The 57,671-nt window shown below is 37.7% G+C and carries 56 protein-coding genes (2 of these 56 cut by a window edge); 34 read left to right on the forward strand and 22 right to left on the reverse strand.

The genetic code is table 11. The features are described 5' to 3' along the window. The 3 genes from EHQ70_RS15115 to EHQ70_RS15125 all read right to left on the reverse strand — a co-directional run. Positions 1-1,027, reverse strand: the 5' portion of a protein-coding gene (locus tag EHQ70_RS15115) for a ParA family protein (protein ID WP_135587759.1). It extends 452 nt beyond the left edge of the window; 1,027 of the gene's 1,479 nt are visible here — the first part of the coding sequence; the start codon lies at positions 1,025-1,027; the stop codon falls past the left edge of the window. A 29-nt stretch (positions 1,028-1,056) separates the two neighbouring features. Then, positions 1,057-1,356 carry a hypothetical protein gene (locus tag EHQ70_RS15120; RefSeq protein WP_244288360.1) on the reverse strand — a complete coding sequence of 100 codons (300 nt, stop codon included), beginning with the start codon at positions 1,354-1,356 and terminating at the stop codon, positions 1,057-1,059. 94 nt (positions 1,357-1,450) lie between these two features. Beyond that, a complete protein-coding gene (locus EHQ70_RS15125; RefSeq protein WP_135587763.1) occupies positions 1,451-2,122 on the reverse strand; it encodes a DUF1554 domain-containing protein in 672 nt (223 codons plus the stop codon). A 569-nt stretch (positions 2,123-2,691) separates the two neighbouring features. Here EHQ70_RS15125 and EHQ70_RS15130 point away from each other — a divergent pair. Beyond that, entirely contained in the window at positions 2,692-3,009 is a 318-nt protein-coding gene (locus tag EHQ70_RS15130) for a hypothetical protein (protein WP_244288361.1), read from the forward strand. 140 nt (positions 3,010-3,149) lie between these two features. On the opposite strand, the gene EHQ70_RS15135 is transcribed toward EHQ70_RS15130, so the two are convergent. After that, entirely contained in the window at positions 3,150-3,629 is a 480-nt protein-coding gene (locus tag EHQ70_RS15135; RefSeq protein WP_135587765.1) for a GyrI-like domain-containing protein, read from the reverse strand. A 194-nt stretch (positions 3,630-3,823) separates the two neighbouring features. On the opposite strand from EHQ70_RS15135, the gene yiaA reads away from it, so the two are divergent. Continuing rightward, on the forward strand, positions 3,824-4,261 hold the full coding sequence (gene yiaA, locus EHQ70_RS15140; protein ID WP_051012799.1) for an inner membrane protein YiaA: 438 nt from the start codon (positions 3,824-3,826) through the stop codon (positions 4,259-4,261). A 34-nt stretch (positions 4,262-4,295) separates the two neighbouring features. Next, the gene (locus EHQ70_RS15145; RefSeq protein WP_135587767.1) at positions 4,296-4,796 is read left to right on the forward strand and encodes a DUF1579 domain-containing protein; all 501 of its coding nucleotides are present in this window, start codon (positions 4,296-4,298) and stop codon (positions 4,794-4,796) included. Between the two features lie 82 nt (positions 4,797-4,878). Here the strand turns inward: EHQ70_RS15145 and EHQ70_RS15150 are convergent, their stop codons facing one another. From EHQ70_RS15150 to EHQ70_RS15160, 3 genes are all read right to left on the reverse strand, one after another. Further along, positions 4,879-5,259 (reverse strand): ASCH domain-containing protein, encoded by a 381-nt coding sequence (locus tag EHQ70_RS15150; protein ID WP_135587769.1) that lies wholly within the window; start codon positions 5,257-5,259, stop codon positions 4,879-4,881. Further along, entirely contained in the window at positions 5,237-6,721 is a 1,485-nt protein-coding gene (locus EHQ70_RS15155) for a PIN domain-containing protein (protein ID WP_135587771.1), read from the reverse strand. Before EHQ70_RS15155 ends, EHQ70_RS15150 begins: the two co-directional genes overlap by 23 nt. A 355-nt stretch (positions 6,722-7,076) precedes the next feature. Next, positions 7,077-7,655 (reverse strand): LURP-one-related family protein, encoded by a 579-nt coding sequence (locus tag EHQ70_RS15160; protein WP_135587773.1) that lies wholly within the window; start codon positions 7,653-7,655, stop codon positions 7,077-7,079. Between the two features lie 125 nt (positions 7,656-7,780). Between EHQ70_RS15160 and EHQ70_RS15165 the strand changes: the two genes are divergently transcribed. Continuing rightward, entirely contained in the window at positions 7,781-8,377 is a 597-nt protein-coding gene (locus EHQ70_RS15165) for a TetR/AcrR family transcriptional regulator (RefSeq protein WP_135587775.1), read from the forward strand. 30 nt (positions 8,378-8,407) lie between these two features. Next, the gene (locus EHQ70_RS15170) at positions 8,408-9,268 is read left to right on the forward strand and encodes an alpha/beta hydrolase (RefSeq protein WP_135587777.1); all 861 of its coding nucleotides are present in this window, start codon (positions 8,408-8,410) and stop codon (positions 9,266-9,268) included. Positions 9,269-9,310: 42 nt separating this feature from the next. On the opposite strand, the gene EHQ70_RS15175 is transcribed toward EHQ70_RS15170, so the two are convergent. Further along, positions 9,311-10,894, reverse strand: coding sequence for a methyl-accepting chemotaxis protein (locus tag EHQ70_RS15175; RefSeq protein WP_244288362.1), 1,584 nt, complete (start codon positions 10,892-10,894; stop codon positions 9,311-9,313). 386 nt (positions 10,895-11,280) lie between these two features. Between EHQ70_RS15175 and EHQ70_RS15180 the strand changes: the two genes are divergently transcribed. From EHQ70_RS15180 to EHQ70_RS15195, 4 genes are all read left to right on the forward strand, one after another. Beyond that, positions 11,281-11,691, forward strand: coding sequence for a DUF3052 family protein (locus tag EHQ70_RS15180; RefSeq protein WP_135587779.1), 411 nt, complete (start codon positions 11,281-11,283; stop codon positions 11,689-11,691). A 144-nt stretch (positions 11,692-11,835) separates the two neighbouring features. Then, the gene (locus tag EHQ70_RS15185) at positions 11,836-13,827 is read left to right on the forward strand and encodes a methyl-accepting chemotaxis protein (protein WP_135588500.1); all 1,992 of its coding nucleotides are present in this window, start codon (positions 11,836-11,838) and stop codon (positions 13,825-13,827) included. Positions 13,828-14,201: 374 nt separating this feature from the next. Next, a complete protein-coding gene (locus EHQ70_RS15190) occupies positions 14,202-15,905 on the forward strand; it encodes a hypothetical protein (RefSeq protein WP_135587781.1) in 1,704 nt (567 codons plus the stop codon). Positions 15,906-15,915: 10 nt separating this feature from the next. Next, a complete protein-coding gene (locus tag EHQ70_RS15195; protein ID WP_135587783.1) occupies positions 15,916-16,395 on the forward strand; it encodes an LA_3150 family lipoprotein in 480 nt (159 codons plus the stop codon). Positions 16,396-16,465: 70 nt separating this feature from the next. Here EHQ70_RS15195 and EHQ70_RS15200 read toward each other — a convergent pair whose 3' ends face one another. Together EHQ70_RS15200 and EHQ70_RS15205 are read right to left on the reverse strand one after the other, a co-directional pair. Next, a complete protein-coding gene (locus EHQ70_RS15200) occupies positions 16,466-17,698 on the reverse strand; it encodes a DUF2804 domain-containing protein (RefSeq protein WP_135587785.1) in 1,233 nt (410 codons plus the stop codon). A 186-nt stretch (positions 17,699-17,884) separates the two neighbouring features. Next, positions 17,885-19,054 (reverse strand): EAL domain-containing protein, encoded by a 1,170-nt coding sequence (locus EHQ70_RS15205; RefSeq protein WP_341867412.1) that lies wholly within the window; start codon positions 19,052-19,054, stop codon positions 17,885-17,887. A gap of 170 nt (positions 19,055-19,224) precedes the next feature. Between EHQ70_RS15205 and EHQ70_RS15210 the strand changes: the two genes are divergently transcribed. The 3 genes from EHQ70_RS15210 to EHQ70_RS15220 all read left to right on the forward strand — a co-directional run bounded on the left by EHQ70_RS15210 (position 19,225) and on the right by EHQ70_RS15220 (position 21,991). Beyond that, on the forward strand, positions 19,225-20,553 hold the full coding sequence (locus tag EHQ70_RS15210; RefSeq protein WP_135587789.1) for a hypothetical protein: 1,329 nt from the start codon (positions 19,225-19,227) through the stop codon (positions 20,551-20,553). 93 nt (positions 20,554-20,646) lie between these two features. Then, positions 20,647-21,360, forward strand: coding sequence for an RluA family pseudouridine synthase (locus EHQ70_RS15215; RefSeq protein ID WP_135587791.1), 714 nt, complete (start codon positions 20,647-20,649; stop codon positions 21,358-21,360). Then, positions 21,350-21,991 (forward strand): HAD family hydrolase, encoded by a 642-nt coding sequence (locus EHQ70_RS15220; protein WP_135587793.1) that lies wholly within the window; start codon positions 21,350-21,352, stop codon positions 21,989-21,991. Before EHQ70_RS15215 ends, EHQ70_RS15220 begins: the two co-directional genes overlap by 11 nt. A 7-nt stretch (positions 21,992-21,998) precedes the next feature. Here the strand turns inward: EHQ70_RS15220 and EHQ70_RS15225 are convergent, their stop codons facing one another. Beyond that, positions 21,999-22,928 carry a response regulator gene (locus EHQ70_RS15225; protein WP_135587795.1) on the reverse strand — a complete coding sequence of 310 codons (930 nt, stop codon included), beginning with the start codon at positions 22,926-22,928 and terminating at the stop codon, positions 21,999-22,001. Beyond that, positions 22,928-24,541, reverse strand: a complete 1,614-nt coding sequence (locus EHQ70_RS15230; protein ID WP_135587797.1) for a sensor histidine kinase — start codon at positions 24,539-24,541, stop codon at positions 22,928-22,930. Before EHQ70_RS15230 ends, EHQ70_RS15225 begins: the two co-directional genes overlap by 1 nt. Positions 24,542-24,641: 100 nt before the next feature. Here EHQ70_RS15230 and EHQ70_RS15235 point away from each other — a divergent pair, with 100 nt between their 5' ends. Next, on the forward strand, positions 24,642-25,715 hold the full coding sequence (locus EHQ70_RS15235; protein WP_135587799.1) for a quinone-dependent dihydroorotate dehydrogenase: 1,074 nt from the start codon (positions 24,642-24,644) through the stop codon (positions 25,713-25,715). Further along, positions 25,712-26,911 carry a 23S rRNA (uracil(1939)-C(5))-methyltransferase RlmD gene (gene rlmD, locus EHQ70_RS15240; protein WP_244288363.1) on the forward strand — a complete coding sequence of 400 codons (1,200 nt, stop codon included), beginning with the start codon at positions 25,712-25,714 and terminating at the stop codon, positions 26,909-26,911. Before EHQ70_RS15235 ends, rlmD begins: the two co-directional genes overlap by 4 nt. Here the strand turns inward: rlmD and EHQ70_RS15245 are convergent. The 3 genes from EHQ70_RS15245 to EHQ70_RS15255 are packed head-to-tail and all read right to left on the reverse strand — an operon-like array spanning position 26,904 to position 30,118. Then, the gene (locus EHQ70_RS15245) at positions 26,904-28,457 is read right to left on the reverse strand and encodes an FAD-dependent oxidoreductase (RefSeq protein WP_135587801.1); all 1,554 of its coding nucleotides are present in this window, start codon (positions 28,455-28,457) and stop codon (positions 26,904-26,906) included. The two genes, rlmD and EHQ70_RS15245, sit on opposite strands and share 8 nt — an antisense overlap. 1 nt (position 28,458) lies before the next feature. Then, the gene (locus EHQ70_RS15250) at positions 28,459-28,986 is read right to left on the reverse strand and encodes a hypothetical protein (RefSeq protein ID WP_135587803.1); all 528 of its coding nucleotides are present in this window, start codon (positions 28,984-28,986) and stop codon (positions 28,459-28,461) included. After that, complete coding sequence (locus tag EHQ70_RS15255) at positions 28,970-30,118, reverse strand: nitrilase-related carbon-nitrogen hydrolase (RefSeq protein WP_135587805.1); 1,149 nt, start codon at positions 30,116-30,118, stop codon at positions 28,970-28,972. The genes EHQ70_RS15250 and EHQ70_RS15255 overlap by 17 nt, the downstream gene beginning before the upstream one ends. Before the next feature lie 81 nt (positions 30,119-30,199). Here EHQ70_RS15255 and EHQ70_RS15260 point away from each other — a divergent pair, with 81 nt between their 5' ends. Genes EHQ70_RS15260 through EHQ70_RS15285 form a run of 6 tightly spaced genes read left to right on the forward strand, consistent with a single transcriptional unit; the run spans position 30,200 to position 36,198 of the window. Continuing rightward, complete coding sequence (locus tag EHQ70_RS15260; protein WP_135587807.1) at positions 30,200-31,408, forward strand: argininosuccinate synthase; 1,209 nt, start codon at positions 30,200-30,202, stop codon at positions 31,406-31,408. A gap of 1 nt (position 31,409) precedes the next feature. Further along, entirely contained in the window at positions 31,410-31,892 is a 483-nt protein-coding gene (gene coaD, locus EHQ70_RS15265; protein WP_135587809.1) for a pantetheine-phosphate adenylyltransferase, read from the forward strand. 18 nt (positions 31,893-31,910) lie between these two features. Continuing rightward, the gene (locus EHQ70_RS15270) at positions 31,911-34,019 is read left to right on the forward strand and encodes a cation:proton antiporter domain-containing protein (protein WP_135587811.1); all 2,109 of its coding nucleotides are present in this window, start codon (positions 31,911-31,913) and stop codon (positions 34,017-34,019) included. Positions 34,020-34,061: 42 nt separating this feature from the next. Next, positions 34,062-34,475 (forward strand): nucleoside-diphosphate kinase, encoded by a 414-nt coding sequence (locus tag EHQ70_RS15275; RefSeq protein WP_135587813.1) that lies wholly within the window; start codon positions 34,062-34,064, stop codon positions 34,473-34,475. Between the two features lie 51 nt (positions 34,476-34,526). Continuing rightward, positions 34,527-35,450 carry a polyprenyl synthetase family protein gene (locus tag EHQ70_RS15280; protein WP_135587815.1) on the forward strand — a complete coding sequence of 308 codons (924 nt, stop codon included), beginning with the start codon at positions 34,527-34,529 and terminating at the stop codon, positions 35,448-35,450. Continuing rightward, positions 35,431-36,198 (forward strand): TlyA family RNA methyltransferase, encoded by a 768-nt coding sequence (locus tag EHQ70_RS15285; protein ID WP_135587817.1) that lies wholly within the window; start codon positions 35,431-35,433, stop codon positions 36,196-36,198. The genes EHQ70_RS15280 and EHQ70_RS15285 overlap by 20 nt, the downstream gene beginning before the upstream one ends. A 10-nt stretch (positions 36,199-36,208) precedes the next feature. Here the strand turns inward: EHQ70_RS15285 and EHQ70_RS15290 are convergent, their stop codons facing one another. Next, complete coding sequence (locus tag EHQ70_RS15290) at positions 36,209-36,574, reverse strand: response regulator (protein ID WP_135587819.1); 366 nt, start codon at positions 36,572-36,574, stop codon at positions 36,209-36,211. Positions 36,575-36,623: 49 nt separating this feature from the next. On the opposite strand from EHQ70_RS15290, the gene EHQ70_RS15295 reads away from it, so the two are divergent. Next, on the forward strand, positions 36,624-36,857 hold the full coding sequence (locus EHQ70_RS15295) for a ferredoxin (protein ID WP_135587821.1): 234 nt from the start codon (positions 36,624-36,626) through the stop codon (positions 36,855-36,857). On the opposite strand, the gene EHQ70_RS15300 is transcribed toward EHQ70_RS15295, so the two are convergent. Beyond that, positions 36,858-37,667 (reverse strand): alpha/beta fold hydrolase, encoded by an 810-nt coding sequence (locus EHQ70_RS15300; RefSeq protein WP_135587823.1) that lies wholly within the window; start codon positions 37,665-37,667, stop codon positions 36,858-36,860. Between the two features lie 61 nt (positions 37,668-37,728). Between EHQ70_RS15300 and EHQ70_RS15305 the strand changes: the two genes are divergently transcribed. Genes EHQ70_RS15305 through EHQ70_RS15320 form a run of 4 tightly spaced genes read left to right on the forward strand, consistent with a single transcriptional unit; the run spans position 37,729 to position 42,734 of the window. Next, positions 37,729-39,519, forward strand: coding sequence for an ATP-binding protein (locus EHQ70_RS15305; protein WP_135587824.1), 1,791 nt, complete (start codon positions 37,729-37,731; stop codon positions 39,517-39,519). Then, complete coding sequence (locus EHQ70_RS15310; protein ID WP_135587826.1) at positions 39,512-41,023, forward strand: hybrid sensor histidine kinase/response regulator; 1,512 nt, start codon at positions 39,512-39,514, stop codon at positions 41,021-41,023. Before EHQ70_RS15305 ends, EHQ70_RS15310 begins: the two co-directional genes overlap by 8 nt. Beyond that, positions 41,023-42,015, forward strand: coding sequence for an aminoglycoside phosphotransferase family protein (locus tag EHQ70_RS15315; RefSeq protein ID WP_135587828.1), 993 nt, complete (start codon positions 41,023-41,025; stop codon positions 42,013-42,015). Before EHQ70_RS15310 ends, EHQ70_RS15315 begins: the two co-directional genes overlap by 1 nt. Next, positions 42,012-42,734, forward strand: a complete 723-nt coding sequence (locus EHQ70_RS15320; protein ID WP_135587830.1) for an NTP transferase domain-containing protein — start codon at positions 42,012-42,014, stop codon at positions 42,732-42,734. The genes EHQ70_RS15315 and EHQ70_RS15320 overlap by 4 nt, the downstream gene beginning before the upstream one ends. Here EHQ70_RS15320 and EHQ70_RS15325 read toward each other — a convergent pair. Continuing rightward, on the reverse strand, positions 42,720-44,063 hold the full coding sequence (locus EHQ70_RS15325; protein ID WP_135587832.1) for a glucose-6-phosphate isomerase: 1,344 nt from the start codon (positions 44,061-44,063) through the stop codon (positions 42,720-42,722). The genes EHQ70_RS15320 and EHQ70_RS15325 overlap by 15 nt on opposite strands. Positions 44,064-44,107: 44 nt before the next feature. On the opposite strand from EHQ70_RS15325, the gene galK reads away from it, so the two are divergent. Beyond that, the gene (gene galK, locus EHQ70_RS15330; RefSeq protein WP_135588504.1) at positions 44,108-45,271 is read left to right on the forward strand and encodes a galactokinase; all 1,164 of its coding nucleotides are present in this window, start codon (positions 44,108-44,110) and stop codon (positions 45,269-45,271) included. Beyond that, positions 45,268-45,660, forward strand: coding sequence for an STAS domain-containing protein (locus EHQ70_RS15335; RefSeq protein WP_135587834.1), 393 nt, complete (start codon positions 45,268-45,270; stop codon positions 45,658-45,660). Before galK ends, EHQ70_RS15335 begins: the two co-directional genes overlap by 4 nt. On the opposite strand, the gene mtnP is transcribed toward EHQ70_RS15335, so the two are convergent. Next, positions 45,657-46,520 carry an S-methyl-5'-thioadenosine phosphorylase gene (gene mtnP / locus EHQ70_RS15340; RefSeq protein WP_135587835.1) on the reverse strand — a complete coding sequence of 288 codons (864 nt, stop codon included), beginning with the start codon at positions 46,518-46,520 and terminating at the stop codon, positions 45,657-45,659. The genes EHQ70_RS15335 and mtnP overlap by 4 nt on opposite strands. A 92-nt stretch (positions 46,521-46,612) precedes the next feature. Between mtnP and EHQ70_RS15345 the strand changes: the two genes are divergently transcribed. From EHQ70_RS15345 to EHQ70_RS15355, 3 genes are read left to right on the forward strand one after another with little or no spacing between them, the layout of a single operon-like run. Beyond that, entirely contained in the window at positions 46,613-48,046 is a 1,434-nt protein-coding gene (locus tag EHQ70_RS15345; RefSeq protein WP_135587837.1) for a DUF4139 domain-containing protein, read from the forward strand. Beyond that, positions 48,046-49,632, forward strand: coding sequence for a phytoene desaturase family protein (locus EHQ70_RS15350; protein ID WP_135587839.1), 1,587 nt, complete (start codon positions 48,046-48,048; stop codon positions 49,630-49,632). The genes EHQ70_RS15345 and EHQ70_RS15350 overlap by 1 nt, the downstream gene beginning before the upstream one ends. Positions 49,633-49,669: 37 nt before the next feature. Beyond that, complete coding sequence (locus EHQ70_RS15355) at positions 49,670-50,131, forward strand: MarR family winged helix-turn-helix transcriptional regulator (RefSeq protein ID WP_135575933.1); 462 nt, start codon at positions 49,670-49,672, stop codon at positions 50,129-50,131. A 1-nt stretch (position 50,132) separates the two neighbouring features. Here the strand turns inward: EHQ70_RS15355 and EHQ70_RS15360 are convergent, their stop codons facing one another. Beyond that, positions 50,133-51,401 (reverse strand): formylglycine-generating enzyme family protein, encoded by a 1,269-nt coding sequence (locus tag EHQ70_RS15360; protein WP_135587841.1) that lies wholly within the window; start codon positions 51,399-51,401, stop codon positions 50,133-50,135. A 94-nt stretch (positions 51,402-51,495) separates the two neighbouring features. Here EHQ70_RS15360 and EHQ70_RS15365 point away from each other — a divergent pair, with 94 nt between their 5' ends. Continuing rightward, a complete protein-coding gene (locus EHQ70_RS15365; protein WP_135588506.1) occupies positions 51,496-52,107 on the forward strand; it encodes a hypothetical protein in 612 nt (203 codons plus the stop codon). Positions 52,108-52,110: 3 nt separating this feature from the next. Here EHQ70_RS15365 and EHQ70_RS15370 read toward each other — a convergent pair whose 3' ends face one another. Next, a complete protein-coding gene (locus EHQ70_RS15370) occupies positions 52,111-52,758 on the reverse strand; it encodes a hypothetical protein (protein WP_135587843.1) in 648 nt (215 codons plus the stop codon). 144 nt (positions 52,759-52,902) lie between these two features. Between EHQ70_RS15370 and EHQ70_RS15375 the strand changes: the two genes are divergently transcribed. Together EHQ70_RS15375 and EHQ70_RS15380 are read left to right on the forward strand one after the other, a co-directional pair. Beyond that, positions 52,903-54,186 (forward strand): homoserine dehydrogenase, encoded by a 1,284-nt coding sequence (locus EHQ70_RS15375; RefSeq protein ID WP_135587845.1) that lies wholly within the window; start codon positions 52,903-52,905, stop codon positions 54,184-54,186. Between the two features lie 6 nt (positions 54,187-54,192). Further along, positions 54,193-54,567, forward strand: a complete 375-nt coding sequence (locus EHQ70_RS15380; protein WP_135587847.1) for an STAS domain-containing protein — start codon at positions 54,193-54,195, stop codon at positions 54,565-54,567. On the opposite strand, the gene hflX is transcribed toward EHQ70_RS15380, so the two are convergent. After that, positions 54,548-56,107 carry a GTPase HflX gene (gene hflX, locus EHQ70_RS15385; RefSeq protein WP_135587849.1) on the reverse strand — a complete coding sequence of 520 codons (1,560 nt, stop codon included), beginning with the start codon at positions 56,105-56,107 and terminating at the stop codon, positions 54,548-54,550. The two genes, EHQ70_RS15380 and hflX, sit on opposite strands and share 20 nt — an antisense overlap. A 143-nt stretch (positions 56,108-56,250) precedes the next feature. Here hflX and EHQ70_RS15390 point away from each other — a divergent pair, with 143 nt between their 5' ends. Next, positions 56,251-57,671 carry the 5' portion of a HEAT repeat domain-containing protein gene (locus EHQ70_RS15390; RefSeq protein ID WP_208729566.1) on the forward strand. Its footprint extends 457 nt past the window's final position, so only the first 1,421 of its 1,878 coding nucleotides appear in the window; it begins with the start codon at positions 56,251-56,253; its stop codon lies beyond the right edge, outside the window.

The following is a 57,671-nucleotide window of genomic DNA, read 5'->3' on the forward strand; positions in this document are numbered from 1 at the left end:
GTGGAATGATGACATCACTCAAAGAAATGGCAAGCATGGAATAATACCACCAACCCGGCGGACTATCAATGATCACAACATCAAACTTACGAAGCAAGGGAGTCGTAGATCCGGGTTGTGGAATTGTAATTCCTTGTTTCATTAACTTAGAAATCGTTTTTGCAGAGCTATTGATTTTTGTAATACTTCCAGAAAGACTCGAGTATTTATTAAGGTTTCCTTTTTTCATGGCTTCATTGGAACTTTCATTTGCCTTAGCCAAAGCTAGTACAAGATTTCCATCACGCATACTCATTGCTTTCTTTTTGTCTTTTTTATCGACCGTTCCTTCTAACCAATCAATCACATCATAAAACTCTCCAGAATCCAAATGAAAGAGTCTTGAAAAATCAGATTGTAATGGATCGAAATCAAGTGCTAAAACCGATTTCTTTTTTACTTTTGATAAATAGTTTGCGAGTATATAACTGACTGTGGTTTTACCAACACCTCCCTTATTGTTATAGGTGGTAAGAATCACCGGTTCATTTAGTTTTTTTTTGATTGTTTTTACAATTTCATTCGACCAATAAACTACACCCTTTCCACTTTTTAAATTTTTGATATAGATGATGGGAAAAACCATTCCATAATAATTACGAACGACCAAGATTCTTTCTCCATCAGTAAAAATACCGATAGGAATGTAGCTTTTATTCACATTATCATAGAAAGTGCGTAAATACTCTGTTAGCTGTTCAAAATCAGAAACAATTCCAGTTTCAGGATTAAACTCGGGAAAATCTTTAGAGCCATGATGTTTTACTTCAACAATCAAACTAAATTTTTGATTATCACCTAATGCTAATATATCTGTACGTTTCTTCGTCCCTTTTGGTGAATCTTGACGAGTCATTGCATCCTCATCATACCCAAAGAAAGTTTTTAACCAAGGTTTTACGAATTTATCTTCAACAAATGCTTCGTTCTTTTCGGATAAAGAATCTATCACCTGATTCCAATCGATTTTTTCTTCTTTATTCTTCACAAAATGCTCCGTACCATTCCAAAACCGATTTAAGAAATATTTTCTTCAAACGCCAGGCGAGCCACTTCTGCTTCTTTTTCCCAACGAAGATTTCGATATGCTTCACTCCAACTTTGTTTGTAATAGAACTTTCGAAAAATCCATTCTCCAAAATAAAGAATTCCAAAGACAAACGGAGAAAACAAACGTTGTTGGCGCTGATGAACAAACTCGTGTATGGCGATTCCTTGCCAGTATTTTTTATTTTTGTAATCGATACAAGAACAACTTAAAAAACAAAAACAAAGAAAACTAGCTCCTTCCGCATATAAAATGTGGATAGAACCCAATTTCCCCTGGGGAAGATAAACTTTAATCTGGGGAATAAAACAAAGAATCCAAGTTAGACAAAATAAGATTAAAAAAATAAATTCAAAGGTGATTTTATTGCTCCACACATAGAATAACAGAAGTAGTGTCACAAGTTGGAACACCTCCCGATACATACAAATTGTTGCTATTGGGTGCAATGGCACCTTGACTTACATTCGATCCATCGCTCCAACGACTGCAATGATTACCAGACCGAGTGAGCCAACCGCTAGTATTAAGACCTGTAAAAATTGTCGAGACAGAAGGATTCTCTGCATCACTTGTTTGGCTTGAAAAAATTCCTAGACTATTGGTAGTCGCGATGGTCACATTATCAGCTGTTCGCACATACGTAGTATCCGGTTTCAATACCCAATCCACATGTTCGGAAATCCCTCCAGTCAGACAATTTGAAGTTGTACAAGCAATTCGATTCACATCATCTACAAGGAAAGCTTTGTATACCGCACCCACTGGCATAGGTGGTTTTTTGGAATCAGTCATACATTTGGCATCGGCTCCGAGAATGCCGCCCCGATTGCCATTATAGGTTACACTGGTGGAAAAAAATTTACAGGTTGTACAAACGGGAACTGGCGTCCTGCATGAAGAAGTCTGCCCTGTGAGACATAGGATAGTTTGGTTTTCTAAATAAGATTCAGTTCCAAAATCACTTGGATTATTGAATTCTGGCTCTGTGCAATGGATGAAAGCAACAAGTATGAAGAGAAGTCCGAAACGCATCGATACATTCTATCCTGATTGAATTTCCAATCAACTAAGAATTCAAATCATTCGTATGGAATTACTCAACTTATGTTTGGAAAGATATTATGTACTAAAACAATTGATCAATAGAATCAATCGAAGTTTAAATCATTCAAACCAAGATCACTGTTCACAACCAAATACATACTATGCGAATATGAGAATGAATGCATTCACCAAAAATTCAATTCGAATTTTCTATAAGAAGGAAACTATTGCCTTTAAAAACTAATCTTGACAATTGAATGCTCTTTCAACTCCGACGATCTTGGGTCTGAACCTCCTCTCGCACCAAGAACCATCTAACAAAAAAAATCGGTGCTAAACTTTGGATTGTCTTCATGCCAAAAGAACCTGAAATCAGTAGTGTTTGGCCCCCTTTGGTATAGGATGATTCAAATCAGATCTTAAATCCTAAGTCGTTCTGTGGCAGGAAGGTAATAAGCCAAAATAATGAAAAAAGAAATATTATGAGCATTTTCACTTCCTAAAACAAATAAACATTTCACTTTACTAACATAAAGGATATAGAAAAAATCAAAAATATGCCTCTCAGCGAAATGCAAATGAAACTGATCCAAGAATCAAAGGCCATACTAGTTCAAAATCTTCACCTTACCAATGAGGATGCCATTGCGGTAATTTCGAAAGCGATAAAAAGAGAACTAACCATCCGAAAAACGACATTAGAACTTTTGGAAATTTCTACCTTATCCGAGAGAACTTCTTTTGTTCGAGCCGTAGTCAAACATGTTAAGGATCAGGTGATGGAAAATCCAGACTGGAGGTCGAATCAAGTAGAACGATACATTGAAAAATTCTACCAAACACTTCATAAAATTATGAATCCAGATCCAGAATGAACATGATTTTTTCTTTAGTGCGTTCCCAATCTCTTTCTATAAAAACATTTTATTTTTCAATGGGTCAGGCTACTCCGGGGTGCGCTACGCTCCCGTCCCCAGCCATCTAACGATGGCAGGTGACCAAGCCCTTCGTATCCTTAACGCGGTTTTATAGGTATATAAACCAATTCTTCTGAACTAGGATCTTCATTTTTATATTTCTCACCGAGTACTTCAAAATGTGGTCGATTGTCCAATTCATATTCGGATTTAGGAAACCATTCTCTAAAAATCCATTGGAAAAACGGCCCCGCTTCACTCGCAAGACCTTTGTAAAGAAATACACTATAAAGTCCCGCTGCCATTTCCAAAACTTCCATTCCTTCCGGCAAATCTGTTAAGGAAGAAACTTCTACTCCTGCCCATTTGGTAAAATTTCGATTTGGATTAAAATTTTGAAAATAATCGATAGGATACACTGACAAAGAAATCATTTCCTTTGAAACTCGATTTTGAATGGAACCAATGGAAGGAACAAAAGATTTCCATAAAATTGGTGTTAAACTTTCTACCAAAGACATTTCTATTTTTTTACCAACTAAGTATTTTTTCTCTATCGAGATGATTTTAGAATCCATAACCAATCAATCCTTTTATGAGTCCATATTTCAATCAGGATTCTTTACGCGATCTCAATCACAAAATAAAAAGAATCTAAAGATTGAAACTTCCATAAATTTTCAAAAGAACCAAAGAAAGAAACATCCTGAACGTCTCGACAATGTTAACAAAATTCTTGACCAAATCTGAAAAGGAGAATACAACTTCCGAAATGATCACTCAACCTCAAAAACCCTCTGCTGCCTTTATTGGAGCTTCCTGGCTTTCTCTCGTTATTGGTATGTTTACATTCATCGTAGGAATTTGGAACGCCGACATGATGTTAAACGAAAAAGGTTTTTATATTACGATTTTAATGTACGGATTGTTTTCTGCCGTTTCTTTACAAAAAACAGTAAGAGACCAATTGGAAGGTTTATTTGTTACCGGTATCTATATTGGATTGTGTTGGTTTTCCGTCGCTTTGACTCTCTCGCTACTTTTCATCGGACTCTGGAATGCAACTCTCGCTTTAAGTGAAAAAGGTTTTTTTGGAATTTCTTTTGTTCTCAGTTTATTTGCTGCCGTTGCTGTTCAAAAAAATGTCCGTGATTTAAGAATGGCCGAAGGGAATATCAAACCAGAACTCTCTCCAAAAGATAAAGCATAATTGATCGAAGAAAATTAAACTGCAAGGCAATCAAATGACTTCAAACAAATTCGAACAATCGCTAGAGAACGGCCCTCACAACCAATTACAAAGTCTGGTTGGTCGCTGGACTGGGAATACCAAAACTTGGTTTGAAAAAGATGTTTTAGCAGATGAGTCACCCGCTGAAGTCACTATCACTAGCGTGTTAGGTGGCCGATTCATTTCTTTAGATTACCAAAGTAGTTTGGAAGGTAAACCTTTTGTTGGAAAGATGGTCATTGGATTTGATATCCCTTACCAAAGATATACAAGTTCTTGGATCGATAGTTTTCATATGGGAACACAGATAATGTTGTCTAGTGGCGAATCAAAAGCAAATGGCTTTTTTATGAATGGTTCTTATGGTAACCCAGAGTATGGTGAAAAACTCTGGGGCTGGAGAACTGAGATTCAGTTCATCAACGATACGGAATTTTCTCTGACAGCTTTTAATATCTCTCCCGAAGGAGAAGAAGCAAAAGCTACGGAAACGTTTTATAAGAGAGTGGGATAAAACTTACTTAGGATTTTTCCAAATCAAATTCTCTGTTCAGATAAAATTCTGAGTCTTGACTCAAAGAAAAGGAATTTGCTTCTTAAAGATCAGTGGCACAATATTGAAATGATTGAGGAGGATAAAAATTTTCCATCACTTGATACGGATCAAGAGGAACCTTAAATTTAACAACTTTATCAATCTTTAACGAGACACCTTTCTCTTTTAAAGAGTAATATTTAAAAAAATCAACTTTATTAATACATCCGACTTTTCCGTATTTCTTCCATAGATTGATAGGAGTATCGGAATCAATATCCTTAAGAGAAAAATATCCAATAATCTTTTGGTCAGGAGCTGAAGAATAAATGTAAATTTTCTTAATTGATTTTTTAAAAATAGATTTTCGAAATTCTACTTTTTTATTTCCTCGAATGATTTCCCAAGCGTATTCAGGTTTAATTGATAAGATAACGTTCATCAAAATACTCTTTTTGTTTTAAAATTTTATAATCATCTTCGGACAATTTAGTTATATTCACTAAATTACTTTTTGCGGATTCCAACTCTTTCAAAGTAGCATAAGGAATTGGTTTTTTCAAGTAATAAAGCAAACGAAATAGTATAATTGTTAATCTACCTTTTTCTTCAAACATTTGATCTAAATTTTTCTGAGAAAAAACTGTTCTTTTTGAAACTAGTCGTATAATTTCATCTAGATTTAATAAAACATGAAAAGACTCAACTATACCAACAGGTAGAATTTCCATCATCGTTTTAGAAACATAAAAGAATAGAATATCGCCAGATGATACCTTAATTTTCGAATTACAAATATAAGCTTTTAAAATAGTATTGCCTTCAATTTCACTCTTCGATTCTGTAAAATCATTATCAAACAAACCGGGGTGTCTATGGTTTGAATCTTTAAATAGAGTAGTAGCATATATTTCCCTAATAGGAACTACAAACTTGCTGAACTTTTCATGATCGGAATAGAAAGGATGTTCTTCTGCTATGTTTAAACCATTGTATTCTTTTTTAGAGATAAATTTTAACAATATAAATTCTCCGTTCAAACTTTGGTGCTCCTTAAAGCCAAAGATTCTCAATAGTTCTATCAATTTAGAATGCTTAGGGAATACTGTTAAATAGAGAATTCTAATGTTTGATTCAATACACAACGCGAACATCTTACTTAGGAATAGCTCACCTATTTTATATCCAAAAGCATCTTCTGCTACTTTTAAAGTGCAAATCTTGAGTGCATTTTCAAAAATTCCAGAAAGCTTATGAGCAACGGGTGTCTCTTTGTTATAGATTAAAATTGCAGAAAGATTCTCCTCCACCATCAGAAAATAAGCTTTCCGATCTTCTTGCGCGCATTTTTTAAACCAATCATTAAAATTAGGTGGATAATCTTCTCTTAGAGAATCGAAAAAAGCATTGTCAATTAAATGAATTATTTCTCTAACACTTCCTTCTTTTAAAATTGGATGCGATGGAATAACTACATTATAAAGTTCACTTAGTAACCTTAAGCCGCTTTGAATATTTAGAATTTTGTTAGTTAAGCCTAATTTTGCTCCTTTTTTAAGAATTTCTTTATCTTCCGTAATAAAAAGTTCAACATACCCGGCTGATATTTGGAATAATTGTTTATTATCAATTGCATCGTTTGCATTTTTTTCCCCAACAAATTCTAAAAAATCTAAATCAGGAATCGCAGGGCTCGGAAGTGGTTGGTATTTTGACAACTTTGATAAGAAAATTTCTTTACGATTAGCGTCTTTATCTTTCTTAATATCTTCAATTACTGCGGGATGATAGAATATTTTACAATCGTTAGAAATCGCTAAGCTGTAAAATGCAGAAAAGTCTTTTTTTAATACTTTATTATCTTCAAGATGAATCAGTATGTTTGTATCAAATAAAATTCTCATGTAACTTTAGAATCGAAATGTTAGCATTAACAGTCTATTAACAAAAGTTAATTTCAAAACTTTTCTAGTTTATTAAAAATAAAGCGAATCAAATTCCAATATAAAGATAACTCAACACTTATTTATTTCCAAAAAGTTCACCTTTAGTCCAGTCATCCATCAGAAAAGTTTTTATAATGTATAGTCTCTGCCCAAATTAGTAAAACTGCAAAATGTATTACCCAAGTATTTACTTTAGGGTCAGGCTACTCCGGGGTGCGCTTGCGCTCCCGTCACCTTCCATCTAACGATGGCAGGTGACCAAGCCCTATGTATCCTTAACGCAGGATTGTAAATTGTATCACAATCCTAAAACCTATTGTTGTCTACCCTCAATGATTTGTAATAAAATGACTATCGCAATGCCCATTCTTCGATCTAAAGCATTTGTATTATCAGCAGAAAAATCGATATTGAACTGCGGAACAAAAGGATTGAAAGTTTGTTTCAAAACTCCTACTTGATTTTTGTTTAATGTAATAAAAAAACTTTGAGGAATTAAATTGGTTAAAAAGCGGCGAAGGATTGCTTTAAACATACTATCTTCATCAATCGAACCAACTACTTGGTCCTTTGTGTCTAAGATTTCCCAAGAATCTTTTAGGATAGATTTAAAACCTTTTCTACGGAGTGATCCAATTGCCTCATTGGAGCTAACATCTACTACATCGTAAGTCGCAGAAAAATCAATCACACTACGTGCTTTTATTTTTAAGAGTTCTTTTGTTTTGGTTTCATCTGCATAAACCGTAATATCTTCTTTCAATTTAAAAGCTTTCTGTTTTACGAAAAAGAGAAGTTTGTTTTTGCTCTCATCGAAGATACGAATTTCGCCACCAAAAATTTTCAGAAAACTCTTTTTAGCAAAATATTTGTTAAATGTGTACTGTTGCATAGGCCACGATTGTAACTAAACCTAACCAAACTCAAGTCAAAAAATAATTCAAAATTGCCGACAGAAACACCGAAATCTAGGAAAAAATTCTTTACAAAATAAAACGAACGATCGTACTTTTATTTATGGGCAAAGGTGAGGATACAAAATCAATGATTTTGGATAAGGCAGTCCAAATGGCGAGTGTCCAGGGACTGGAAGGGCTTACTATAGGCTCCCTAGCCGATGAATTGGGGATGTCCAAAAGTGGGTTATTTGCCAAATTTGCCTCCAAGGAAAACCTCCAAATCGAAGTGCTCCGAGTGGGAAGTGAACTTTTCCGTAGGAATGTGGTCTACCCCGCCCTAAAAACCAAACCGGGTCTGAGCAGACTCAAAACAGCCTTTCAGATGTGGTTGTCGTGGGCACATACAGATGACCTACCGGGAGGGTGTTTGTTTCTGTCTTCTAGTTCGGAATTTGACGACAGACCCGGGGTTGTCAGAGAGCATTTGAAAAAAACACAACTCAGCTGGCAAAAGACCTTAAGACAATTTGTACAAGATGCGAAAGATTGTTTAGAGTTAGATGCAAATACAAATGTAGAAAAGATGGTGCAAGAAATTTGGGGACTGATCTTAGCCTTTCATTTTTACAACAGGCTTTTGGAAGATAAAAACTCTGAAAAAAGAACCAAACAAAGTTTCAATGAGTTAATCAAAAGACACCAATATGAAGATTAGCAAGGATATTTAGAATAAGAGGATTTAAGTATGGATACAAATAGTACGATCGTTCGTTCTTTAAATAGAACCTATCCCATCACTATGGAAGAAAAATGGGCCTTTGCAAAAAGAAAACCGAAGTTCTTTGGTTATGTGGCTGCTGGGTATTTTTTATCAACACAGAAACAAAAACCATCACGAAAGGAAATGGATGTGTTGGCGCTTGCCGAACAAAAAGAGTTTCAAGAGAAGGAACATCGCATCCAATACTTCCATTGGAAGGGTGAAGGAAAAACCATCCTTCTGGTTCATGGTTGGAATGGTCATACAGGAAATTTTTCAAGAATCGTTCCTGCGTTAATCGAGGAAGGTTATAATGTCATTGGAATTGATTTACCAGGGCATGGATTTTCTACAGGAAGGTATTCGAATATTGTTCTCTCAGCAAAAATGGTGTGTAGACTTGTGAATGAAATCGGTAATCCAGATTATATCATCACACATTCTTTCGGCGGTGCCGTTGCTACCGTAGCACAAGAATTAGGTGTCTTAGCAGATAAGTTAATTTACATTGCCCCTCCTTTAAAATTAGAAATTTTAAGAAAAAGTTTTAGTGATTATTACCGTTTAAGCGAAGAAGAACAAGAATCCATGCGTTCGATTTTGGAAAGAAAAGTTTCACAACCGCTCAGCAGTTTGGATTTGGGGGCCACCGGTCCGAAGATGAATAACTCTCTTCTTGTGATTCATGATGAGGATGATTTAGAAATTCCATTTTCGATGGGACTTGCAGTATCAAAAGCATGGAAACAATCCAAACTCATCAAAACCAAAGGTCTCGGTCACAAAATGATTTTGCGAACCGAGAGTGTGAAAGACGAGATCTTAAGTTTTTTAAAAGAAGTTTAAACCAAATTTCAAAAACCAGAGTTAAGAGTTAATGATTCAAAATTAACTCTGACTCATTGAAGCCAGTTTATTGGCTTCGTCTTTAATCATTTCAATATGTTCTTCTAGATCTTTGGAGGCACGACTAATTTCGTTCACCTCCATTTCTAGTTGGACAATTCCTTTCGATGCTTCTTTCTGACCAAGTAACTGCTCTTTGGTGGATTCAGAAATTTGTTTTGATAGTTCTCGGATTTGTGCCAATTCTACTAAAATTGCAGATAAAGTATTTCTTTGTTCCAAATACAATCGGTTCATATCTTGGATTTCCACAAGGGTTTGGTTCAAGCGATCAATTTGAGATTTTGCCAATTCCCCAGTTTCTTTAGAAGCATTTCTAGCATTAGCTATGATTTCTTTGGAGCTTTTGACAACTACGGCGATTCTTTTTACGTTGTTTTTGGTAAACTCTGCAAGTTTACTCACTTCATTTGCTACAACAGCAAATCCTTTTCCAACATCTCCCGCTCGCGCAGCTTCAATGGAGGCGTTTAACGCTAGTAAGTTTGTCTTTTCTCCAATTTCTGCAACGATGTTATTGATTTCGTTTACTTGGTCAAAAGACGATTGAATGGATTCCAAATGAGTTGCTGTTTGGTCGGCAACTTCTGTAACAGACATACTTTCTTTTTTGTTGATTTCTGCGATTTCAACAAGGTGTTCACTTTGTACAAGAATTTGGTCCACAGTTTCTTTTAATATTTCTGTATCTGCTACCATTCCTTGGACTTTGTTATTTTGTTCTTCGATAGAAGATCCATTGGATTCAAAAGAACTAGATAACTCAGAAATGACAGCAGTGATTTCTTCTAAGGAAGCAGCTTGTGATTCTAGTTTGATGGATGTTTGGGAGACAAAATTACTAAAATTTGTGATGGAACTTTCTAATTTGACGGCAGCATTGGCAGAAATTTTATTTCTTTCTTTGGTTTGACCAAGTAACATTTCTGCTTCATGGGCTTTGATTTCAGCAAGGGAACTAATCTTTGTTAGTAGTTGGACAAGTAAACTAACAATGTATCCTGCGATCATAATAAAAATTGGTTTCATCACTTCGCCTGCCAAACCAACATAACCCATTTGCCGAGACAATTCTGGATTCACAGAAAGTTTAATACCCGCAATATTAACGGCACAATACAAAGCAACAGCCGAAGTGATCGCACCAATGAATGAGTTTAATAAAACAAATTTACGGTCGCCTAAAAATCCAGAATAGATGGCATTAAAAAAGAAGATAAAATAAACCACAGCGTTTGCCAGTGCCGCCTGAGCTTCTTTTAAACTCAAAGTACAATCCATAATGATGGTTCCGCCAAGAACCAAAGTATCGAGTAAGATGAGTGATTTATGAAACCAAGTCGGAGGGTTTGTTTTTTTTTCTAAAACATAAGCAACCGCACAATAAAATCCCATCGTACAAGTTCCGATCATATGGATCAAAAACATCTTTGGTTGGAATTCGTCCTTGGCCCCGATCATCGCGAGAAGGAATAAAAGAACCAGTCCAAACCTGATTCTATTGATAATAATTTTCCCTTGTTTCCAAAGATCTGCAATCGTTAACACTAAATACCCTCGATTCATTACATCACCAGAATGGCGATTAGGTGCAATATTTTATTGGTCTTATTCATCTACGGATCAAAACCAATAGAAATACTCTGTATTTTTGGTTTTTTTAGATGAAATTTGAATTTTTCAAAGGGAACAAACAGTATGTATTTTTGTTTCTCGGGCTACAGCGAAAATTTAGAAAGAATCAAGGAAACCAATTTGTTATGTCACAAATTGGAACACTCTCCCCTACTTTGCCTCGCCAAATGGCTCACATAACTCTTACAAACTTTAGAGGAAGTTCGGCAAAGTATTCATTCTTTCTGTCATAAGACTAGAGCAAAGAATTTTTAATTGATAAACCAACTTCCTGTTACCGAAGTGATTCAAAAGTAAATCATTGTCTGGAGTGAGTTATGACGGCCGGATATTCAGGAAAACCTCTTGTTGAAAAGTTAGGGATCAAAGAAAATATGACCCTCCACTTTATCAATCTCCCTTCCAAAAACTTTACCGATAGTTGGGGAACATTTCCCAAACCAATTTATATTCTTGAAAAGCCTAAAGTTGGAATGGATTTGATTCATTTTTTTAGTACAACTTCGAAAGAGTATAACTCAAAATTACCAAAACTACTTAAATACCTAAAACCAACAGGTATGATTTGGATTTCTTGGCCAAAGAAGGCATCCAAAATTCCTTCGGATATGAATGAAGATCTCATCCGTAACTTTGCTTTGGAGCTAGGACTTGTTGATGTGAAAGTATGTGCTGTGGATGAAATTTGGTCCGGATTAAAGTTAGTGATCCGAAAAGAAAATCGATAGAAACATTCGTACAAAATGCCCGGAAAATCAAAATGGAGAACACTATCTAAAAATTTTCATTAGAACGATTCAAATATGTAGTTTGACAAATCCTACAGATGAATCATGAAATATGATTCTATTCGTTTTACCGGGATCAGAAAAATGAAATTCAATAGCCTAAAGATCGTTATCATTTCACTCAGTGTGGCCGTCATTATGGTCTTAACCTTAGGGATCACATCATTTGCCTATGTCATTGGCAAAAACTACATTGTCGATGCTTACATTGGCGAAATGAAAAACGTTGCCAGACTCTCCGGAAAACGAATCCAGAATTTTTTTGACCAACAATTTTTGTTAGCCGAATTTACAGCCACAAACCCGGAATTTGCGGAACATTGTATTAAAAAAGATCGTAAATTTCTAGACCCACTCCTTGCCAATCTCAGTAAAAAGTTCGGCGTTTATGAAAATGTTTTTATATCTACAGCTGAAGAAAACCCAATCGTTTTTTCTGATGCCACCGGTAAAGCCATTGGTTTCCGTTGGGGAAACACTGGCTTCGATGAAAATATCAAAGCGGTTCTGGAAGGAAAACCGCTTTTAAGTAAGGTGAATCGATCTCCTGTCACTCAGGAACCCGTTGCAGTTTTGACAGTACCAGTGTTCCAAGGCAAACAAGTTGTGGCGATCTTTGCCTTTGCCATTTCTTTAAATCATCTTACCGATGAAGTTGTGAAGGATGTCAAAATTGGAAATGAAGGTTTTGTTGCCATCACTGATAGAGAAGGCCAAGTGATTGGACATCCAGATAAATCTTTAATCCTAAAACTGGATCTTCAAAAACTAGATTGGGGAAAAAAGTTACTCGAGCTAAAATCTGATGAACATATGGAATATTTTTTTGGTAAAGAAAAAATCGCAACGGTATTTGATTTAGGTCAATATAACATTCGATTGGCAACCATTGCTACGAAAGGAGAAGTTCTCATCGTTGTCCATGATATGTTACTTAAGATTGGAATCTTTTCTATTATCATTTTGAGTATTTCTATATTCACATTGTATCGTTTGATCACTCAAAGATTAAAACCAATTTCTGGACTTAGAGATCTTTTGAAAAAAATGTCTGCTGGTGATTTGAGCCATTCATTAGCAATCACACATAATGATGAAATTGGAGAGTTGAGTGGTGATACAAATTCCTTTTTACTCAGTCTTCGAAAAATCATCTCAGAGATTCAGTTTATTTCTCAGGAACTTGCATCAAGTGCCGGTGAACTTTCTTCTAGTTCCGATAGTTTTTCTGGAGGAGCACAAGCCACAGCCGCTTCCACCGAACAGATGTCAGCCACTGTTGAAGAAATGTCTGCCAGTATGGAAAATATTACTGGTTCCATTGATATCCAACATAGAAACATTTCTCAATTCCAAATTAAAATCCAAGAGTTAGCCAATAGTGTCAAACGAGTGGCTGATGAAATTGATCATACACTCACACGAATGAAATCCATTTCCAACCAGGCGAAAGAAGGTGAACAGTCTCTTACGGGAATGAATGATATGATTAGTAATATCCTGAAATCATCAGATGAGATGAAAGCCATCATTGCCATCATCAATGAAATTTCAGACCAAACACAACTCTTAGCTCTTAACGCTGCGATTGAAGCGGCTCGTGCTGGAGATGCGGGAAGGGGATTTGCGGTTGTTGCTGAGGAGATTTCTAAACTTTCAATTCGAACTGCCTCTTCCATCAAATCGATTTCGGAGATGATCAATAAAAACTCTAAAGAACTGGATGGAGGTGCGAGGAGCATCCAATCTTCCACTTCTCTCATCCAAGAGATCATTAGAAACATCAATGGAGTTTCCGAAGCAATGGATTCTCTTTATACCATTATGGGATCCCAATCGGAAATCAACCAATCGGTTTTGGAAAACTCTGGAATCGTCAAAGGGGAATCGGACCAAATCAAAGTAGCTGCCGATGAACAAAGAGGAGCTGTAAGAGAAATTACAGATGTGATCACCCAAATCAACGAACATACTATCAACACTGCGGCGGGAGCTGAAGAGATGTCTTCCTCCGCCAAAAATCTTTCCAATACAGCGGACAAATTGAAAGGGATTTGCGACCAATTCCAGTTGTAATCATAGCTGGGATTTGATTCCAAAGCGGAAGGGATCGCAGCGGAAATCCTTTCGCCTCGCGAAAGATTGGAGCGTAGAGCCCGGTCCAACACCGGTCGGTGGTGGATCCGCCCAAAATCTTTAAAGATAAGATCATTTTTATAAGAATCAAATCGTGATTTTTTTGTAATAAAACTCGAACCCAATTGTGACAAACCGAGTTTTTGTTAAAAAAATATACAAAAAGCAGGCAATCAGGGCCTCTGTAATTATTTTGTAACATTTACGTCATCTAATCCCAACAATACTTCAATACGTTTGTAACTAGACTGAAACATTCAACCGGCAGGTAACATCCGTTTGTAATCAATCCAAATCAGTCGTGACCAAACTGAATGAAGACTATAATCAAAGCTCTCTTGGGCATCTTAATCGTTGCGAGAGCGGTTTCTGCAGAACCAGAACCAACCCAAACAAAAGAACAGATTCCACAGGTTACTGCTCCGGCAGAAACCAAAGAACATAAAAAGGAATCCAAGGAACCACAAGCGAAAGTATACCGAGAACTCTATGAAGATACCGAGTCCGGACAAATTTTTACCAAACCGGGACCAAACCGAGTGAAGGTGGAATACAATCGTCCCCTTACTAACGGAAATTCAACAACCCTACCGGATGCCTTCGCTCATAGACCCGATGATACAACAAAAGAAAAACTAACGATTTATGGTCGTTTGCAGTTTCGTGGTGTATCCGGATCGGAAGATTCTCTCTTCAATAATGGACACCGCGATTTTAACACAGTCGATTGGAACTTTCGTAGGCTAAGGTTTGGTGCACAATATGAAAACGATTGGTGGGGAACCAATATCCAACTTCGTTTGGAAAACATGCTCAATCGAACCGATGTGGTGCAAACGACAAACACTTTAAATTATTTAGATTCGAATGGTAGGCCAGCAACAACTACCTATGTAACCAACACTAAATTAAAAGATAACCGTGGTTATATTCATGAAGCCTTTGGTTTTGCAAAAATTCCTTATGCAGGATTACGATTTGTATTTGGACAATTGCCAACACAATTCAGTCGAGAGTATTTACAGTCTTCTGCAAACTTTGTAACTTTAGAACGCAGTATGATAGTAAATGCCATTCCTCAGTTTGATCATGGTGTAATGATCCAAGCAAACCCTCTGAAAGAAATTGATCACAAATGGGAAAGATACTTACAGGTTTCGCTTATGATGAGTAACGGAAAAGGTGGTGGTGGCGATTATGGAACGGGAAGAAGACAAGATTTAACTACTGCTAACCGGTATGGTGCTGTCAACACTTCACCAATTTACTATGCACGTGCTCAAGTGAATGTATTTGGAGGACTAAAAAGAGAAGTTGATGGGAAGATGGTGAACTGGCAAGAAGGAGAAGAAATTTTCCAACGTGAGTTGAAATGGTCAGTGGGTGCAGGATATTTACAAACGCAAAACTTAAGCACTCCTTCTCTTTATGTTCCTGAATACACTCCCGGAACCACCAGTGGAATTCAATTGTTAACCGCACAGGGTGCAAATCCAGATCGTGGAGGTTTAGATTCCAATGGAAATCCAAACTTTTTGGTTCAAAATTCAGTTCCTACTTTGGGTCGACCGAAGATGGGACTCGTGGGGCATACTTACGATAGTACCTTTACTTACAAAGGTTTTTATCTATCTGGCGCCTATACAACATTTGGTGGTGCAGCTTCCAATGATTTATTTGGATATCATGGAACCATTGGTTATAACATTCCTTTTTTGGATAAATACTACATTATGCCTGTGTTCAAGTATGAATACATCCAAGGTGATTTTAATCGAAATGGGAAAGTGGATCCTACGGATTCTTTACGAGTGTATTGGGCAGGTCTCAACTTGTTCGGTGACAAACACCATTTCAAAGCACAACTTTACTACCAAGTCCTTGGCAACCAATTTGATGTGAATCCAAACACAGGAAATGCCATGCCGATCGATGACAGAAGAGTTTACTTACAACTACAAGCCAACTTTTGGACCGGAGTTGTTTCTCCAGAAGCTTACAGCTATCGACCCAACTAAGAGGAAACAAATGAAATTTAAAATGAATTTAATGATACGAATTTTTATAATTCTAGTGGTTTCTTACTTTTTGGGGAACTGCCAATCGAAGGAACAAAACCGAGAAAACATTTCTTCACTTGTGGTGAACAATTTACTGAATGGTGTAGCCGACAGAAACAAATCATTAGTCGTGATGGAAGTTGCTGATCTTGGTGGATCGTATACAGGAACTTGTTATGACACTTTCCAACTGAATGGTGGAAATGTTGGATCTACTGCTTATTTTAACACTCCACCAGGTGGTGCTGGCGGACTCTTAAATACCAATATTAAAAAATATGCAGTATCCACTTCCTCTTGTTCGGATTTGGGTTTTGCTAGTGGAAGTAATTTTGGCTCTACTTCACAAAGACCAAACCCGAACGATATGTTCACATTCAAAATGTACACTTGTGATCCGAACAATAACCCATGTGGGAAATCAGCGATCACAACTGCAGGATTTTGATTCAATTCTCATTCATCTATCTGGCTGTAATCAATCAGATAGATGATAAGAATTTGTGATATAAAATGATTTACCACTGCTGGTACATTTGTTCTGCAAAACCAGCAAGGTCTTTTACTTCGAGTTTTGTGCCGTCATCCAAGACCACATATCCGTTGTAATGACCAAAAACTTTATTTAAGTATGCTTCTGTTTTGAGTAAGTCCAAAATTTCCGAAAAACTAAAGTTTTGGTACAATTGTTTTAAAAATCCGAACATTCCTGCTAAGTCGATGTCTGAGGATAAAAGATACACTGGAGTGAATTCTAATTCCAAACGACCTTCGTTACTTATAAATTTCCAAGGTTTTTTATAATCGGTTACATCATACTTCCAAGTGACTTTATCTAGTTTATGAACCTTTCCTTTGTAAACAATTCCATTCTCTGTGGCATTGTTTGGAATTCCAAACCCGTATCCCAAATTCAAACTGAGTAACTCACCTTTGATAAGGCCTGCTCCAGCAGCCCATAACCATTTATTTTTTTCAGGCCATGTCCCTCTTCCCCAATCAAGTACCGCATAACTTTTGTCATCAAACTCATAAGTAGTATTGTTGTATTGGATGGAACCTTTACAGATCAAACTCGGCATTTTGTATTCATAAAAAAAAGAAGATTCGGAAAAAGGAGTGATGACTGCAAGTGCTTCCGGTGCTTTTTCTTCTAATTCAAAATTACCTTTAATGGATTCGGAATTAGTATCTCCATGGACCGAATATTCGATGATTCTTTTTCCCTTTAATTTGGTAATTCGAATGTACTGATCACCTTTTTTGAATTCAATGGGATCGGTTGTATTGGTTGGAAAAAAAATTTCTCCCGGTCTTACCAATTCTGTTTTAGAAAATAAAACCTTTCCTGTAGCAAAGTCCAAAAGTTCCACACTGCCCATTGCTAAATTTCCAATGTCTGTAACAGTAATAGCGCCACCAAACTTTTCATTGTAGAATGTATAATGTTCCCAACGTTTGTATCGTTTGGGATCTGCTTTTATATAAGATTCATCAATTTGAAAATAAGGATATCTCGCCCAACCAGAAACATTCAACTTACCATCGTTTGACAATACTGGGATGGGACTTTTGATTTCTTTCTGGTTGGTTGGATCTTGGCCTGGTTCGGGAATCAATGTGATGATTTTCCCAGTTTGGTCTTGAACTTCGTTTGGTCCTAATTTTGAATTAGAACAAGAATAGATTAGAAGAGATGATATGATGGCCATTCCAAGTAAGAACGGTAACATCAAATTTTTGTTTATCATTGGTTTTCCCCGTGAGTGGCAATGAGATCATCCACAGGCGCATATCGTCAATGCTTCTTACAAATCAAAAAAGAATTCTGTATTAGGTAATTGGAATACAATAGGGAAAATTTTAAGTTTTAGGAAAAATATCGATCACTGCCGAAAGAAGATAAAATCCATGTCATAAATCCAATGACATCAGATTCAATCCAAAACAACGTCGATAAAAAACGAATAACCTAATTCATTTACTTTAGAAAATACGATAACGTTCTTTTTTAATTCTTTATCCCAATAAGGATCACTTACCTGCCAGTTCTCGGCATCACGGAATACTTGTTTCACATGTTTATAAAAGAACGGCATGTAGGACCAGTTTTTCTGTAACATTGATAGATTCTCAACAAATCCAAATTCATTGGTCCGAACATAGTATGGAGAAACTTGTGTGCCTAACCAATCCGTGATGTACACTCGTTGAATCTTTTGGTCTAATTTAAAAAATGAATTTGGATCAATGATCACACGATTTTCTAAAACTAAAGTTTTTAAAGAAAGATGGTTCAATTGAAATTTGATATTCTTTTCAAATTCAATCTCCATCGCGACTTCTTTTCGTTTCTGTTCATGATACAATTGTAAATGTGGAACAACAGTATCACAGATACTTTGTTTATCATGATTTAGATCCGATGGCCTTCCTAAAAAATAACCTTGTAAAAGACTCGCTCCCGAACTAATAGCACGGTATAATTCTTCTTCTGTTTCAATTCCTTCAAAAAGTAACTGCGATCCAATACTTAATGAAATTTGTTTTAAGTATTCTAATATGGATTGGAATTCTCTTTTTTCGATCGATTTTTTTAATAAATTCAAATCAATTTTGATGATATCTGGTTTGATAGCACCTAATCGTTCTAAGTTGGAAGATTCAGATCCAACATCATCTAATGCAATTCCAAAGCCTTGTTCACGTAATAATTCAACCCCTGCTGCCAAAACATCGGTTCCATAACTTCCCGATTTTTCAGTGATCTCAATCACAATACGGTTCAGAGGAATTCCATAACTACTGACTAAATCAGAAATAGGTAATGAGTTCGAACGACTTTCTTCATATTCCAAAATGACTTGGTCAGGAGACATGTTCACAAACAAAAGATCATTTGTGGATTGGATTTTTGTCAGTGCAAGTCCAAGCAATTGCCTGTCGATGACACTCATCCGAAGTGCGGAAACATGAGGATCACTAAACTCAGGAATCGAAACCAAATTACCGGCCTCGTCCTTCCTTCGACCGAGCGATTCGTACGCGACTACCGTCTGCTCCTCTACGGAAAAGATGGGTTGGAATAAAGGGACATAATGATTCACTAGAGTTGCTTCCAAAGTCGTACGGCTTCCTTGGAAACCAATATCTGCTTTAACGGATTTTTATTCAATAAATTAAACTAATTTCTTTTTTTGAGCTAAAATCTTTGTTCTGCCCCTTCAGAAATAGACAAGTCTTGACCCGTTTTCTATCCTTTCTTAGACTCATGTGGATGCGTCAGTACCTTCTCCTTTTTGGAATTCTCATTACCTCCGTTTGGGCAGGTCCCACGCCCGAATTCAAATTTCCCGTGGTCAGTCGCGAAGGTCAAAATACTGTCGATCCAAACTCCTCTTGGCAAATCCAAAGTCGCATTTCACCCCAAATTGATGGGCAAAATATTTTTAGCATTTTATACCATACAGACGGAAAGTCAGCCATCATTGGTACTACTGATTTTTATATCTATCGCATCAGTTTGTTAGATGGTAGTTTGATTTGGAAAATACAGGCAAAAATGTATTACCAAAAAGAATTTGATGGACCAAAAATTTTTGATATTTCTCCCGATGGAAAAACTTTCCTAAGTTTTGGGCAAACAGATCCCAACGAACAGGCATCGGAACGTTATTTAGTCATCCGATCTTCCGAGAACGGAAGTATTACAAAAAAATTTGGGGCTGAGTTTTCTCTTTTTTATTCCATCACTGCTGATATCGATTATCGTTTTCCAGGAGAGGAAACCAAACAAAATCGAAAAGCCGCAGGTCTTTCACCTAACTGGATACTCACGATCGACAATGCCAAATTCATTGAAGGTGGAAAAAAAATCTTAGTTTCCTATAAACATTTTATGGATGGCCCACATTTTTATGATCGAAGGTTAGTGATTTATGAAACAAACTCAGCGAAGAAAATAAACGAATTTCAATTAACATCCGATCCACACTCAGCAGATTGGACCCAACCGGCCGGATTCGAAATCGCTCACCACCAATTTCCTTTCCAACATGTTAATAAACGAAATACAATTATATACGGCAATGCCCATGGTCGAATTCACGAAATCAATGAATCGGTTATGGTTCAAAATAGTAATGAACCCATTGTAGAAGAAAAATCGGCAGGCCCTATCATTTACACCCCACTCAGCAGTTCGGATGATTTGGAAACCAGCGATAGACAAACCATTCGTTCTGTCGCCATCACCCCAGATGGAAAGTATTTATACTGTTCCGCAGGAATAGGAGGTGGTTATTTGCAAGTATATGGATTCAATTTAGAAACTAAAAAAGAAATATTTCGATCTTCCTTTTTTGATGCAGGAGAACTTGTAGCTCCTTCAAATGATATTCTCGTTGTCGGTGGATTTTATTCATCAGGAAAATTCTTCATCGTAGATACAAAAAAAGGGATTTTACTTTTTGCTTCCAATGAAGAAAACAATTATATCAATCCTCATCTTTTTTCTGTTCATCCAAAACAAAGAGAAGTATTGGCACTTTCAACGGGAAATGAAATTTTAATCCTGCGTCCCAGAGGGAATATCGTACCTTGGTAAATAATAATCGCATCTCAAAATAAAACAAAGTTTGCTTTCGAATTGGCAGATCAACATAACAATCCGAAGACCAACAAAATTACTAAAGAAAGAATGAAACAAAAAACAAATACGCGATTTTTACCAAAAGGCCTTAGCATTTTATATGAAGATAGAGACATTCTCGTGGTAGACAAACCGCAAGGTCTCTTAACAATCGCAACCGAATCCGAAAAATCAAAAACCGCTTATGCGGCTCTTATGGATTATGTAAAAAAAGGAAGCGAAAGATCTAAAAATAGAATTTTCATTGTTCACAGGTTAGATAGAGAAACTTCCGGAATTTTGGTATTTGCAAAAACAGAAACTGCAAAACAAACACTCCAAGAATCTTGGGACAAAACTAAAAAAATCTATCTGGCCGTAAGCCATGGGAATTGGAAAGAAAAGTCTGGAATGATCCAATCCTATCTTGTTGAATCAAAAGCACACCGAGTGTATTCCACTGATGAACCCGAATTAGGAAAACTTTCTAAAACAAAATTCAAAGTTCTAAAAGAAACAAATTTATATTCTTTGTTAGAAATTGAACTCTTAACTGGACGAAAGAATCAAATCCGTGTCCATCTTTCTGATAAAAAACATCCGATTGTGGGAGATACAAAGTATGGAAACGATACAAGATCATATCCGCGAATGGCCTTACATTCTTTTTCCATCCAATTGACGCATCCGTTTAGTAAAAAAGAACTTACATTTGAATCCAAAATCCCAAATTATATTTCAGGGCTTGTGGGTGGATATGAAAGGAACTCAAATGAAACTTAAAGGATATATTTTTGATATGGATGGTGTGGTGGTGGATAACCATTCCTTTCATTTTAAGGCTTGGATGGAGTTTTCAAAAAAATATAATTTTCCATTAAACTCAGAAATTTACCGCGATACCTTCAATGGTAAAACCAATGCGGATCTTTTTCGAATGATCTTTGGAAATATTTCAGATAAAGAAATCAAACAGTATGGTGATGAAAAAGAAAGTTGGTACCAAACTTTGTATCAAAAAGAAATGAAACCCCATACAGGACTTGTGGAATACTTAGATTATTTAAAAGCCCAAGATGTAAAAATTGCTCTAGGAACTTCTGCTCCGCCAATGAATGTAGATTTTACTTTAGACAATCTATCTTTAAGGCATTATTTTGATGTGATCATCGATGGATCAAAGGTTGAAAAAGGAAAACCAGACCCACAAGTGTATGAACTTTGTGCAAAAGAATTAGGACTGGCACCAAAAGAATGTGTGGTTTTCGAAGATTCCTTAGCAGGTTTACAATCAGGAAAAGCTGCTGGATGTTCCATCATCGGTGTGGCCACATCCCATACGGAATCAGAATTAAAAAGTCATGTAAATCAAATCATACATAACTTTACCGACCCATTAGTATTTTCTTTATAAACAAATGTTATTCTTGAAAGTCGGTGAGCAAATTCCCTTGTTTACTTGATAAGTCAATCCGAATGACAGCAGTTCTTCCTTCATCGGTATAAGACAGATCGTCAAAGGATAACTTACGAGCCATAAAAATCCCACGACCATGGGTTTTAAAAGCATTCTTTGTCATGGCTTCCACTGACAAATACCTTTGCCAATCAAACCCTTTGCCTTGGTCACTCACTCGGATTTCTATATTGCGGTCTTTTTTTTCAAAAGTAACTTTTACAAATTTATCTTTAAACTCAGGAGTATCCAATCTTCTAAAAATTTCTTCCATCAATTTATCATTGTCATGGAGTTCCGATTTTTCTTGATAAGAAATTCCTAGATTTCCATGTTCAATGGCATTGTTTAAAATTTCCATAATACCAGTTAACACGCGTTCGGGATCTGGACAGGCATTGGCAAGAAGTGGTGCCAATTCATGCGATTCACGAATGGAACGAATGCGAAATTCTCCAGTGATCATATGCCTAAGTGCACCCATTCCTTTATGTAAGTCTTCTTTGGCACGTTGGAGTTTGATAAAATGTTCTACCGCCGTTTGAACAATGCGAACTAACAAAGTTCTGGAATAAGGTTTTGTTAAATAATAAAAAGCACCGGCATCCAATCCTTCCGTCATGTCAGTGACCGAACTCATAGCTGTTTGAAAGATCACAGGAATATCTTTATACTTTTCTGATCGTTTGATTTTTTTGAGAAGTTCGATTCCATCCATCTTTGGCATGAGTCGATCCAAAATAATTGCGTGAAAAATAGTAACGTCGGAGCTAAGGATTTGAAAGGCTTCTTCGCCATCTTTCGCTTTTACAACGTTAAATCCCTTATCAGATAAAGATTCATCAATGATCATCAAGTTGATCATTTCATCGTCTACTGCTAGTAGATTAATCATCAAAGACCCTCGCGAGAACAAGGAATTAACATAGTAAAAATAGCTCCCTTTTCTTCATGGTTCTCGGCATACAACAAACCGTGGTGGTCATTGACAATTTCTCGGGAAATGGACAAACCAAGTCCCGTACCCTTAGTTCCTGCTTTCACTTGTTTGGATTGAATGAATTTTTCAAAAATTTTATCCAAATCTTCAGGGGGAATTCCCGGCCCAAAGTCACGAATCTGTATTCCGATACCATTTACATATGACTGAGTTTTTCTCGGAATAAATTCTCTTCGAATCATACTAATTTCAATATTAGTGTCATTTGGGATGAATTTTAATGCATTTGATAGAATATTTCGTATCACTTGTTGGATCCGTTCATAATCAAACTCTGCTTCCCAACGTTCTTCCTTATCTACTAAAACAACTGTGATCCCTCTTTTTTCCAAAATCACACGCATTTCGTTGATCACAAATTTAGTCGTTTCTTTCAGACAATTCTTTTCGAATAGATATCGCATTTTGCCGGATTCTAATTTGGCAATATCTAACAAATTTTCAAGTAAACCTAACAATCGTTTCCCTGAGGAATCAATGATCTGAAAGTATTCCTTTATTTTTTCGGGAGAAACTGTGGCAGATTTTTCTTCTCCAAGTTCGGCATAACTCAAAATGGCATGGATTGGTGTTTTTAGTTCGTGAGAGATATTGGCGAGAAAAAGTGATTTCATATAAGATGCTTCTTCCGCAATATTTTTGGACATTTTTAAGTCCATGGTCTGGCTTTCGACCAATTCTTCTAAATGATTTCTATATTGGTATAATTCTTGTTCTTGGTTTTTTCGAAGGCTGATGTCACGCAAAATTCCCGTAAACATTTTACCGGCTTTTGTTTTAAATTCACCTACTGACAATTCACATGGAAAAATTTCGCCTGACTTCCGTTGTGCGGAAAGTTCCCTTCCCACTCCAATGATATGTTGTGTCCCTGTTGCTTTGTATCTCCGAAGATATTCATCATGTTTGTCTTTGTATTCACCAGGAATAATCATCGTAACATTTTTACCGATAACTTCTTCATGGCTGTAACCAAATGTATCTTCTGCAGTTTTGTTAAAAAATTGGATAATTCCTTCATCGTTAATGATGATAATAGAATCGGCGGCATTTTGTGCCATGGAAAGGAATCTAGATTCACTTTCGAGAAAGGCACTTTCTAATCTTTTTCTTTCTGTGATGTCCCTATGGTTGGACATGATGTATCCTTCATATAAAACCACAAAACGTACTTCCACATGACGTATGTTTGGTTCTATACCATAAGAATACTCTTTCCAAAACACTTGGCTTTTTTTCTCAGACAAATATGCTAGAGCTTCTGTTGTGATTTCGCGTAGGTAGGGAGGAAGACCTACATCAATATGTTTACCAAGTAGAGTTTCTGGTTTGTCGCCAATGTTCACAAACCTCGAAGTTTTATAATCAACGATGATTCCTTCTCGATTGATTTTGAGCCAAAAATCTGGATTGGACCTGAGTAGGTTTTCCAATTCTCGGAGTACGGCTTCTGCTGGAAAGTCCGAAGGATTTTGCCAAATCCGGGCAAATGAAGAATTAGGTGCCATTCAGTAAAGTCCTGATAATGAGTCTCTGAAAGAACGCTATTTTCGGAAAGAAATTGTAAGAAAAGAGCGTGAAAAAAGAATCAACGTTAGGGTTCTCCTTTTGTTTTACAATCACCTCATCAAACCTATACTTTTTCATTTAGATCCAGAATCCGCGCACCATTTGGCGGCAACAATCCTTTCGCTTTCGCAAAAAATTCCATTTTTCCACAAAACTCTTTCTTCCCTTTTTGCATACAAATCAGAAAGACTCAAACAAACCATCCAAGGGATTCATTTTCCCAATCCATTAGGACTTGCTGCAGGTTTTGACAAAACAGCAGAACTATTTCCCACAATGATTCATATGGGATTTGGATTCATCGAAGTCGGAACTGTTACTGCCAAAGAACAACCTGGTAATGACAAACCAAGACTCTTTCGTTATCCAAAACACAAAGCTCTCATCAATCGAATGGGATTCAACAACCCAGGTGCGGACAAAGTAGAAATACATTTAAAGAAACAACAAAAGTCTGGAATTCGTGGAATCAACGCTGGCAAATCCAAAGTCACTGAATTAGAAAATGCAGTGAGTGATTATGTCTATACGTTAAAAAAACTAGTTCCTTATGGGGATTACGCTGTGATCAATATCAGCTCTCCCAACACTCCGGGTTTACGTTCTCTCCAATCCAAAAAATCTCTCATCGATCTGATAGAAGGAATCCTATCGGCTTTCGACCAAAAGTTTCCCATACCATTGTATTTAAAATTCGCACCTGATTTATCAGAAGAAGAGTTAATTCAAAATCTAAAGATTTGTTTGGATTACAAAATTAATGGTGTCATTCTGACCAATACTACACTGAATAAAGAAATTCTTGGCGAAACAAATCCACCAGAAGGTGGACTCTCAGGTGATCCACTTTTTGAAAGATCCCTTCGATTTGTGTCCCTTGCTTACAAAACTCTCCAAGGTAAAATTCCCATCATTGGTGTAGGTGGAATCGATTCAGGAGAAAAAGCGCAACGTATGATGGAAGCCGGTGCCAACCTCATTCAAATTTACACTGGTTATATTTATGAAGGACCATTCCTCCCTTACCAAATTTGTTCTTATCTCGACAAAGTGGTAAAAGAAAAGAAACTTTCGAATGTATCCGAACTTGTAGGAACCGGAAAACCACTATGACAACAACCAATCCTGGTACAAAAATTTGTACCCACTTCGGAACCTGCGGTGGCTGTAATTATTTAGATATTGATTACAACAAAGAACTTCGCAAAAAAGAACAAAACATCAAAGAACTTTTCAAAACCTATCGCCACTTAGAATTTCGTACGATTGTTCCCAGTCCTTCTCCCGAATACTACCGACACAAAATCCAACTCCCTTTTGGTAGAAGGAATATAGGCAATAAAACTTTACTTACATTAGGGCTCTTTAATAGAGAATCCACATTTGTTCTCGACCAAACCGAATGCCAAATCCAAGACCAAGGTCTTACGGAAATTGCACTGGCTGTCAAACAATGGGCTAGACGAGAAGGCCTTCTTCCGTATAACGAAAAATCCAAACGAGGAATGATGAAATACCTCGTGGCAAGAAAATCAATTTCCACAGGAGAAATCATCCTTGGAATCGTCACTGCCAAAGAAGACCTACCACATGCCAAAGATGCTTCCAAAAGACTGCATACTGCCATCCAAAACCGAATTGGTAAAACAGGAAAATTTGGGAAAATAGTCGGAATCATCCAAAACATCAATACAAAACATACAACAATGGCGCTAGGTCGCGAAGAACACTTGTTATGGGGTAGACCATACATCCATGAACATTTTGGAAAACATAAATTCCGCGTAGGCCTTTCCACTTTTTTACAAGTAAATCCCATCCAAACTCCCAGTTTGTACAATTTAGTTTTGGATGAAATAGAACCAGAGAACCGAGTCATTGATGCTTACTCAGGAATTGGAACCATCTCTTTTTGGATTGCCGGAAACTGTAAAGAAGTCATGGGGATCGAAGAAAACCCCAACTCACATAGAACTGCCCTTGAATCTGTAAAATACAATCACGTACATAATGTACGGTTTCGTAAAGGGAGAGTGGCAGAAGTGTTACCAACGCTTTTTGGAAAAAACTATGACACCTTAGTACTTGATCCACCGCGTACAGGCCTAGGTGTGGAAGTGGCAGAAACTATTTTAGGAATGGGTTTTAAAAAAATAGTCTATGTATCTTGTGATCCATTGAGTTTACGCGAAGACACAAATTTACTCGCAAGACAATATTTCTTAAATTCCGTACAACCGGTAGATATGTTTCCTAGAACCGACCACGTAGAAACCGTAGCCGTTTTTAGAAATAAAAATCTCACATAATATCCGTTACAAATTCTGAGGCTTTTTTGCTAAAAGCCATAATGGTAAAACTTGGATCCACACTGACTCCCGTAGGAAATACGGAAGAGTCAGCCACAAACAAATTTTGATATCCATGAACCTGGTGACGAGAATTCACAACTGAAGTTTCTCTTGATTTCCCCATCCGACATCCACCAGCAGGATGGGGAGCTGCCATTGGAAATTCCGCAGGTTTCCAAGCAAGAGCATCAATTTCTTCTTTTTTAGGCATTTCTGAATATTTACGAAGTTTCATACCAGCAAGGAAAACTTCTTTTGCACCTGCTTCAAAATTTAACTTCATTTGTTTGTAAGTCAGATCGCTAAATATTTGTTTGGTGACTTTTCCAAATGGATAATTGATTTTTCTTTTTCCAAATAAATCCACTTCGATGGAACCTAGTTCTCCATCCACATCATCAATCCATCCAATGGTCCCACCTAAATGTTCCATTTGTTTCATATAAGAATAATGGTCTTTTCCAAAACTAGGAACTAGGGCCGCAAGAGTGGCCAGTTGCAACTGATTTGGCATCAGCATATACCCACCTTCTTTGTACTTTCCATTTTGATACCTTGCCAATCGGAAATCCTCAACTCCATAAGCTGCGGGAATATTTCTCCATTGCACGATGGATTCTTCATATAACGCATGTACCATGGGTGAAGGATTGATTGCCAAAAACTCACCGAGAGCTGGTAACTGTCTTTTAAAACCATTACGAAGTAAAAAAGTTGAACTTCCAAATCCACCTGCGGAAACACAAACTGCTTTGGATTGGAAAGTTACCTTTGTGGCCGTAGGTCGAAGTGTCCTTCTATCAATCACCACAGCTTCGAGTCCGGCAACTTTCTGTCCATGTATCACTAACTTTTCCGCACGAAGATCAGTATAAACATCTGTACCCAATTGAACAGCTCTTGGAATATGAGTCACAAGTTGGGATTGTTTGGCTCCAAACATACAACCTTGCATACAGTGACCAGACTTCTGACAATTTTTCCTAGCTTGTGGAACCGCATGCCCTTCCCAACCTAATCTTTGTGATGCGTTCCTAAAAAGTCGATTCATCGGATTAAAGTATTCTTCGCCGGCCGGAGTCACATGAAGGTCTGTTTCCAATTCTGACCAATAGGAATGTAAATCTTCGGGAAGATGATGATCGATTCCGTATTTGCGATTCCATAATAACAACCGATCGTCAGGTGTACGATAACTGTCAGCCCAGTAATGAACAGAGGCCCCACCCAAATTATTTCCATACACAAGGTTAATCCCACCATCAGCAGTGGTATGGAAATTTCTCTCCGCAGAAACTTTACCTCCCATATTCAGCTCATGATTGTCAAAGGTTCCTGTATGATAATTTCCACCCTGTTCGATGAGAGCCACTTTGATTCCTTTTTTGGAAAGTTCATAGGCCATGGTAGACCCACCACATCCCGAACCAATCACGACTACATCGACAACTATGGTTTCTTTCTTCGCATAACTTTTGTAATCACGATAAATCCCTGATTTCATCTTAGAATTCCTTCCCTTTCACCAAGTTTTGGTAGTGGATTCTTGCCTCGCTCCATTTCTCAGGAGGGTTCGCAAAAGGTCCCGGATAAGCAATTGGTGCCCAAGTTAATTTGTGGCCATAATAAACAAGACAAACCAGAAGTTTCAAATTTCCAACCACAGCCCGAACAATATCCGAATCTGTTTCTGCCCAGAGGAACAATAGTTCTTCCCGTTTTTCCCGTGAAAGATTTGAGAAAAAACTAAAATGCCCATAAAAAATAGGAAGGTATTCCAAAACCATAACTGCCGAATGAAAATCCTCTTGGATTTCTTCCGATACAAAATACAATTCTTCATCTAATCTTCGCATAACATCTGCTTCTTCTAAATTTGGCATTCCAGGCTCTGAGATGGGAAGCACTACTTCTGAAAAAGCAGTCACCGTTTTCGTTTCTGAATCACTAAAATAGAAATAACGGATCTTGGATTTAATACCCGCACAAAAAAGTAATAGGGCCAAAAAGGATTTTCTAGAGAAAGAGTACATAAATTCTTCCTTGGTTTTTTTCTTCTTTCACTGCATTCGAAATTGATTTTCCAGCGATGGTTAAAAAGGCATCTCCATTCGCTACTAGATCCCAAATTTCTCCTCGGAAAAAGACGTTGATTCCTGCCTTTACTTTAGGATCTTTTAGACGACCTGCCATCGCATATTTTTTCCAAGCGGTTCGTTCCGAAATAGAACCAATGTCCTTTGGATCGACATCTTTAGGATTCGCATAACCGTTGTAACCTTGCCATTTCATAGTCCAAGAATCGGTCGGAGAGACAAAAGAAGGTACGGCAAGTAGTTCCGATTCTGATTTTTTGAATTCGGTATACACTTCTGGATACCAAGAATCGGCACAAACCATTGTATATAACTTACCCAGCGGAGTTTGGTAACTCGGATTTTCTTCTAACTTTCCCTCTTTTAAAAATTCTTTCTCATCGATAATGGGAAAAAGTTTTCGAACCATTTTGTCATCCACTCGACCATCTGGATGAAAATAAAAACTTACATTTTCCAAAGGCCCATCTGTCGGGGTGATTTTTCCTTCAATGACTTTGGGATGAGGCAAAACGATGGAACCCGCCACGATGGACACTCGATACTCTCTGGCAAGCCTTGCAAAAACAGATTGGTATCTGTCAGTCATTTGCCATGCCTTCATTCGAAAGAGTGTTTCTTTTAATTTGTCAGATGAGTAAGAATTACTAAAGAGATAATGCCAAAGAAAAGAACCCAAGTTTTGTTTTACCAAAACTTCCATAGCCTCTTGGATTGATTTCGATGCAAAAATGGATTTGTCCTCGGCAGTCACAACAAGCCAAGTTCCAATGTATTCCGGTAGAACAACGATGCTGCGATCCACAAAGAGAAGTTCGTTGTCTTTTGCCATACGGAAATATTCATTCAAAGTCAGATAAAAACTTTCATCACTGGCGTAACTGTATTGGTTGAGATAGGGTTCTATCCCTAGAAAACTTCCGCGTTTTCCTGCTCCGTCCTTTTGGATGTAAACCTTTGGACTGGGAACGTGTTTAGAGATTTCCTCTTGTGGTACAACATGCTTTTGGCAGTGGATTGTAAAAACTGTAATGGTTACAAAAACAGAAAAAGAAACGGGAAAACGCATCCACCAAATCTACTACACAACTTCGTTTCAGACAATATTTAATTGTGTTCTTAGTTTTTTCTTTTATTTTGACCTTATTCTATGAAAGAGAAACCTGCTCCCAAAAAAATCGTTCTCGCTTACTCCGGAGGACTCGATACTTCCGTCATCCTGGCTTGGTTGAAAGATACCTACGGTTGTGAAGTCATTGCTTTTTGCGCTGATGTTGGTCAAAAAGAAGAACTTACCGGTCTAGAAGAAAAAGGAAAAAACACCGGAGCCTCAAAAGTGTACATCCAAGACTTACGTTTAGAATTTGCACGAGACTTTATTTTCCCTGCGATTCGGGGAAATGCAATTTATGAAATGCGTTATTTATTAGGTACTTCTCTCGCAAGGCCACTCATTGCCAAAGCTATGGCGGAAGTGGCAACTAAAGAAGGTGCTGATGCTTTTTCTCATGGAGCCACAGGAAAAGGAAACGACCAAGTTCGTTTTGAATTAACCTTCAAAGCACTTTCGCCTAACTTACAAATCATTGCTCCTTGGAGAACTTGGGACTTTGGTGGCCGAGAAGAACTAATTGAATACGCAAAGAAAAAAGGAATTCCAGTTCCTGTAACAGCCGCTAAACCATATAGTATGGATAGAAATTTAATGCACCTTTCTTTTGAAGGTGGGATTTTAGAAGATCCATACAACGAACCAAAAGAAGATATGTTTATCCTAACCGTATCTCCAGAAAAAGCTCCTGACAAACCAACCTATTTAGAATTAGATTTTGAAAATGGGGACTGTGTTGCCATCGATGGAAAAAAACTAAATCCACTCGAAGTGATGGAAACACTTAACGATTTAGGTGGAAAAAATGGAGTGGGCCGAGTTGACATCGTAGAAAACAGACTTGTGGGAATCAAATCTCGCGGGGTTTATGAAACTCCTGGTGGAACCATCCTTCATATCGCTCACCGTGATTTGGAATCCATCACACTCGATCGTGATACCCAACACAAAAAAGATGAACTCTCTCAAGAGTTTGCTCGTTATATCTACAATGGCCAATGGTATTCCAACCAAATGAATGCTTTGCGTGCTTATATGGATTACACACAAAAATATGTGAACGGAACTGTACGAATTAAATTGTACAAAGGAAGTTGCACCGTTGTGGGACGTAAATCCAAGAAATCTCTTTACAATGCAGGACTCTCTACATTTGAAAAAGAAGAATTGTACAACCAATATGACGCTGAAGGTTTTATCAACCTTTACGGACTGCCAATGAAAGAATGGGCAAGGGTAAACAAATAAGATGAAAAATATCGCCGTATATCCAGGTTCTTTTGATCCGTTCACCAACGGTCATCTCGACATCATACGGCGAGCTCATCCGTTATTCGAAGAGATCATTATTGCAGTGGCCATTAACTCAAAAAAATCTTCCCTATTTTCTTCAGAAGAACGAGTGGAAATGATCGGAAAGGTTTTTAAAGGTTGGGACAAAATCAAAATTGATACCTTCGAAGGTCTTACTGTAGACTATTGTAAGGAAAAAAACTCACGTGTGATTTTACGTGGGCTTCGTGCTGTCACAGATTTTGACTACGAATATGCGATCTCTCTTATGAATAAAAAATTGGCTCCTGAAATCGAAACTTATTTTTTGATGGCGGACAATGAATACTCTTTTGTGTCTTCCACAATCGTCAAAGAAGTAGCAAGACATGGAAGAGCTGTATCCAACCAAGTTCCAGACATTGTGGGCGAAGCCCTTACAAAAAAATTCTCCATTTAACGAGAAAATGAGGATTCTATGAAAACGCGTTCTTCTTTGTTTTATGGATTCACCATACTTCTGTTTGGCTCCCTTGGTTATTTCCTTTTACAAGCAGGGACTCTCCTCGAAGTAACCAAAAATATTGTTTTAGTTTCTGGTGAACATCTGGATGCGGAAAACTTTTTCAACCGGTTCCATCACCCGTTAGCACTTCTTTTCCTTCAAATCATCATTGTCTGTGGTGCCGCTAGATTTGTTGGGTATGTATTTTCTAGAAAACTCAAACAACCGTCCGTTATGGGAGAGATCGTGGCCGGGATTTTACTTGGGCCATCACTTCTCGGGTACTATTTCCCAGAGACCATGGGATTTTTATTTCCGCCATCAAGCCTACCCACTTTAGGAACCCTCAGCCAAATTGGTTTGGTTCTTTTTATGTTCATCATTGGGATGGAACTTGATATCTCCGTTCTTAAAAACAAAGCCCACTCTGCCGTTGTGATTAGCCATGCGAGTATCATCTTTCCTTTCTTTTTGGGGATGATTTTGGCTTATTATTTTTATACGGATTACGCACCGGAGAATGTAGGATTCTTATCATTTTCACTATTTATGGGAATTGCAATGAGCATCACTGCCTTTCCCGTACTTGCAAGAATTCTCCAAGAAAGAAATCTCACTAGGACTCCGCTCGGTGCTATGGTCCTCACTTGTGCGGCGGCGGATGATATCACGGCTTGGATCTTACTTGCGATCATTGTTACCATTTCCAAAGCAGGAAATCTCAATACAGCACTTTTCACTGTCGGACTTTCTTTTGCTTATATCCTAACAATGATTTATCTAGTGGCTCCCTTTCTCAAACGTTTGGGTTCCATTTATATCTCAAGGGAAAACTTAACAAGAACGGCTGTAGCTCTTATTTTAATGATTCTCTTTTTGTCCTCTCTTGCAACAGAAGTCATAGGAATTCACGCTTTATTTGGTGCCTTCCTTGCCGGTGTGATTATGCCAGCAGAAGGAAACCTCAAAAAACTCATCGCAGAAAAAATTGAAGATGTTGCAGTCATTTTATTCCTACCGATTTTCTTTGTGATCACAGGACTCCGAACAGAAATTGGTCTACTCAATGGATCTCATCTTTGGATGGTGTTTGGCCTTGTCATCCTTGTGGCTGTTGTTGGAAAATTTGTGGGAAGTGCTTTTGCTGCAAAAGTTTCCGGATCCAACTGGGAAGATGCACTTTCTATCGGTGCTCTTATGAATACACGAGGTCTGATGGAACTTGTGGTTCTCAATATTGGATATGATCTAGGAATTTTAAGTCCAGAAATCTTTGCGGTCTTTGTTTTGATGGCCCTCGTCACAACTCTTTCCACAGGACCACTTTTGGATGGAATTCAAAAGTTTTTCTCTAAATCAGAAAAACGAATTCCTACGGAAAAACCGGTTGATCACAAGTTACGGGTGTTAGTTGCTTTTGCTCAAGAGAAAATGGGAAAAAGTTTGGTTCGATTTGCTTATTCCCTTTCCGGCAACCAAAAGAAAAATTTAGAAATCACTGCCCTTCATATTTCACCAAATGACTCTTTGTCGAATGAAGAAATTCGTCGTTATCGTGATGCGAGTTTTGAAGCCATTCGCCAAACAGGCTCTAGTATGGGTGTTCAAGTCCAAACAGAATACCGCATCACTGACAACGTCACTTATGAAATTGTCAATTTTGCCAAAGTCAAACATACAGACATTTTACTCATTGGTGCCGCCAAACCACTATTTTCTCGCAGTTATACGGGAGGAAAAATCAAAGGGATTCTCAACTATTGCCCTGCCACCGTGGGTGTCCTTATTGACATCGGTTTAGAATCTGTAGAAAAAGTTGCGATCCTTTACAAAGGGGAAAAAGATCCCATCCTTGGATTTGCCCAAAAACTAACATCCCTCAAAGGGATGAAGTCGAACAAAATTAAGGTGGATGACCTAGTACAACCCGAAACAGATCTAAATCCCTATCCCATTTCCTTAAATAAAATCACTGGGTATTCACTGATTCTCATTGATCTAAATGTTTGGGAAGAAATGGGATTTGAGAAAATGGATCTTCTCCCAACATCATTTCTTTTGGTTCGTTTTTTAGGCACCTAAAGATTCGATTGCTTTTTTCGGTTTCTCCAAGCTTTTGGAGATATGGAAAGAACTTTTATCATGCTTAAACCCGATGCTGTGAAAAACAAACACATCGGTGACATCCTTCAAAGAATTGAAAAAGAAGGATTTAAAATCCTAGGACTGAAATTCCTAAAACTCAGCCTCGAAGACGCAAAACAATTTTACGCGGTTCACGCAGCTCGCCCATTTTACAATGACCTTTGTACTTACATGGCTTCTGGTCCGATCGTTGCTTGCGCTCTTGAAAGAGACAACGCAGTGACACATTGGAGAGATGTAATTGGCGCGACTGACCCTAAAGAAGCAAAAGCGGGAACAATCCGTGCACTCTTTGCAGAAAGCAAAGAAGCAAACGCAGTTCACGGTTCTGACTCTGTAGCAAACGCACTTCAAGAAATTGCGTTTTTCTTCAAAGGGTATGAACTTAACTAAGTTCGAACCAATCGATCGATCGGTTCTTTAAAGAGAACCGGTCTTTTTCCCGTGCCAATTCACTTTTCCAATATTTTAAAAAACTCCAAACAACTCTTTGATTCTTTTTTTGAATCTTATACAGAAGAATTGTTCCAACCGCGCACTCGCATAACAGATGCTTGTTTGTATAGTCTCAAAGCTGGTGGGAAACGAATCCGACCCATCTTTGTACTGAATTCTTTTTTTGACCCAGACCATTTTCCAACAAAACAAAATAGGGACGAACACCTCTCTGTTTATTTAGCGGCACTTGCTGTCGAATGCATTCATACTTATTCTCTTATCCATGACGATTTACCAGCAATGGATGATGATGACACACGTCGGGGAATGCCCACTTGCCACATCCAATTTGATGAAGCCACTGCCATCCTTGCTGGAGACACACTCAATTCCTTAAGTTTTTATCTCTTATCTTTATATGAAAATACAGATTCCACCTCCATCCGCGACTCCATCCAAATCCTGCACAAAGGTGCGGGAATGAATGGGATGATCCTGGGGCAAATGGAAGATATCGAAGAAGAAAAAAGTCCGAATGCCACAGATAAGGAATCCAAACTCGCATCCATCCATACAAAAAAAACGGGAGCTCTGATTGAAGCATCCTTCCTCTTAGGCAATCGTTTAAGACCTGATTGGTTGGAGAGAGAATCCGTGATCTCTAGTTATGCGAAAGAAATTGGACTTTTATTCCAAATCACCGATGATATTTTAGATGTAGAAGGAAACCTGGCGGATCTTGGAAAAACACCGGGAAAAGATGCCAAAGCTGGCAAATTGACTTATCCCAGCCTTTATGGAATGGAAACAACAAAAAGGTTACGAGACGAATCCGTATCCAAAGCAATTTCTCTAGTTACAAACTTTCCTTCCTTAAACAATGAATTCTTTTTAGGATTACCAAATTACATTGCCGAAAGAAAAAATTAGACTGGATGAATACCTCGTTCGCGAAGGTTATGCGATTGATCTTAAACTTGCACAATCGTTAATTCTTTCTGGGTCTGTGCTCGTCAATGATGTGGTGATTTCAAAAGTTGGAACAAACATTTCTGTAAAAGACAACGTTCGCACCAAAGAAAAAATCAAAACCTATGTTTCCCGAGGTGCGTATAAACTTCTGGGTGCTTTTGATTCGTTTCCAAAGACCAATGTCCAAAACAAAACATGTATTGATTTAGGTTCCTCCACAGGTGGTTTCTGCCAGGTTCTTTTGGAGAAAGGTGCCTCACGAGTGATCGCTGTGGATGTAGGTTACGGCCAATTGGCTCAAAAGATTGCAAACGATCCAAAAGTCACAGTGTTTGACCGAACCCATTTAAAGGACCTTACCCTTCCCCAATTAGAACCATTAACAGAAGAAACTTGGATCACCATGGATTTGAGTTTTATTTCGTTAGTTCCTGTTTTTGCTTCTCTAGTTTCTCTTTTTCAATCGAGTCCCAAAACCATTTGGCAAGGGATCTCCTTATTCAAACCTCAATTTGAAGTCCATCCATCCAAATTAGAAAAAGGTGTTTTAAAAGATTCGCATCATATTAGTTATACGATTCGAACAGTTTGGCGCAAAATAAAAAATTTGGATTCTAAACTGAAATTTTTAGGACTCGCAGAATCTCCCATCCAAGGTGCTGATGGAAACAGAGAATTTTTGATAAGATGGGAATGGAAAGGTTAGAAAAAAAATCTTAGGCGGTAAAACCAGAAACCGCTTCTTTCAATTGGTCAGTGGTGAAAGGTTTCATCAAATAGGCGTAAGAAGGATTTTGATTGATTCGGTGTTTTGCGGTCTCATCCAAAAAACCAGTCAGAAACAAAACCGGAACAGAAAACTGCTCTCGTAAAGATTCAGCGGTTTCAATTCCATCCAAAGAACCCTCCAAATTGATATCCATTAAAATCAGGTCCGGAACTTTTTCCGAAACAATTTGGAAGGCCTCATCCCCAGAAGGCACAACAGCAATCACATGAAAACCGAAAGATTCGATTTTCTGTTTGATGTTGAGTCCAAGGAAGGGTTCATCCTCAACGATGAGGATGTTCTTTTTCGTCATATATGCTTTATTTTATAAGGGGGGGTCTGTTAAAAAGTAAAAATACTCTATGGCAGATAAAAGTAGCAAACAACCCGAGAATGTCCCAGGGAAATACTATGTCGACCAGACCTGCGTTCCCTGTAACGACTGCATTAAGGAAGCCCCTAGCCTATTACAGTATAGTGACGATGAAAGTCACATTTTCTTCAAAAACCAACCAACAACGCCCACAGAGGAAAAACAGGCAAAAGCTGCAATGGCTATGTGCCCCGTGGATGCCATCGGCGACGATGGTCAGTAATTAAGTATTATAGAATATTCGGATATTTTCGGCGACTACATCTGGTTTTTCTAGATGGATTGCATGTCGCACTTTTGGAATCCAAACTAGTTTACTCTTTTTAATATAAGACTTCATTTTTTTCATCATAAATGGAGGTGTGATTTCATCTTCAGCACCTGCTAAAATAAGAGTAGGAATTTGGATTTCTTTCATTTTTGAATCAAAAAATATTTCGTTTTCACGTCTTAAGGTATTTTCCTGTAAATATTCATTGGGTTTTTCATTCCAAATAGTAACAAGAGTATGGCGAAATAAATATCCAGGTTCAGGAAATTCTTCTCCATAAAGATAACGAAGGAGTAATACTACTTGTTTCTCTGTTTTAGGAAATAAAATTTTACGCATTCTTTCACGTTCTGGATGAGGAATTCCACCTGGAGCAAGTAAGATCAGTTTTTGGACTCTTCTTTGACTATCTTTTAATACCAGATGTTGAGAGGTGAGTCCTCCCATGGAATGGCCTACAAGACAAATCTCTTTTAATTCCAATTTTTCAAAACATTCGAGCAGTAAATCAGCCCAAACATCAATTTGATATAGGTATTTAACCAGTGGAAGTTTGCTATTTCCATATCCAGGTAAGTCAAAAACATAGAGTGGATAACCACCATCTAACAATTCTTTTACGACCCTTCGAAATCCAAAACTTTCATCAAGCAAACCGTGTAAAAAAACTATCGGTTTTTTAGATCCATTTCCAAATTTCCAATAGAAAATTTTATGTCCTCCCATCGCAACGAAACAGGGTGTTCCCCCCATATTTTTCATTGATTTACGTCTCTGGGACTGATAATTTCGGAATAGGCTTCGGTAAAAAAATTTTATCATAATGTTAAATACAAAAATTGAAAGACTATCGCAGCTACTTTCCCATTCCCAGAATGGATTGGTTTTGGTCGATCTTAAATCCAAACAAGTTCTTTACATTGACCAAAATACAAAAGAAAGATTAGGACTTAAGAATCAAAAATCATTTGAAATCCAAAATCTTTTTTATGACTATGATCTCTTAATTTCAGAAATCCATACGCACCCTCAATCAAAAAGTGATTACAAATGGTTTCTAAAAAATGAAACTTTAGAAAAGGTAGCCGTTTCTGTTCATTTTTCATCATTAACGGAATTCTTTGAATCCGACACTGAAATATATTCCATCACAATAAACTGGAATCATGAATATACAGAAGAAAATTCAGAAATCATTGATCATTTGGAAATCCCTTTTCTCCGAATAGATTTCAGCGGAAACATCATTTATGCAAATGCACGATTCATAAATTTTTTTCATTTATTACCTCAAAAAATTCAATCTTACAATGCCTTTGATGTCCTTCGTTTATCAGATAACTTTAAACAAGAAATCTTAAAACAAAATATAAAAAAGATAATCGAGTTCCAACCGCAAAAAGGAAAGTTGATCACCTTCCAATTACAAAGTTTTATTACTACCAATCAAGATATGCCAGATGGGATTACAATCCTTCTGTTGGATCTTTCTGAATTACAAAATGCTGAAAAAATTCTAAAATATGGTGAAGATAAACTAAGAACATTCTTTGCTACAATGAACAATGGATTCGTCATCATAAACCAAGATGCAAAAATCTTAGAAATAGCTCCTATATTCAAATTTTTATTATTCCAAGTATTTGCTTTTGAAGTTGGGGAAGATATTTTCCATTTTTTCGATGAAAAAATGAAACTAAAATTAATGGAAGATTTAAATTCTGTTATCGAAAATCAAAATGTTCAAACAACAGAATTCGAATACACACTTCTTGGTGAAGATCGGACTTTTGAAATTCGCTTTATTCCAGTTAGACGATATGATCCAAACGATAAAAAAATAATGTTAGTATTTTCAGATATTACTGAAGCCAAACGAATGGATCGCCAACTTATCGAATCTATGAAATTTGCAAGTATTGGTGAAATTGCGGCAGGTCTTGCACACGAAATCAATAATCCACTTCAAAGTGCACTTTTGTATTTAGATGATTTGATTACAGTTGATGAAACCGATTCCAATGAACGACGAAACATTTTAAAAAAAATCGAGTCGGCAAATTTACGCATTCGCGATTTAGTGAAAGCGTTACTTGATTTAGGAAGAATGGAAAGTCCCAATCGTGATTTTGTTTCTCCTTATTACATTTTAGTTCGAACAAGCGAACTAGTAGAAGTAAGTTGTCGAAAAAAAAATATCAATTTTACAAGACATGCGGGACCAAATTTACCAGGAATTTTTGTTCGCTGGCAAGAAATCGAACAAGTACTAATTAATTGTGTGGTAAACTCCATCAATGCACTTTCCGAAATGGAAAATCTAAGACAGTCTCCAAAAATAGAATTGGGTATCGATTTAGTAAAAAATCAAAAAAAAGAATGGGTTGTATTTTCTGTCGAAGACAATGGTCCTGGGATCGACGATGATACTTTGGAAAAAGTTTTTTTGCCTTTGTTTACAACCAGAAGGAATAAACAAGGAACTGGTTTGGGACTTTCCATTTCCAAAAAGATCATCGCGGAGCATGGTGGAGAAATCTATATTAAAACTAAGGAAGGAACAGGGACTAAGGTAGAAATTTACCTCCCTGCCCATACAGAAGATAATGGATAAAATTTTAATCATAGATGATGAAGAAGACATCCGAATTGCTTTAAAAAGAGTTCTATCTAGAGAGGGGTACCAAATAGAACTCTCAGAATCTGCTACGGATGCAATTCAAAGAATATCGGCAGGAGAAACTTTTTCAGTTGTAATTTCTGATATTTTAATGTCGGGAATGTCAGGTATAGATTTTACTAAGTTCATTGCAGAAAAACAAATTAACTTACCCGTAATTTTGATTACCGGAAATCCTAATCTTTCAAGTGCTGAATCTGCCATTCGTTACCATGCGTTTGAATATATATCCAAGCCAGTTGATAAAACTCAAATACTATCGGTCGTTAAGCGAGCCATTGAAGTAAAAAACCAAAAAGATTCCGATTTAGAAAAATTAATGTTATCGGAAAAACTAGAAAAAGCACTTAGAACGCAAAATTTAGATTTAAACCGACAAAACGCGGCAATTCTCAATGCAACTTCCGATGCAGTTATTACAATTGATTCTAAATTAACCGTTGTATCAGCAAATAAAGCAAGTTTTGATATGTTACGATTTAAAACACCATTGGATTTAATTGGTCAATCCGTTAGGCTTTTGTTTACAGAAAATAAAATGCAAAAGTATATGAGCCAGGTTTCAAAGGTACTCAGCGAAGAATCAAACAAATCAACATTACAACTATCGGATGTTACACTATTGCGTTCTGATTTGAGTACTTTTTTAGCTGATATTGCAATTTGTTCTTATAGTTTAGATGGAGATACGTATTATACTGGAGTCATTCGAGATGTTACACAAAAGAAAGTAATGGTGGAACAACTCATCCATTCAGAACGAAGAGCATTTTTATCTGTGGTGGCAGCAAGTATTGGCCATGAAATTAACAACTCTCTAACAGCCATTCAAGGATTTGTAGAAATGGCATCTAGAGAAAATGCCGATATGATGTTAAAAGATAGGGCTTTAAAAGTAACACTCAATCAAACGGAAAAACTGAGAGCACTTACTTCAAATTTATTACAACTTGGAAAATCGCTAAAATCAAATAATGAACAATCAACGATTCTAAATTTAAACCAAGAAATCACGGCCGTACTTCATGTATTTAAAGAAACAGCTAAACTAAAATATTGTCAGATCAAAAGAGAAGAATCAACAGATGAAATTCCTATTCGAATGAACTCTGACCAATTTGCTTTACTTCTTTCTAATATACTTCTCAATGCAGCAGATGCCACCAATAATATTGGAACCATTGAAATTATATCCTACCTAGATCAAAAAACTGCTCATCTCATCATTACCGATGACGGTGAAGGTATGTCCCAAGAAACTTTAGATAAAATCTACGAACCTTATTTCACAACCAAGGAATTAGGTAAAGGAACTGGGCTTGGAATGTTTGTTGTCAAACAGATCGTAGATAATTTTGAAATACAATTAGAAATAGAATCAAATTCTGGGAAAGGTTCCAAATTTCATTTTATTTTTCCCAAGGTTACGGAAACCTAGTGACTTCAGTGTATCCAGGAATTAATGACTCACAATTAGATTTTATCTTTTCTCGTAACGGAAAAAATTGTAAAATAGTTCCATTACAAGAAGAAGCTTCCACAAGGCGTTACTTTCGCCTAACACTTCCAAATAATTCAGAAGAAGTGGTTTGTGTGGATGAAAGTGTAAACGAAGACTTTATCACTATCTCGGAATTTCTAAATACAAACAAAATCCAGGTTCCAAAAGTTTTAGACGTAAATCGGAAATTTGGACTTACGTTTATGAGCTTCGAGGGACTAGAAGACTATAGCACTTACAAACTAAATGATTATAAAACTAAATTTCCAATCTTAATCGATCTAATTCTAAAACTCCAGTCTCTAGACCCACCACCAATTGTTAAAAATAGAAAATTTGATACGGAAAAACTAAGTTTTGAAACCAATCTAACCTTAGAAAAATTTGAAGGGTTTAGAAAAGAATTTCAAATTAGGACAGAAATTTCTAACGAAGCAAAAGCATTTATTGAGGAAACAGTTGGTTATTTGAATCAATATCCAATTAATGTTTTTACTCACAGGGATTTTCATTGTCGCAATCTTCTAGTTTCACCTAATTATGATTATTCTTTGATTGATTTCCAAGATGCAAGGATGGGTGTTCCTCAATACGACCTCGCTTCTATTTTATACGATGCATATTACCCCTTACCTAGAGACTTTCGATCTTTGATGTTAAAATCCTTTCGAGAAAGAAACGTTGACCAATCAAAAAAATTTAGTGATACATTCTATCTCCAAGCTTTACAACGTTCTTTCAAAGCATTAGGAACATATTTTCGAATGGTTACCGATCACAAAAAAGAAAAATTCAAAACATCTATTATTGCCTGTTTAAATCAATTAGAAGAAATCATCCAACTAGGAATGTTTTCAGATTCCTTATTTATTTTTGTTAGAAGTTTACGAGAAGAACTCAGCCGTCATAAGGATTTTAAAAATCTATGAATGCATTTGTTTTGGCCGCTGGGTTTGGAAAACGAATGGGAACTCTTACTGAAAATTGTCCAAAACCTCTGCTAAAAATACAAGGTATCTCACTTTTGGATTATAGCTTATACTTACTCAATGAATGGAAAATTTCTAATGTATGGATCAACACACATTATTTAGGTGAACAAATCAAATCTCATGTAAAAGATTTTAAAAAATTTCCAATTGAGGTTTTAGAAGAAAAAAAAGAAATTTTGGGAACTGCTGGGGGAATTCGAACAGGTTTGCCAAAGGATTCTTTGGATAAACCTCTTTTACTCATCAATCCAGATACTTTGTTTTTTCCTAATTCCGATTTTTCGCCAAAACAAAGTTTAACGACTGGAGTCCAAATTCATTTATACTTGTTGCCAACACCACCAGATCAAAATTACACAAAAATCAATATTGGAGAAAATGGAATCTTGGAATTTGGGAAGGGGTCTTTTTATTATATTGGACTTGCCATTTTAAATCCCAATTGCCTCATCCATTTAGAAAAAAACAAATACTACGATCTTTCTGATATTTTTAAAGAATGTGCAACTCGCGGTGAGATTACCGGAGAAATATTCTCCGGTAATGTTTTAGATTTAGGAACAAAAGAACTTTGGGATTCTTATTCTAACAGGGATGTATTTGGAAGTAAACTCTCCCAAATACAATCATTTGTTAAAAATTCAAATATGACTTAGGATCTCTTCCTTTCGTTTTTCATATCCCTTTTTTCCAAGTAAAGCAAACATATTGTTTTTGTAATCTTCAACCCCTGGTTGGTCAAAAGGATTTACACCTAACATGTAACCAGAAACTCCACAAGCAAATTCAAAAAAATACAAAAGTTCACCAATGGTTTCTTCATTTAAACCAGGTAATGAAATTTCTAAACAGGGAACACCACCATCTTTATGGGCAATAAGTGTTCCAAGCATTGCACTCTGATTTACCTCAGAAAGTTTTTTGCCTGCTAAATAATTAAGTCCATCTCGATCATCCGATTTTTCCGTTAGATACACATCTTGTTTTGGTGATTCCACTTTAATGACTGTTTCCATCAAATGGCGTTCTCCATCTTGGATGTATTGTCCCATAGAATGAAGGTCCGTAGTAAATTGAACGGATGCTGGAAAAATTCCTTTTCCTGTTTTTCCTTCACTTTCACCAAACAGCTGTTTCCACCATTCAGAAACAAATGATAATGCTGGAGTATAACCAACTAAAATTTCAGTTTTTTTACCCTTTGCATAAAGACAGTTTCGAATTGTAGCATAGGTAGTGGCTATATTTCCTTCGGCTGTTGATTTTGATTTTAATTCGGCTTCCATTTGTTTGGCGCCATCGATCAGTTTGTTGATACTATATCCAGCAGCAGCTATGGGTAACAAACCAACAGGAGTAAATACTGAATAACGACCACCAACGTCGTCTGGAATTACAAAACTAGGAAACCCATATTCGTCGGCGAGTTGTTTGAGAGCTCCCTTTTCTCTATCTGTAGTTGCAAACACTCGATTTTTTACATTTTCTCTTCCGTATTTTCTTTCCAATAAAGAGAGTAACAATCGAAAGGCGACTGCTGGTTCTGTTGTAGTACCAGATTTAGAAATTACATTCACCGAAAACTCTTTGTTTTCTAAAAAAGCAAGCAATCGTGAATGATAATCTGCATCCAAATGATGACCTGCATAAATAATTTTGACTGACTTTTTATGAGGTTCTTGGCCTCCAAATTCTGGAGTTAAGGCTTCGATAACAGCGCGGGCTCCCAAATAACTTCCACCAATTCCAACAACAACCAAGTATTGGGAATGTGACTGGATGGTTTCCGCCGCTGCTCTTATCTTTTGTAACTCTTCAGCACTGGTTCGGCTCGGAAGATCAACCCAACCTAAATACTCGTTTCCAAGTCCTGTTTTTTGAATGAGAGTTTGTCGGGCTTTCTCGGCGTTTTCTAATTCTTTCTGAAGCAAAGTTTCAGTAAGAAAAGATTTCGCAAAACGATCCGAAATTTTTAGGTTCGACATAGCACCTGTCCTTGAATAAAGTATGGCATCGAAAGGAAGATGAAGTGGATTCTTTAAGAAGTAAAGAAAATTTGAATCGATTTGAATCAATATTTGGAAAAACAAAACAACCTGCGCGTTTGTTTCAAGCACCAGCTAGAATTAATATAATTGGAGAACATGTAGATTATTTAGGTGGAACTGTGCTTCCCGCTGCCATTGATTTTGCTGTGCAGGTATATTTGCGCCCAAATGAAACCAATACCTACAAATTACATTCAGTGACTCATAATCAAACAGTGGAATTGAAAAAACCACTCATTCCAAATGCTGCTTGGGCTGACTATATTGCCGGTGTGATTGTTGAAATTGAGAAAAAAGGACATTTAGTGTCTGGATTTGATTTTCTTGTGGATGGAGATATCCCTCAAGGATCAGGTCTTTCCTCATCAGCTGCCTTGGAAGTGGTTACTGGATTTGCCATTAAGGAAACTTTCTCATTCCCGATTTCTCGAGAGGAAGTTGCATTAATGGGACAACAGGCCGAAAATCTTTTTGTTGGAACCAAATGTGGGATCATGGACCAATTCATCATTGCTGTAGGCAAAATGAATGACTGTATTTCCTTAAATACGGATACACTAAATTACTCATACCACCATTTTGATTTAGGGAATTACGAGTTCTATTTAATCAACTCCAATGTAAAACATAGTTTAAAAGACAGTGCTTACAATAAACGAAGATCGGAATGTGAGTCTGCTTTGATAAAAATACAAACAAAATATCCAAAATTTACGCAACTTTATGAAGTTAATTTATCAGAAGAAGAATTAAATACCTGTCACCTAACAAATGAAGAACGAAAACGGACTTTACATGTCACTTCAGAACGTGAAAGAACCAAAATAGTCATCAATGGTTTGGAATCTGGTAATTTTTTAGCAGTGGGATCATCACTTTTTCAAACACATTGGTCGCTATCAAAAGAATTTGAGGTGTCTTGTCCAGAAACAGATTTCATAGTTGCGTCTTTACAGAACCTGGGTGTCACTGGTGCGAGAATGATCGGTGGTGGGTTCGGTGGATGCGTACTCGTACTAGACAAGAAGGATCATTTTTCTAAAATCGATGAAGTTTTAAAAAAAAGTTATCAACAAAAATTTAACCTTGGGTTAGACTTCTACAAGTTTCAAATTTCGGACGGGGTAAAGGAAATTTTTTTATGATCGAAAACTGGAGTGATTACACAGTTGAAAGTGGAGACTTTAAAATGGAAGTTCTCCATCAGAAATTTGTTCCCCTCGCAGAAACAGCTGTGTACTTTGAATTGTCTGGAGAAATCAATCTCTACAATTCACAAGTCATGAAAGAAAATTTGGAAATTCTCATCTCCAAAGGAATCTCTCATATGTATTTAAACTTTGAACAGGTAAGTTATATCGATAGTTCCGGGTTGGGAGTTTGTTTGGGGATTCATTCTAGGTTGATGAAACAAAAGGGATACATTCGAATCATTTCTCCCTCTGAAAAAGTGAGATATGTTTTGGAGCTTACCAAACTCCGAAGCCTGCTCCAAATTTTTCCCACATTGGAACAGGCCGTTCAGGCAAATTAGAAATAAGTTGGAAAAAGGAATTTTAATTTTTCAATTTGTTCTGGATTTCTTTTTTCTGGTGAAGTCACCAAAGAAAACTTTGTACTTCCCACAAGGCTTGTATCATCCGATTTTCCTAAAAGATCAATCAGCGCCGAAAGTAACTTCTTAGCTGTTTCCGCATTTTTACTTAGGTTACCCAAAACCATTTCCAAAGTGACATGAGCTTCATCTTCTTTCCAACAATCGTAGTCGGTTGACATACAAACCATTTGGTAAAGAATCTCAGCCTCTCTTGCTAGTTTTGCTTCTGGAAGGACAGTCATATTGATGATGTCGGCTCCCCAAGATCTATACATATGAGATTCAGCTCTTGTAGAAAATAATGGCCCTTCCATACAAATCAGTGTTTTGTTGGAATGAATCGGAAGGCCAATTTGTTTTGCGGCTTCTTCTACTTTTTTTCCAAGTCCTGGTGAAAACGGATCAGCAAAAGGAGCATGAGCCACCATTCCGTTTTCGAAAAATGTAGATGGTCGCGCTTTTGTGCGATCAATGATTTGTGAAGGAATCACAAAATCTCTAGGAGCAATTTCTTGGCGTAAACTTCCTACAGAACTAAAAGCTATAATTTCTTCTACACCTAACTGTTTTAATGCGGCGATGTTCGCTCGTGCCGGAACTTCGCTTGGATTTAATGAATGCCCTTTTCCATGTCTAGGTAAAAATGCAATTTCTTTACCTTTAAAACGACCAATAGTGATCGTGTCCGATGGTTTGCCCCAAGGTGTATCAGGATGGATTTCTTTGATAATTTCCATTCCATCAATTGAATATAGGCCAGTTCCACCAATGACCCCGATTTTCACTACATTTGCCATACGAATCCTCTTAAAGTGCAGTTTCCCCCCAACGTTTTTGGTTGCATTCGTTTTTTACATTCGAAGACTGTAGAATGCTCATGGGAGAATACATGAAATCCAAAATATTACCCTTAACCACTCTAACACTTATGATTTTTACAGCAGCCATTACCTCTGATTCCGCATTTGATATGTCCACCCAGTCTGACCGCAAATCAGTCAGTGTTACCATTTACAATGGAGGGATTGGTCTCGTTCGGGAAACTCGCCTTTTAAATTTATCCAAAGGGATTCGGACTTTGCGTTTTGAAGATGTTCCTTCTCAAATCATCCCACAAACCGTAAGAGTCAAAGGAGAAGATCCTAAAAAACTTACCGTATTTGAACAAAACTACGAATACGATTTAATTTCCCCTGAACGCCTTATGGACAAGTACATTGGAAAAGAAGTTACCCTTTACAATGAAACAAAAGAAAAAACAACTTCCGTCAAAGCGACGTTAATCTCTAACAATGGAAACCCTGTGTATAAAATTGGAGATGAAATTTCTCTTGGTTACAATGGACGAGTGACGGTTCCCACCATTCCTGAAAATCTTTATGCAAAACCTACTCTTGTTTGGAAACTAAAGAACGATGTAGAAAAGGAACAAACCTTAGAAGTTTCTTACCAAACCCATGGCCTTGGTTGGTCCGCTGATTATATCCTTGTTTTGGATAAAGAAGAAGAACTTTGTGGTTTGAATTCTTGGGTTACTTTGAATAACAACTCTGGTGCTGAGTTTAAAAACGCAACATTGCAACTTGTGGCAGGGAAGGTAAATTTAATCTCCAACCAAGCCAACGTGTATGCAAACCAATCCCGCACTGTAAAAAAGACAATGATGAAAGAATATGATGAATCGAGTGCAGCTCCAGAATTCAATCAAGAGAATTTGTCAGAATACTATTTATATACATTGGACCAACCAACCAATATTGGTTACAACCAAACTAAACAGGTCCAACTATTCCAATCAGAAGGAATCGAAATCAAAAAGTTTTTTGTTTTTGAAAACCTTCCTATGTATGAAGGGAATGAAAAGAATTTCAATAACGCAACCATCAAGTACATCTTCAAAAATGCGAAGAAAAATAATTTAGGTCGCCCACTCCCACTAGGAACCATTCGCGTTTTCAAAGCAGATTCCAAAGGACGCCAACAACTTCTGGGAGAAGATACGATTGACCACACTCCTGAAAACGAAGAAGTAAAAATCAAAACGGGACAAGCCTTTGATGTGGTTGCTAACGGCAAACGACTCTCTAACGAAGTGTTCAAACTTTCCCGTGGAGATAAATCAACTTACTCTGCAGAAATTCGAAACCGAAAAAAAGAAACAATCGAAGTTCGATTCTATACTAACCTTTGGGGTGATTGGAATATCACAAAATCCTCTCATAAATTCACAAAAGAATCCGCAACGAAGGCATATACAGATGTTACTGTAAAAGCCAATGAAACCGTAACTGTGGAATACACTGTAGAAACAAAATACCAATAATGGAAAACAAATATGACGTAATCATTATCGGTTCTGGTATTGGTGGCCTCGCGGTCGCCTCTATCCTTTCCCAAATAGCCAAAAAGAAAGTATTGGTTTTGGAACGTCATTTTAAGTTAGGTGGATTCACTCACACCTTCAAACGACTTGGAAAGTTTGAATGGGATGTGGGGATCCATTATATCGGGGACTTAGCGGAAGGTTCGATGTTACGAACTCTTTTTGATTCCATCACCAGAAAAGGTGTGAAGTGGAACAAAATGGAAGAACCTTTTGAAGTCTTCGATTACCCTGAATTTAGTTTTCCCGTTTATGGAGAAAAAGAAAAATTTGTTTCGGACTTAAAACTCAAATTTCCTTTAGAATCCGAAGCCATTGATAGATACTTTCGAGATGTCGAAACTTTCGCCCAATGGTTTGGTAGGCATTTTACATTAAAAGCAATGCCCGCCGTATTTGAAAAAGCAGCCAAGTTTTTAAACTTAAACCACATTCCCACTCCTTATATCACTACCAAAGAATATATGGAAACCAATATTCAGGATGAAAACTTAAGAGCCCTTCTTTGTTCGCAGTGGGGTGACTATGGGCTCCCTCCTTCCGTTTCTTCTTTCGCCATCCATTCCATGATTGTTACCCATTACTTTAATGGTGGGTATTTTCCCATTGGCGGATCTTCTAAAATTGTCGATTCGATTGAACCCATCGTCGAAGAAAACGGTGGGAGTTTAAAAATCCTCCACACGGTGAAAGAAATCCTTCTCGAGGGAGACAAGGCAGTTGGTGTGAAGGTAGAAGTCCAAAAAGGAAAAACTTTTTCTGAAGAGAAATTTTATGCTGATGTGATTGTTTCCGATGCCGGAGCCTACACAACTTACAACAAATTATTACCGAAAGAATATTCCTCTGCTTTCCAAAAACCTTTGGAAACTCTCAGCACACAAGGAACCACTTCCATCACACTTTATATTGGATTTAAGGAATCTCCGACAAAACTCGGATTCCACGGCGAAAACCATTGGATCTTTCCTGACAAAAATCATGACGCTTGTTATGCGAAAAGAAATGATCTGGCAGAAGGAAAACCTCCGATGATGTATTTATCTTTTCCTTCCTTAAAAAACCCAGAAGCAGAAGACCACACTGCCGAAGCCATCAGTTTTGCTGATTATTCTCTGTTTGCCAAATGGAAGGATGAACCTTGGAAAAAACGAGGAGAAGACTATACAAAACTCAAAGAAACCATCACCGAAGGGATGTTAGAATTTTTAGAAAAACGATTTCCCGGATTTCGGGACTTAATCGAATTCACAGAGCTCTCCACCCCCATCACTACGGAATTTTTTACCGGCCACAAAGAAGGTTCTATCTATGGACTTTCCTGTACACCGGAGCGCTTTCAGCAAGAATGGTTAGGTGTGAGGACAACGATCAAAAATCTTTACCTAACCGGAGCGGATGCCTGCTCTCCTGGAGTGGCTGGTGCCTTAATGGGCGGAATTGCCGCTTCTTCTGTGGTTTTAGGGCTTACAGGAACACTTCGGCTGATGAAAGAACTTTTCCAAAAGAGCCAAGAAACCGGTTGACAATTGGTTTAAGATTTGATAGTTTGATATTAAATTAATGGGAACAAAATTCAAAGGATCCAAAAAAGAAGTACAGGCGCTGGATGCGTTCATTAAACTGAAACGCGCGGCCGAGTCTCTGTCTTCCCGACTGATTTCTGAGTTCACTAAATGGAGCATCTCAGAAAGCCAATTTGGGGTACTCGAGACTTTGTACCATTTAGGTCCTCTTTGCCAAAAAGACCTTGGGGATAAAATTCTAAAAAGTACAGGAAACATCACTCTTGTCATCGACAACCTAGAAAAACGAAGTCTTGTAGAACGTGTTCGCGGTGTGGAAGACAGACGATTTATTTCTGTCCACCTAACAACTGAGGGAAAAAAACTCATCGAACAAATTTTCCCTGACCATGTTAAACGAATCACATCCGAATTCGCAGTATTGTCACCTGAGGAACAAGAAGTCCTGGGTAAGATCTGCAAAAAACTCGGTAAAAAAACAGACGCTCTCTGTAAGTAATTTAATCTCGGTAGTCCATCACCAATCGAAATCCCGCTCGCCTATCTTCGGATAGGTTAGGAATCCCTCCGTAAGATCTAGCACTGGCTGTAGAATTTTTTGCAGAGTCTGAATAAGAACCTCCACGAACTACTTTGTAAATTTTTCCAAAAGAAAAGTTTTTGATATGATGCCCAGGATACAATTGGTAATCACTGGAAGTCCATTCGGGAGCATTCCCACACATTCCAATCGCCCCATAAGGACTTGCCCCTTCGGTAGATAATTCAAATACCGATTGTGCTTTGCCGATTTTTGATTCCCTTGTATTACAATACAAAGAGTCGTATTCATCCCCAAAAGGATATTTGGTAGCGATGATTTGGTAACCCAAAGTTTCATCCCTGTTGGTAAATTCGATCACACCGGGGCCACGGGCTGCTTTTTCCCATTCCCATTCGGTAGGAATTCGTTTCCCCACCCAACTCGCATAACGTTCTACTTCACGGTAGGTCAGATGGACCACAGGAAAATCCCCTTCTCCTGCAGGATATTTTCCCCCAATCCAATGAGGAGGACTTTGGGTAGTGGTTTGTTTTAGAAAATAAGCATATTCTGCATTTGTGACTTCATACTTATCAATATAAAAGGAAGGGATCTCTTTTAGGTTGGAAGGTTTTGGTTCTAAATAATAAGGATTAAAACTATCACTAGAAGGATCAGTTCCTTGGCCGTATAAAAAAAGACCTCTGGTAACTAGAACCATTTCCTTTCTATCTTTGGGATGAAAAACCGTTTTTCTAGGAGGAGTAAACCTTCCTTTAAAAAAGGCATCAGGTTCTGTAAAAAAATCTTCTTCGATATAACTGGAAATATAAGCATCAGTGGTGATTTCTTTCATTTTGGAATCTAAATCTGGTTTGTAATCACCTACTAACACCACTTCGATGAATTGATTTTTTTGGTTGATGTTTTTTTCTTCCCAAACCGTATCTCGGACTAAAAGAACCCCTTGTTTGAGGTTCGTGAGTTTTTGATACACAGGAAATTCCTTTGTATCTGCAAATAAGGACTTAATTTCACCAAGTGAGAGTTTTGAAATTCGTTGGTTGCGATAAATGCGAACTTTGATCCAAAGTCTATTTTTATAAACACCGACAACTTCCCCTTTCCAGAGTTGGACTTTCTTTTTAGTCGATGCAAAGGGTGATTCTTCCGAAGTTTCCTCTTGCGAAACAAGGGGTGCCATGGCCATCCCCAAAACGAATAGAATCAATAGTAAATTTTTCATACTGTCTTTTATCATCATCGGCGTATTTTGCAGAAACCTTTTGATTGAAATTTCCTGTGCTTGTATACAATCTGTGGGAAAGGGAAATCCCAGATTGATTGAGTTTCAATACAAACGAGAGAAGGAAAACATCCTCATTTCCCTCAAAACGGATTCTACCCAAATTGGTACCTTCCACAGAATCGCTACGATCATTTATGCTCTCAAAATGGACATCCTTTCGGGTGAACTAAGCACAGTCATAGAACAAGGTCGCGAATTTACAATCGATTCGTTTATTTTACAGGCAGATGGCGGGGACACAACCCAAGCTGCATTCAAACTAGGGATGATGATGGATTCCCTGTTTTCCAAAAATACTAAGTTCGAAGAGATTTTGGAGAAATTACAGATCCAAGAACCTGCAATCGCAACATTCTTTCGCGAAACTCCAGAGTTTATATTCAGTGATCTTCCCGAAAGGAACGAAACTTGTTTGTATTTGGAAAGTAGTGCCGGACGAGGTTTGTTGTATTATGTATCTCGCATTTTAATGCAAAATCAAATTAACATTCGTACTGCGACCATTGAAACGGATTTCGAAACAGGTCGGGCCAAAGATAGTTTTTATTTAACGGATGCATCGGGGAAGATGTTTGCTTCTTCTGATCTTGCGGACAAAATCAGAAGAGAAATTCTAGCCCCGATTCAATCAAACTCTCGTTAGAGATTAGTTTTTACAAAGAACCTTTAAAGAAGTAGCTTTATCAACTTTTGGCGCTTTTCCGTTAGAAAAACGGTAAGCCAAACCAGACTTCTTGTCCACTTCTGATTTAGTCCAATATTTCTCTTCGCTAGATTTGATCTCTTTTGGAGCTGTAGCTGCAAATTTTACGAGATCATCTTTGGAAGGAACCACTCCACCTACCGATTTACAATAAGCAGCTGCTTCTGACCATTTTTTAGAAGCCACTTTGTCTACTAGGAATCCAGCAGTAGATTCTTCCGCAGGTGCAGGAGTTTCTTCTACTTTTTTCTCAGGCTCTGCAGCCACAGGTTTAGTTTGTGCATCAGCAGGAGCAGATGTTACAGCTACTGGAGCTTTTGTTTTGAAGTATTTTACATATCCTAAATACCCGATCGCAAGCACTCCGGCGAGAACCAAAAATAGATACACTCCATTTCCGGATTCTTTTGATTGAGATGATCCCTCGGAATGAGATACCGGGGATTGAAGGGAAACTTGCGCGGACTCGTCGTTTCTGAAAAGTGATGCACTTTCGTTTCTTGTAGATTGTTTCTTAACCGTATTTGTTTTCTTAGCCGCTTTTTTAACAGCCTTCTTCTTAGCGGCAGATGATGATTTTTTCGTTGCCATAATGATAATCCTTATTGCCGAGACAATTCTAATTATAGTTATCACATAAAAACAAAAAAAGCTGAAGAACTTCTTCTCAAATTTGTTTTTTTTTAAATTTTTTTTAAGTGTGTTTCCCTTTCTCCTACGAAATCGTGATCCTAGATGAAAGAAGTTCGTATTGGTCTATTGGGTGCCGGAGTTGTCGGCACTAGCTTACTCCAACTCTTGGATAAAAACCGAGAAAAAATCCAACGTCATTATGGAATCAACTTACAACTAACGACCATTGCCACTCGTAGCCCGGGAAAACTCCAAGGTAAAACGAACGTTCCAGTAACAGACGATGTATTATCTGTAACAAATCGTTCGGATATCGATATGATTGTTGAATTGATAGGCGGAACTGATGTCGCATACAAAGCGGTTCGTTCCGCCTTGGAAAATGGAAAAACCGTCATCACAGCCAACAAGGCATTGTTATCCGAAAAAGGTCGGGAATTGTATCCAATCTCCGCAAAAACAGGAGCTGAACTTGGTTATGAGGCAGCAGTAGCCGGTTCCATCCCCATCATTCGTACATTACGAGATGGACTCTCTTCTTGCGAATTTGAAGTCATTTGCGGAATCCTAAATGGAACCACAAATTTCATCCTAACCAAAATGGAACAAGAAGCCTGGGACTATTCCACGGCTTTAAAAAAAGCACAAGACCTAGGATTTGCAGAAGCAGACCCTACCTTCGATGTGGAAGGGATTGATGCTGGCCACAAGATTGGTTTGCTTGCGAGTCTTGCCTTCCGTGAGTACGTTTCGTTCGCTTCCCTTTCTGTAAAAGGAATTTCTGACCTACAATCTTTGGACATCCAATCTGCTCTTTCTCTTGGATACAGAATCAAACTTTTAGGAATCTCTAAACGAAGTTCTGCGGGAGTTCTCACCAAAGTCCACCCGACTCTCGTTCCTCTCGACCATCCATTGGCAAATGTGATGAATGAATCCAATGCTGTTTTTTATAAAACCAAAGAAGCCGATTCAGGAATGATCACAGGAAAGGGTGCTGGGGGAATGCCAACGGCAAGTGCTGTTCTCTCCGACATCATTTATTATGCAACACGACTGGGCAGTAAAGACATCGCTAAGGAGAATAACCTTTTCCCGGAAGCAAAAGCCTTTCCAGAGCCGGACAATTTGGTTCGTTATTACCTACGTTTTTCCACGGTGGACAAACCGGGGGTTCTTGCCGAAATTTCTCAGGTGCTTGGCCGTCATAATATTTCAATTGCATCCGTCCAACAGAAGGAGTCCACCTCAGAGCCTGTGTCTGTGATCGTCGTCACACACGGAGCGACAGAAGGGGAATTTCAGAAATCTCTGCAGGAAATTGATACTATGTCGACCATCATCAAACAGAAAACTGTGGCCATCCGGCTTTTGGAAAAACTGTAACTCGCTATGGCGGATTTACAGTTTCCTTCCCTGGATCTCAAAACAGAATTCATCGAAATCAAAGGAGAGCGAGTTCTGGTTGTTTCCTTTGTGGGCCAGATCACTAATACCAACGCTTACGAAATCAATCGAAATATTTCCGTGATCTTTCGGGACTCTGTTTACAATATCATTTTAGAACTGACCAAGTTGGATTATATCAATAGCATTGGAGTGGCGACACTGATTAGTATCATCAAAACTGTGGAGAACAATCATGGCAAAATCCTCATTGGTGGACTCAATCATTTTCTAGAAAATGTGATTCGGCTGATGGATTTGCCGCGTAAGGTGCAAATTTTTAATACAAAACAGGAAGCAATTACGAACTGGGTATCGTAACCAGAGGTTTTTCTTCCTTTTTCTTCCAAAGTTCTTCTTCAATCAGATCCAAAAGGTGAGAAAGTCCCTCGCGGGTGACAGCAGAAACGAGTAGGACTTCATTTTTTTCAAATGAGGCACGAGTCTCTTCATCCAATCCATCCGCTTTATTAAAAACAACCATTCTTGGAATTTCATTCAATTGTAATGAATTGAGAATTGTGTCCACAGCTTCCATTTGTTCCGCATAATTAGAGTTTGTGGAATCGACCACATGCAATAACAAATCAGCATCTGCTAGTTCCTCAAGGGTTGCCTTGAAGGCTTGGGAAAGATCCGGGGGAAGGTCATGAATGAATCCCACGGTATCAGAAATGATGATTTCTCTTTCTTCTGGAAAACGAATTCTACGAGTTGTGGGATCCAGAGTCGCAAATAATTTGTCTTCAGCAATGACAGTCGAATTGGTTAGGGAATTGAGGAGTGTTGACTTCCCGGCATTCGTATAACCAACAATCCCCACGATAGGAATTTCGTTTCTGGAACGAGCCTTTCGATTCAGTTCCCTACGGCGTTTGAGGTCTTTTAGTTCATTTTCCAAACGAGTGATTTTTTCTTCCACACGCCTGTTTCCAATTTCTAACTTAGTTTCCCCAGGCCCTCTTCCACCAATACCACCTGTTAGGCGACTCATATTGTCATCCAATTCAGAAAGTCGGTTTTTTAAATATTTGAGTTGGGCAAGTTCTACCTGGAGTTTCCCATCTCTTGATTTTGCATTTTTGGAGAAGATATCCAAAATCAGTTGGGTACGATCGATGATTTTTAAATCACTTGCATCAGAGATTTTTTTGGCCTGTGAAGGTGTGAGTTCTAAATCAAAAATCAAATGTTCTATATCTTTATGGACCGAGGTGAGAATGATTTCTTGTAGTTTCCCTTTTCCGACAACGGTTCTGGGATCGGGATCTCTTTTTTGGACATAGGTATCCACCACATGAATTCCTGCCGTGCGACAAAGTTCTTTGAGTTCCGCCATAGAGTGGTCAGGCGAACGTTTCATTTTTCGAACATCATACACACCCACAAGAAAGGCTCTGTTTTCTTTTTGTGACTCTTTGAGGTTGGAAGTTCTTTTTGTGAATTCGGATTCAAGTGCCTCAACTTGTTCCGAATATCCATACTTCAATTGTCCAGGATATTGTTTGGGAGTAAGGATCCAAGGTTCCTTTGCATCTGGATCTGGATTGATAAAGGCAGAAAAAAAGTATTTGGGAATCCCATCAGAACCAACACAAGCCGCAGTGATAGAATCAAAACGATTTAACACAAGGTCCATAAGGTCTTCTTGGTTTAACGGGTGTTCTTTGAGATGTGTATGGAAAAGTCTTAGGCCCCGAAGTCGGGAATGAGCCACACGATACCGGTCTAAATGGGGAATTTCGATGGAGTTGTCATTGCCGACAATCAAATGAGTGACATAACCTGTCCGCTCAATGAGAAGGCCGACTTGCCTGCGAATTTCTACTGAAATCTCACCTACAAGTCTTGCAAGGTCCATAGATATGATAGAATCCTCTCTGAGACGTCTTTCAGAGAGAGATTTTAACTTTTTTACCTGGTTTGGCTTGAGACCAGCTAGATTGCCGCTAATTTTACTTATAGTAAGTATCCGATATTTAAGGTATGGAAGTAGGCTATCAGATGTTTCAAAAGGGTCAAGACATAATTTGGAAGAGCAGTTTATGGGTGGTCCTTGTTCTGTTGATAGGATGTTCCAGTACAAAGCCATACCAGTTAACAGACGTTTCACCAAAGTATAAAGAATACCAAGGAACCGATTTAGACCCAAATAGGTTTAAAGAAATTACGATTCCTGTTACAAACAATCGTAAGTACGATGCGTTTATTGAAGAGGCTCAAAAAGCTACAACTCTATTAGAATTTGCAGAGAACATTGCCCTACGTGCTGATAGCAAAAAAACTGTAGGAGAACCTGCAAACCAAGAGATGCAAGCGGCTGCTTATTTGGAAGAAGACCTACCTCCTGTGGTAACCAAACTTCCAGAACTTTTGCAAACCAACAAAGACCTAATTAGTAGCACACCAAATGATTTTGATGGTCCAGCCATTGGTCGGGTGACCAACGCGCTTGGTAATATTTTAGATTCACTAAAACAATATAGTCCCAAAGCCATCGGGATACAAAATGCCATTCGTAATATCCGTGCTGATTCCAATAACTACAACCAAAAGAAAGATATTGTCGACGCAGATATAAAACCTGTTGTTGAAGATCCGATCATCATACCAGAGGTTGAGACAAAGAAAAAACCGGAAAAAATAATACCCAAAAAAGAAGACAACGCTTCTAAAATTTCCATCAAACGTCTCAATCGCAAAACAAAAGTTACGGGAAAGGCAAAAGCAACCGAACAAATTAATGAATTGGTCAAAAAGGAAGAGGAAGAAGTTCTCTCCGAGGAAGAAAAAAAGGACCGGGAGTATACGGATCAAATTCGTGGTGGCCTTGTCCAAGTTTTCCAATGGGAATACTATCGTAAGAGTCAAAACTTAGAAAGGATTCTTACTTCTCATCCCATCCCCCGTGTACGTTCTGCTGCAGCACTCGCACTTGGTCGGTTGAAAGCCGGCCGGGTCAGTTTACAGAATGCCATCGACAAAGATGGTTATCAAGTAAGACCTGCCGCATACAAAGCTTTGTCTGATATTGGTGACAAAAGGTCTTTATCTTACTTTATAGCAGGCACAAAAGCAGAAGATCCTGAAGTCATTGCTGTGAGTTACGAAGGTCTTGGAAAAACAAGAGACCCTGCAGGACGCGAAATGATTCTCACAACTGGTCTAAGTTCCGAATATGTTGTGATTGTTTCGGGAGCATTACGCGGTCTCGCCTATCATAAATTAGATGCTGATGTGGAAGTGTTTGATAAATTTCTTAAGTCAAATGACCAGGAAATCAAAGAAGCCGCATTGGAAGCACTCGCCATTCATGGAAGTCGGGAAAGCCTACGCATTTTAGAAAAGTTTGTGAGCGAAGAACCAAATATGGCTCTTATGACCATTGATGAAATCAGCAAAAATCCTTCTCTCTCTGCTACCTT

Source organism: Leptospira congkakensis (assembly GCF_004770265.1).
GTDB lineage: Bacteria > Spirochaetota > Leptospiria > Leptospirales > Leptospiraceae > Leptospira_A > Leptospira_A congkakensis.

Excerpts from the sequence above, each read along its gene's own strand:
- EHQ70_RS15125 (WP_135587763.1), bottom strand. The coding sequence starts at position 2,122 with ATGCGTTTCGGACTTCTCTTCATACTTGTTGCTTTCATCCATTGCACA.
- EHQ70_RS15130 (WP_244288361.1), top strand. The coding sequence starts at position 2,692 with ATGCCTCTCAGCGAAATGCAAATGAAACTGATCCAAGAATCAAAGGCC.
- EHQ70_RS15135 (WP_135587765.1), bottom strand. The coding sequence starts at position 3,629 with ATGGATTCTAAAATCATCTCGATAGAGAAAAAATACTTAGTTGGTAAA.
- yiaA (WP_051012799.1), top strand. The coding sequence starts at position 3,824 with ATGATCACTCAACCTCAAAAACCCTCTGCTGCCTTTATTGGAGCTTCC.
- EHQ70_RS15145 (WP_135587767.1), top strand. The coding sequence starts at position 4,296 with ATGACTTCAAACAAATTCGAACAATCGCTAGAGAACGGCCCTCACAAC.
- EHQ70_RS15150 (WP_135587769.1), bottom strand. The coding sequence starts at position 5,259 with ATGAACGTTATCTTATCAATTAAACCTGAATACGCTTGGGAAATCATT.
- EHQ70_RS15155 (WP_135587771.1), bottom strand. The coding sequence starts at position 6,721 with ATGAGAATTTTATTTGATACAAACATACTGATTCATCTTGAAGATAAT.
- EHQ70_RS15160 (WP_135587773.1), bottom strand. The coding sequence starts at position 7,655 with ATGCAACAGTACACATTTAACAAATATTTTGCTAAAAAGAGTTTTCTG.
- EHQ70_RS15165 (WP_135587775.1), top strand. The coding sequence starts at position 7,781 with ATGGGCAAAGGTGAGGATACAAAATCAATGATTTTGGATAAGGCAGTC.
- EHQ70_RS15170 (WP_135587777.1), top strand. The coding sequence starts at position 8,408 with ATGGATACAAATAGTACGATCGTTCGTTCTTTAAATAGAACCTATCCC.
- EHQ70_RS15175 (WP_244288362.1), bottom strand. The coding sequence starts at position 10,894 with ATGAATCGAGGGTATTTAGTGTTAACGATTGCAGATCTTTGGAAACAA.
- EHQ70_RS15180 (WP_135587779.1), top strand. The coding sequence starts at position 11,281 with ATGACGGCCGGATATTCAGGAAAACCTCTTGTTGAAAAGTTAGGGATC.
- EHQ70_RS15185 (WP_135588500.1), top strand. The coding sequence starts at position 11,836 with ATGAAATTCAATAGCCTAAAGATCGTTATCATTTCACTCAGTGTGGCC.
- EHQ70_RS15190 (WP_135587781.1), top strand. The coding sequence starts at position 14,202 with ATGAAGACTATAATCAAAGCTCTCTTGGGCATCTTAATCGTTGCGAGA.
- EHQ70_RS15195 (WP_135587783.1), top strand. The coding sequence starts at position 15,916 with ATGAAATTTAAAATGAATTTAATGATACGAATTTTTATAATTCTAGTG.
- EHQ70_RS15200 (WP_135587785.1), bottom strand. The coding sequence starts at position 17,698 with ATGATAAACAAAAATTTGATGTTACCGTTCTTACTTGGAATGGCCATC.
- EHQ70_RS15210 (WP_135587789.1), top strand. The coding sequence starts at position 19,225 with ATGCGTCAGTACCTTCTCCTTTTTGGAATTCTCATTACCTCCGTTTGG.
- EHQ70_RS15215 (WP_135587791.1), top strand. The coding sequence starts at position 20,647 with ATGAAACAAAAAACAAATACGCGATTTTTACCAAAAGGCCTTAGCATT.
- EHQ70_RS15220 (WP_135587793.1), top strand. The coding sequence starts at position 21,350 with ATGAAACTTAAAGGATATATTTTTGATATGGATGGTGTGGTGGTGGAT.
- EHQ70_RS15225 (WP_135587795.1), bottom strand. The coding sequence starts at position 22,928 with ATGATTAATCTACTAGCAGTAGACGATGAAATGATCAACTTGATGATC.
- EHQ70_RS15230 (WP_135587797.1), bottom strand. The coding sequence starts at position 24,541 with ATGGCACCTAATTCTTCATTTGCCCGGATTTGGCAAAATCCTTCGGAC.
- rlmD (WP_244288363.1), top strand. The coding sequence starts at position 25,712 with ATGACAACAACCAATCCTGGTACAAAAATTTGTACCCACTTCGGAACC.
- EHQ70_RS15245 (WP_135587801.1), bottom strand. The coding sequence starts at position 28,457 with ATGAAATCAGGGATTTATCGTGATTACAAAAGTTATGCGAAGAAAGAA.
- EHQ70_RS15250 (WP_135587803.1), bottom strand. The coding sequence starts at position 28,986 with ATGTACTCTTTCTCTAGAAAATCCTTTTTGGCCCTATTACTTTTTTGT.
- EHQ70_RS15255 (WP_135587805.1), bottom strand. The coding sequence starts at position 30,118 with ATGCGTTTTCCCGTTTCTTTTTCTGTTTTTGTAACCATTACAGTTTTT.
- EHQ70_RS15260 (WP_135587807.1), top strand. The coding sequence starts at position 30,200 with ATGAAAGAGAAACCTGCTCCCAAAAAAATCGTTCTCGCTTACTCCGGA.
- coaD (WP_135587809.1), top strand. The coding sequence starts at position 31,410 with ATGAAAAATATCGCCGTATATCCAGGTTCTTTTGATCCGTTCACCAAC.
- EHQ70_RS15270 (WP_135587811.1), top strand. The coding sequence starts at position 31,911 with ATGAAAACGCGTTCTTCTTTGTTTTATGGATTCACCATACTTCTGTTT.
- EHQ70_RS15275 (WP_135587813.1), top strand. The coding sequence starts at position 34,062 with ATGGAAAGAACTTTTATCATGCTTAAACCCGATGCTGTGAAAAACAAA.
- EHQ70_RS15290 (WP_135587819.1), bottom strand. The coding sequence starts at position 36,574 with ATGACGAAAAAGAACATCCTCATCGTTGAGGATGAACCCTTCCTTGGA.
- EHQ70_RS15295 (WP_135587821.1), top strand. The coding sequence starts at position 36,624 with ATGGCAGATAAAAGTAGCAAACAACCCGAGAATGTCCCAGGGAAATAC.
- EHQ70_RS15300 (WP_135587823.1), bottom strand. The coding sequence starts at position 37,667 with ATGAAAAATATGGGGGGAACACCCTGTTTCGTTGCGATGGGAGGACAT.
- EHQ70_RS15305 (WP_135587824.1), top strand. The coding sequence starts at position 37,729 with ATGTTAAATACAAAAATTGAAAGACTATCGCAGCTACTTTCCCATTCC.
- EHQ70_RS15310 (WP_135587826.1), top strand. The coding sequence starts at position 39,512 with ATGGATAAAATTTTAATCATAGATGATGAAGAAGACATCCGAATTGCT.
- EHQ70_RS15320 (WP_135587830.1), top strand. The coding sequence starts at position 42,012 with ATGAATGCATTTGTTTTGGCCGCTGGGTTTGGAAAACGAATGGGAACT.
- EHQ70_RS15325 (WP_135587832.1), bottom strand. The coding sequence starts at position 44,063 with ATGTCGAACCTAAAAATTTCGGATCGTTTTGCGAAATCTTTTCTTACT.
- EHQ70_RS15335 (WP_135587834.1), top strand. The coding sequence starts at position 45,268 with ATGATCGAAAACTGGAGTGATTACACAGTTGAAAGTGGAGACTTTAAA.
- mtnP (WP_135587835.1), bottom strand. The coding sequence starts at position 46,520 with ATGGCAAATGTAGTGAAAATCGGGGTCATTGGTGGAACTGGCCTATAT.
- EHQ70_RS15345 (WP_135587837.1), top strand. The coding sequence starts at position 46,613 with ATGAAATCCAAAATATTACCCTTAACCACTCTAACACTTATGATTTTT.
- EHQ70_RS15350 (WP_135587839.1), top strand. The coding sequence starts at position 48,046 with ATGGAAAACAAATATGACGTAATCATTATCGGTTCTGGTATTGGTGGC.
- EHQ70_RS15355 (WP_135575933.1), top strand. The coding sequence starts at position 49,670 with ATGGGAACAAAATTCAAAGGATCCAAAAAAGAAGTACAGGCGCTGGAT.
- EHQ70_RS15360 (WP_135587841.1), bottom strand. The coding sequence starts at position 51,401 with ATGAAAAATTTACTATTGATTCTATTCGTTTTGGGGATGGCCATGGCA.
- EHQ70_RS15370 (WP_135587843.1), bottom strand. The coding sequence starts at position 52,758 with ATGGCAACGAAAAAATCATCATCTGCCGCTAAGAAGAAGGCTGTTAAA.
- EHQ70_RS15375 (WP_135587845.1), top strand. The coding sequence starts at position 52,903 with ATGAAAGAAGTTCGTATTGGTCTATTGGGTGCCGGAGTTGTCGGCACT.
- EHQ70_RS15380 (WP_135587847.1), top strand. The coding sequence starts at position 54,193 with ATGGCGGATTTACAGTTTCCTTCCCTGGATCTCAAAACAGAATTCATC.
- hflX (WP_135587849.1), bottom strand. The coding sequence starts at position 56,107 with ATGGACCTTGCAAGACTTGTAGGTGAGATTTCAGTAGAAATTCGCAGG.